This window comes from Bradyrhizobium frederickii (genome assembly GCF_004570865.1).
Taxonomy (GTDB): domain Bacteria; phylum Pseudomonadota; class Alphaproteobacteria; order Rhizobiales; family Xanthobacteraceae; genus Bradyrhizobium; species Bradyrhizobium frederickii.
Genome location: NZ_SPQS01000020.1, coordinates 57,672 through 113,106 on the forward strand (window position 1 = coordinate 57,672; position 55,435 = coordinate 113,106).

General features: G+C 64.6%; 60 protein-coding genes (2 of these 60 only partly in view). 22 read left to right on the plus strand and 38 right to left on the minus strand.

Annotated features, from left to right (window positions below; translation table 11 throughout):
- Together E4K64_RS29130 and E4K64_RS29135 are read left to right on the plus strand one after the other, a co-directional pair.
- Positions 1-667, plus strand: the 3' end of a protein-coding gene (locus E4K64_RS29130; protein ID WP_135166639.1) for a lytic murein transglycosylase. The gene continues 728 nt to the left of window position 1, outside the view; only the last 667 of its 1,395 coding nucleotides appear in the window; the start codon falls outside the window, past its left edge; the stop codon is at positions 665-667.
- Between the two features lie 170 nt (positions 668-837).
- Positions 838-2,544 (plus strand): SGNH/GDSL hydrolase family protein, encoded by a 1,707-nt coding sequence (locus E4K64_RS29135; protein WP_135166539.1) that lies wholly within the window; start codon positions 838-840, stop codon positions 2,542-2,544.
- A gap of 160 nt (positions 2,545-2,704) precedes the next feature.
- Here E4K64_RS29135 and E4K64_RS29140 read toward each other — a convergent pair whose 3' ends face one another.
- Both E4K64_RS29140 and E4K64_RS29145 read right to left on the minus strand, forming a co-directional pair.
- Complete coding sequence (locus tag E4K64_RS29140; RefSeq protein WP_135166541.1) at positions 2,705-3,073, minus strand: CsbD family protein; 369 nt, start codon at positions 3,071-3,073, stop codon at positions 2,705-2,707.
- Between the two features lie 83 nt (positions 3,074-3,156).
- Positions 3,157-3,894, minus strand: coding sequence for an SDR family NAD(P)-dependent oxidoreductase (locus E4K64_RS29145; protein WP_135166543.1), 738 nt, complete (start codon positions 3,892-3,894; stop codon positions 3,157-3,159).
- 98 nt (positions 3,895-3,992) lie between these two features.
- On the opposite strand from E4K64_RS29145, the gene E4K64_RS29150 reads away from it, so the two are divergent.
- Both E4K64_RS29150 and E4K64_RS29155 read left to right on the plus strand, forming a co-directional pair.
- Positions 3,993-4,772, plus strand: a complete 780-nt coding sequence (locus tag E4K64_RS29150; protein ID WP_135166544.1) for an SDR family NAD(P)-dependent oxidoreductase — start codon at positions 3,993-3,995, stop codon at positions 4,770-4,772.
- 98 nt (positions 4,773-4,870) lie between these two features.
- Positions 4,871-5,758: a TauD/TfdA dioxygenase family protein gene (locus tag E4K64_RS29155; RefSeq protein WP_135166545.1), complete on the plus strand. Its 888-nt coding sequence runs from the start codon at positions 4,871-4,873 to the stop codon at positions 5,756-5,758.
- Positions 5,759-5,923: 165 nt separating this feature from the next.
- On the opposite strand, the gene E4K64_RS29160 is transcribed toward E4K64_RS29155, so the two are convergent.
- The gene (locus E4K64_RS29160) at positions 5,924-6,568 is read right to left on the minus strand and encodes a YqgE/AlgH family protein (RefSeq protein ID WP_135166547.1); all 645 of its coding nucleotides are present in this window, start codon (positions 6,566-6,568) and stop codon (positions 5,924-5,926) included.
- Positions 6,569-6,710: 142 nt separating this feature from the next.
- Here E4K64_RS29160 and E4K64_RS29165 point away from each other — a divergent pair, with 142 nt between their 5' ends.
- The 3 genes from E4K64_RS29165 (at position 6,711) to E4K64_RS29175 (ending at position 10,213) form a co-directional block, all read left to right on the plus strand.
- The gene (locus E4K64_RS29165) at positions 6,711-7,550 is read left to right on the plus strand and encodes a protein-disulfide reductase DsbD domain-containing protein (RefSeq protein ID WP_135166549.1); all 840 of its coding nucleotides are present in this window, start codon (positions 6,711-6,713) and stop codon (positions 7,548-7,550) included.
- A 274-nt stretch (positions 7,551-7,824) separates the two neighbouring features.
- The gene (locus E4K64_RS29170; RefSeq protein ID WP_430642535.1) at positions 7,825-9,192 is read left to right on the plus strand and encodes a flippase; all 1,368 of its coding nucleotides are present in this window, start codon (positions 7,825-7,827) and stop codon (positions 9,190-9,192) included.
- A 196-nt stretch (positions 9,193-9,388) separates the two neighbouring features.
- Entirely contained in the window at positions 9,389-10,213 is an 825-nt protein-coding gene (locus E4K64_RS29175; protein WP_135166551.1) for a sulfite exporter TauE/SafE family protein, read from the plus strand.
- 130 nt (positions 10,214-10,343) lie between these two features.
- Here the strand turns inward: E4K64_RS29175 and E4K64_RS29180 are convergent, their stop codons facing one another.
- The 12 genes from E4K64_RS29180 to cysG all read right to left on the minus strand — a co-directional run bounded on the left by E4K64_RS29180 (position 10,344) and on the right by cysG (position 21,652).
- Positions 10,344-11,132: a 3-hydroxybutyrate dehydrogenase gene (locus E4K64_RS29180; RefSeq protein ID WP_135166553.1), complete on the minus strand. Its 789-nt coding sequence runs from the start codon at positions 11,130-11,132 to the stop codon at positions 10,344-10,346.
- Positions 11,125-12,309, minus strand: coding sequence for a DUF3734 domain-containing protein (locus tag E4K64_RS29185; RefSeq protein WP_135166554.1), 1,185 nt, complete (start codon positions 12,307-12,309; stop codon positions 11,125-11,127). The genes E4K64_RS29180 and E4K64_RS29185 overlap by 8 nt, the downstream gene beginning before the upstream one ends.
- Positions 12,310-12,386: 77 nt before the next feature.
- Positions 12,387-12,887 carry a CAP domain-containing protein gene (locus E4K64_RS29190; protein ID WP_135166556.1) on the minus strand — a complete coding sequence of 167 codons (501 nt, stop codon included), beginning with the start codon at positions 12,885-12,887 and terminating at the stop codon, positions 12,387-12,389.
- Positions 12,888-13,062: 175 nt separating this feature from the next.
- Complete coding sequence (locus tag E4K64_RS29195) at positions 13,063-14,097, minus strand: sulfate/molybdate ABC transporter ATP-binding protein (RefSeq protein WP_135166558.1); 1,035 nt, start codon at positions 14,095-14,097, stop codon at positions 13,063-13,065.
- Positions 14,087-15,010 (minus strand): sulfate ABC transporter permease subunit CysW, encoded by a 924-nt coding sequence (cysW, locus tag E4K64_RS29200; protein ID WP_135166559.1) that lies wholly within the window; start codon positions 15,008-15,010, stop codon positions 14,087-14,089. The genes E4K64_RS29195 and cysW overlap by 11 nt, the downstream gene beginning before the upstream one ends.
- Before the next feature lie 10 nt (positions 15,011-15,020).
- Positions 15,021-15,857, minus strand: a complete 837-nt coding sequence (gene cysT / locus E4K64_RS29205) for a sulfate ABC transporter permease subunit CysT (protein WP_167772321.1) — start codon at positions 15,855-15,857, stop codon at positions 15,021-15,023.
- Between the two features lie 37 nt (positions 15,858-15,894).
- Positions 15,895-16,896, minus strand: a complete 1,002-nt coding sequence (locus E4K64_RS29210; protein ID WP_167772322.1) for a sulfate ABC transporter substrate-binding protein — start codon at positions 16,894-16,896, stop codon at positions 15,895-15,897.
- Positions 16,897-17,016: 120 nt separating this feature from the next.
- On the minus strand, positions 17,017-17,748 hold the full coding sequence (locus E4K64_RS29215) for a phosphoadenylyl-sulfate reductase (protein WP_135166562.1): 732 nt from the start codon (positions 17,746-17,748) through the stop codon (positions 17,017-17,019).
- Positions 17,745-18,260, minus strand: coding sequence for a DUF934 domain-containing protein (locus E4K64_RS29220; protein ID WP_135166563.1), 516 nt, complete (start codon positions 18,258-18,260; stop codon positions 17,745-17,747). Before E4K64_RS29220 ends, E4K64_RS29215 begins: the two co-directional genes overlap by 4 nt.
- A complete protein-coding gene (locus E4K64_RS29225) occupies positions 18,247-19,902 on the minus strand; it encodes a nitrite/sulfite reductase (RefSeq protein ID WP_135166565.1) in 1,656 nt (551 codons plus the stop codon). Before E4K64_RS29225 ends, E4K64_RS29220 begins: the two co-directional genes overlap by 14 nt.
- Positions 19,903-19,913: 11 nt before the next feature.
- Complete coding sequence (locus E4K64_RS29230) at positions 19,914-20,231, minus strand: DUF2849 domain-containing protein (RefSeq protein WP_135166566.1); 318 nt, start codon at positions 20,229-20,231, stop codon at positions 19,914-19,916.
- Positions 20,228-21,652 (minus strand): siroheme synthase CysG, encoded by a 1,425-nt coding sequence (gene cysG, locus E4K64_RS29235; protein WP_135166567.1) that lies wholly within the window; start codon positions 21,650-21,652, stop codon positions 20,228-20,230. The genes E4K64_RS29230 and cysG overlap by 4 nt, the downstream gene beginning before the upstream one ends.
- A gap of 245 nt (positions 21,653-21,897) precedes the next feature.
- Here cysG and cysD point away from each other — a divergent pair, with 245 nt between their 5' ends.
- The 4 genes from cysD to E4K64_RS29255 all read left to right on the plus strand — a co-directional run bounded on the left by cysD (position 21,898) and on the right by E4K64_RS29255 (position 27,544).
- The gene (cysD, locus tag E4K64_RS29240) at positions 21,898-22,692 is read left to right on the plus strand and encodes a sulfate adenylyltransferase subunit CysD (protein ID WP_126259757.1); all 795 of its coding nucleotides are present in this window, start codon (positions 21,898-21,900) and stop codon (positions 22,690-22,692) included.
- 21 nt (positions 22,693-22,713) lie between these two features.
- Positions 22,714-24,630, plus strand: a complete 1,917-nt coding sequence (gene cysC, locus E4K64_RS29245) for an adenylyl-sulfate kinase (protein WP_135166569.1) — start codon at positions 22,714-22,716, stop codon at positions 24,628-24,630.
- Between the two features lie 403 nt (positions 24,631-25,033).
- On the plus strand, positions 25,034-27,199 hold the full coding sequence (locus E4K64_RS29250; protein WP_135166571.1) for a malate synthase G: 2,166 nt from the start codon (positions 25,034-25,036) through the stop codon (positions 27,197-27,199).
- A 144-nt stretch (positions 27,200-27,343) separates the two neighbouring features.
- On the plus strand, positions 27,344-27,544 hold the full coding sequence (locus E4K64_RS29255; RefSeq protein WP_164718867.1) for a CsbD family protein: 201 nt from the start codon (positions 27,344-27,346) through the stop codon (positions 27,542-27,544).
- Between the two features lie 167 nt (positions 27,545-27,711).
- On the opposite strand, the gene E4K64_RS29260 is transcribed toward E4K64_RS29255, so the two are convergent.
- The 3 genes from E4K64_RS29260 to E4K64_RS29270 form a co-directional block, all read right to left on the minus strand.
- Positions 27,712-27,867, minus strand: a complete 156-nt coding sequence (locus tag E4K64_RS29260) for a Thivi_2564 family membrane protein (protein ID WP_007599832.1) — start codon at positions 27,865-27,867, stop codon at positions 27,712-27,714.
- A gap of 204 nt (positions 27,868-28,071) precedes the next feature.
- A complete protein-coding gene (locus tag E4K64_RS29265) occupies positions 28,072-28,722 on the minus strand; it encodes a DUF2865 domain-containing protein (RefSeq protein WP_135166572.1) in 651 nt (216 codons plus the stop codon).
- A gap of 17 nt (positions 28,723-28,739) precedes the next feature.
- Positions 28,740-29,519: a L,D-transpeptidase gene (locus tag E4K64_RS29270; RefSeq protein WP_135166573.1), complete on the minus strand. Its 780-nt coding sequence runs from the start codon at positions 29,517-29,519 to the stop codon at positions 28,740-28,742.
- 208 nt (positions 29,520-29,727) lie between these two features.
- Between E4K64_RS29270 and E4K64_RS29275 the strand changes: the two genes are divergently transcribed.
- From E4K64_RS29275 to E4K64_RS29295, 5 genes are all read left to right on the plus strand, one after another.
- Positions 29,728-30,840 (plus strand): AI-2E family transporter, encoded by a 1,113-nt coding sequence (locus tag E4K64_RS29275; RefSeq protein WP_167772323.1) that lies wholly within the window; start codon positions 29,728-29,730, stop codon positions 30,838-30,840.
- A gap of 78 nt (positions 30,841-30,918) precedes the next feature.
- Positions 30,919-31,290 (plus strand): ElaB/YgaM/YqjD family protein, encoded by a 372-nt coding sequence (locus E4K64_RS29280; protein WP_135166575.1) that lies wholly within the window; start codon positions 30,919-30,921, stop codon positions 31,288-31,290.
- Between the two features lie 94 nt (positions 31,291-31,384).
- Complete coding sequence (locus E4K64_RS29285; protein ID WP_135166576.1) at positions 31,385-31,840, plus strand: hypothetical protein; 456 nt, start codon at positions 31,385-31,387, stop codon at positions 31,838-31,840.
- Between the two features lie 177 nt (positions 31,841-32,017).
- A complete protein-coding gene (locus E4K64_RS29290) occupies positions 32,018-33,160 on the plus strand; it encodes an OpgC domain-containing protein (RefSeq protein ID WP_135166577.1) in 1,143 nt (380 codons plus the stop codon).
- A gap of 80 nt (positions 33,161-33,240) precedes the next feature.
- The gene (locus E4K64_RS29295; protein WP_430642536.1) at positions 33,241-33,852 is read left to right on the plus strand and encodes a TetR/AcrR family transcriptional regulator; all 612 of its coding nucleotides are present in this window, start codon (positions 33,241-33,243) and stop codon (positions 33,850-33,852) included.
- Positions 33,853-33,949: 97 nt separating this feature from the next.
- On the opposite strand, the gene E4K64_RS29300 is transcribed toward E4K64_RS29295, so the two are convergent.
- The 16 genes from E4K64_RS29300 to urtA all read right to left on the minus strand — a co-directional run bounded on the left by E4K64_RS29300 (position 33,950) and on the right by urtA (position 48,521).
- Positions 33,950-35,611 carry a CHASE domain-containing protein gene (locus E4K64_RS29300; RefSeq protein ID WP_135166579.1) on the minus strand — a complete coding sequence of 554 codons (1,662 nt, stop codon included), beginning with the start codon at positions 35,609-35,611 and terminating at the stop codon, positions 33,950-33,952.
- Between the two features lie 295 nt (positions 35,612-35,906).
- The gene (gene ureG / locus E4K64_RS29305) at positions 35,907-36,530 is read right to left on the minus strand and encodes an urease accessory protein UreG (protein WP_126259745.1); all 624 of its coding nucleotides are present in this window, start codon (positions 36,528-36,530) and stop codon (positions 35,907-35,909) included.
- A 42-nt stretch (positions 36,531-36,572) separates the two neighbouring features.
- Entirely contained in the window at positions 36,573-37,301 is a 729-nt protein-coding gene (locus tag E4K64_RS29310) for an urease accessory protein UreF (RefSeq protein WP_126259811.1), read from the minus strand.
- Positions 37,282-37,923, minus strand: coding sequence for an urease accessory protein UreE (gene ureE, locus E4K64_RS29315; RefSeq protein WP_135166580.1), 642 nt, complete (start codon positions 37,921-37,923; stop codon positions 37,282-37,284). The genes E4K64_RS29310 and ureE overlap by 20 nt, the downstream gene beginning before the upstream one ends.
- An 11-nt stretch (positions 37,924-37,934) precedes the next feature.
- Positions 37,935-38,234 carry a putative quinol monooxygenase gene (locus E4K64_RS29320; protein ID WP_018318764.1) on the minus strand — a complete coding sequence of 100 codons (300 nt, stop codon included), beginning with the start codon at positions 38,232-38,234 and terminating at the stop codon, positions 37,935-37,937.
- A 126-nt stretch (positions 38,235-38,360) separates the two neighbouring features.
- Positions 38,361-40,076 (minus strand): urease subunit alpha, encoded by a 1,716-nt coding sequence (ureC, locus tag E4K64_RS29325; protein ID WP_135166582.1) that lies wholly within the window; start codon positions 40,074-40,076, stop codon positions 38,361-38,363.
- A gap of 34 nt (positions 40,077-40,110) precedes the next feature.
- Positions 40,111-40,650 carry an HD domain-containing protein gene (locus E4K64_RS29330; RefSeq protein ID WP_135166583.1) on the minus strand — a complete coding sequence of 180 codons (540 nt, stop codon included), beginning with the start codon at positions 40,648-40,650 and terminating at the stop codon, positions 40,111-40,113.
- A gap of 2 nt (positions 40,651-40,652) precedes the next feature.
- Positions 40,653-41,120: an endonuclease domain-containing protein gene (locus tag E4K64_RS29335; protein WP_235884809.1), complete on the minus strand. Its 468-nt coding sequence runs from the start codon at positions 41,118-41,120 to the stop codon at positions 40,653-40,655.
- 117 nt (positions 41,121-41,237) lie between these two features.
- Entirely contained in the window at positions 41,238-41,543 is a 306-nt protein-coding gene (locus tag E4K64_RS29340) for an urease subunit beta (protein ID WP_135166586.1), read from the minus strand.
- A gap of 130 nt (positions 41,544-41,673) precedes the next feature.
- On the minus strand, positions 41,674-41,976 hold the full coding sequence (locus E4K64_RS29345) for an urease subunit gamma (RefSeq protein ID WP_007605424.1): 303 nt from the start codon (positions 41,974-41,976) through the stop codon (positions 41,674-41,676).
- A gap of 37 nt (positions 41,977-42,013) precedes the next feature.
- A complete protein-coding gene (locus E4K64_RS29350; RefSeq protein WP_135166587.1) occupies positions 42,014-42,844 on the minus strand; it encodes an urease accessory protein UreD in 831 nt (276 codons plus the stop codon).
- A 31-nt stretch (positions 42,845-42,875) separates the two neighbouring features.
- Entirely contained in the window at positions 42,876-43,571 is a 696-nt protein-coding gene (gene urtE, locus E4K64_RS29355) for an urea ABC transporter ATP-binding subunit UrtE (RefSeq protein WP_135166589.1), read from the minus strand.
- Between the two features lie 3 nt (positions 43,572-43,574).
- Positions 43,575-44,336, minus strand: a complete 762-nt coding sequence (gene urtD, locus E4K64_RS29360) for an urea ABC transporter ATP-binding protein UrtD (RefSeq protein WP_135166590.1) — start codon at positions 44,334-44,336, stop codon at positions 43,575-43,577.
- Positions 44,337-44,340: 4 nt separating this feature from the next.
- On the minus strand, positions 44,341-45,510 hold the full coding sequence (gene urtC / locus E4K64_RS29365; protein ID WP_135166591.1) for an urea ABC transporter permease subunit UrtC: 1,170 nt from the start codon (positions 45,508-45,510) through the stop codon (positions 44,341-44,343).
- Positions 45,507-47,114 (minus strand): urea ABC transporter permease subunit UrtB, encoded by a 1,608-nt coding sequence (urtB, locus tag E4K64_RS29370; protein WP_135166592.1) that lies wholly within the window; start codon positions 47,112-47,114, stop codon positions 45,507-45,509. Before urtB ends, urtC begins: the two co-directional genes overlap by 4 nt.
- An 84-nt stretch (positions 47,115-47,198) precedes the next feature.
- The gene (gene urtA, locus E4K64_RS29375) at positions 47,199-48,521 is read right to left on the minus strand and encodes an urea ABC transporter substrate-binding protein (RefSeq protein WP_135166593.1); all 1,323 of its coding nucleotides are present in this window, start codon (positions 48,519-48,521) and stop codon (positions 47,199-47,201) included.
- Positions 48,522-49,001: 480 nt separating this feature from the next.
- Between urtA and E4K64_RS29380 the strand changes: the two genes are divergently transcribed.
- The 3 genes from E4K64_RS29380 to E4K64_RS29390 all read left to right on the plus strand — a co-directional run bounded on the left by E4K64_RS29380 (position 49,002) and on the right by E4K64_RS29390 (position 51,380).
- Positions 49,002-50,588: a DEAD/DEAH box helicase gene (locus E4K64_RS29380; RefSeq protein WP_135166594.1), complete on the plus strand. Its 1,587-nt coding sequence runs from the start codon at positions 49,002-49,004 to the stop codon at positions 50,586-50,588.
- 26 nt (positions 50,589-50,614) lie between these two features.
- Entirely contained in the window at positions 50,615-50,902 is a 288-nt protein-coding gene (gene infA / locus E4K64_RS29385; protein ID WP_024340539.1) for a translation initiation factor IF-1, read from the plus strand.
- Positions 50,903-51,167: 265 nt separating this feature from the next.
- A complete protein-coding gene (locus tag E4K64_RS29390) occupies positions 51,168-51,380 on the plus strand; it encodes a cold-shock protein (protein ID WP_028138527.1) in 213 nt (70 codons plus the stop codon).
- 91 nt (positions 51,381-51,471) lie between these two features.
- Here the strand turns inward: E4K64_RS29390 and E4K64_RS29395 are convergent, their stop codons facing one another.
- From E4K64_RS29395 to E4K64_RS29410, 4 genes are all read right to left on the minus strand, one after another.
- The gene (locus E4K64_RS29395; protein ID WP_135166595.1) at positions 51,472-52,086 is read right to left on the minus strand and encodes a TadE/TadG family type IV pilus assembly protein; all 615 of its coding nucleotides are present in this window, start codon (positions 52,084-52,086) and stop codon (positions 51,472-51,474) included.
- A 23-nt stretch (positions 52,087-52,109) separates the two neighbouring features.
- Positions 52,110-52,691, minus strand: coding sequence for a TadE/TadG family type IV pilus assembly protein (locus E4K64_RS29400; RefSeq protein ID WP_135166596.1), 582 nt, complete (start codon positions 52,689-52,691; stop codon positions 52,110-52,112).
- A 207-nt stretch (positions 52,692-52,898) separates the two neighbouring features.
- Positions 52,899-53,396, minus strand: a complete 498-nt coding sequence (locus E4K64_RS29405) for a pilus assembly protein N-terminal domain-containing protein (protein ID WP_135166598.1) — start codon at positions 53,394-53,396, stop codon at positions 52,899-52,901.
- A 156-nt stretch (positions 53,397-53,552) separates the two neighbouring features.
- Positions 53,553-54,380: a sterol desaturase family protein gene (locus tag E4K64_RS29410; protein ID WP_126259731.1), complete on the minus strand. Its 828-nt coding sequence runs from the start codon at positions 54,378-54,380 to the stop codon at positions 53,553-53,555.
- 266 nt (positions 54,381-54,646) lie between these two features.
- Here E4K64_RS29410 and E4K64_RS29415 point away from each other — a divergent pair, with 266 nt between their 5' ends.
- The 3 genes from E4K64_RS29415 to E4K64_RS29420 form a co-directional block, all read left to right on the plus strand.
- Positions 54,647-54,811, plus strand: coding sequence for a Flp family type IVb pilin (locus E4K64_RS29415; RefSeq protein ID WP_126259730.1), 165 nt, complete (start codon positions 54,647-54,649; stop codon positions 54,809-54,811).
- Positions 54,812-54,887: 76 nt separating this feature from the next.
- Entirely contained in the window at positions 54,888-55,028 is a 141-nt protein-coding gene (locus E4K64_RS40610; RefSeq protein WP_164718848.1) for a hypothetical protein, read from the plus strand.
- A gap of 124 nt (positions 55,029-55,152) precedes the next feature.
- Positions 55,153-55,435, plus strand: the 5' portion of a protein-coding gene (locus tag E4K64_RS29420) for an A24 family peptidase (RefSeq protein WP_135166600.1). The gene runs 242 nt beyond the window's last position; only the first 283 of its 525 coding nucleotides appear in the window; the start codon lies at positions 55,153-55,155; its stop codon lies beyond the right edge, outside the window.

Here is a 55,435-nt window from a genome sequence, read left to right on the forward strand (position 1 = left end):
CTGGGCCGGCGCCTTCGGTCCGACGCAGTTCATGCCGACCGCGTTCAAGCGCTTTGCCGTCGATGGCGACGGCGACGGACGGCGCGATGTCGTCGACAATCCCACCGATCTGATCGCCTCGACCGCCAACAATCTGAAGAAGGACGGCTGGCAGGCCGGCCAGACCTGGGGCTTCGAGGTCGTGGTGCCCCAAGGCTTCAACTACATGCTGGCCGACCGCGCCAAGGCGATGCCGATCGCGCAATGGGAGAAGCTCGGGCTGAAGCGGGCGACGGGCCAGCCGTTCCCGCATCCGGGCGAGAAGGCCTATCTGCTGGCGCCGGCGGGCGCGCAGGGGCCCGGCTTCCTGATGCTGCAGAACTATCGCGTCATCATGAAGTACAACCCGGCCGAGGCCTATGCGCTGGCGATCGGCCATTTCGCCGACCGCCTGCGCGGCGGGCAGCCCTTCGTGCAGCCCTGGCCGCGCCAGGAGCGCGAGCTGTCGCGCACCGAGCGGCTGGAGCTGCAGCAGCTGCTGGCCCAGCGTGGCTTCTACAAGGGCACTCCGGACGGCCAGTTCGGCGGCCAGACCAGGGAGGCGCTGCGCAACTTCCAGGCCTCGGTCGGCGTGCCCGCCGACGGATTTGCCTCCTCCGACGTGCTGGATCGGCTGCGCGGACGGTAAAATCGGCCCGAAAGTAACCCTGAACAGGGATTTCGCCCGCCGAGCTTGACGGAGACGGCTGTTCCCCGATGTATGGGGCAAGAATCTGCAACGGAATTTGCCCGTTTGGCGCCCGATTCCGTTACTATATTAAATCACTCCCGATCCCCGTTGCGCGTGCCCGAGATCGCATGTCGAAGAAGTCCCTGTTCAAGGCACTGACCGAGACCGGCCCGTTGATCGCGCTGGGGACGGCGCTTGCGATCCTGGTGTCGGTCGCGGGGCCTGCCTCGGCGCAGTTCTTCAACTTCCCCGGCTTCGGCGGCCCGCCGCAGCGCTCGGCGCCGCCACCACAACGGGGTGGAGGCGGCGGCTGGTTCGGCGGCGACTTCTTTACACCGTTCCAGCAGCAACAGCAGCAGGCGCCGCGGCAGGATTTTTCGCGCGCCCCGGCGCCGGCCAAGCGCGACACCATTCCCGAGAAGAACGTGCTGGTGCTCGGCGATGCCATGGCCGATTGGCTCGCTTACGGCCTGGAAGATGCCTATGCCGAGCAGCCCGACATGGGCGTGATCCGCAAGCACAAGACCGTTTCCGGACTGATCAAGTACCAGCCGAAGGGTGAGCCCTCGGACTGGGCGGCGGCGGCAAGGGGCATCCTCGAGACCGAAAAGCCCGATGTCATCGTCGTCATGCTCGGTCTCAACGACCGCGCCGCGATCCGCGAACCTGTGGCGGAGAAGGCTACCGATAAGGACAAGGATAAGGACAAGAAGAACGACAAGGGCGCGCGCGGCAAGCCGCCGGCAAAGCCCGGCGAGACCAAGCCCGGCAGCGACACGGCTGCCAAACCCGACGACAAGCCTGCCGATGCCGACCTGCCGCAGGACGACGCCGACAACGCCGACACGCCTGCGACCGCGCCGGAAAAGACGGCGCGCAATCCGAACGGCCTCTACGAATTCCGCGACGAGCGCTGGATCGAGCTCTACGGCAAGAAGATCGAGGAGCTCGCGGGCGTCCTCAAATCCAAGGGCGTGCCGGTGCTGTGGGTCGGCCTGCCGGCGGTTCGCGGACCCAAGGGCACCGCGGATACGCTGTTCCTGGACTCGCTCTATCGCGAGGGCGCGGCCAAGGCCGGCATCACCTATGTCGACGTCTGGGACGGTTTCGTCGACGAAGCCGGCCGCTTCCTGCAGAAGGGCCCGGACTTCGAAGGCCAGATCCGCCAGCTGCGCAGCTCTGACGGCGTCTATTTCACCAAGGCCGGCGCGCGCAAGCTCGCGCATTATGTCGAGCGCGAGATCACGCGCCTGTTGGCAGGACGCTCCGGCCCGATCGCGCTGCCGAGCGAGCCGGCGACCCCCGACACCAGCGCCGAGCCCGGCAAGCCCGCGCCGCGGCCGCTGGCCGGGCCGATCGTGCCGCTGGTCGCGGCCTCGATCTCGACCGATCAATTGCTGGGCGGCCCGGGCTCGCGTCCCGCTGCCGTCGATGCGCTGGCTGCCAGGACGATGGTGAAGGGCGAGCCGCTGGCGGCGCCGGCCGGCCGCGCCGACGATTATGCCTGGCCGCGACGCGAAGTCGGCCGCGAGCAGGCCAAGGGCGATACGCCGATGGCCGCGACGACGCCTGAGGGCAACGCCGCCAGTCCCAGCGCGCCGGGAGCCGCCGCCGCGATCGCGCCGCCGAAGCTGGCTCCGAAGAAGCCGCCGGTGCCATCGCAGCAGCCGGCACAGGCAACGCCCGCGTTCCGCGATTTCTTCGGCTTCGGCTCGCCGCAGCCAGCGCCGCCGCGTCAACTGGCGCCGGCGCCCGGGCCGCGCAATCCGAATCCCAATCCGGGGATCCCGCGTCCGCCGGGCAACGTCGGTCGCTCCGCCGAGATGTTCCGGTAATTACTGTCGTGTCCCGGACGCGGCGCAGCACCCCCTGGTGATGCGACGCAGAGCCGGGACCCAGCCCGGCGGCATTCACAAAGAATGGGCCCCGGCTCAGCAGCGCAACACTACGTGCTGCGCTGCGTCCGGGGCGCGGGGGCGTGTTTGTGCTCAGCCGTTAATAGCGCCAGCGCGGCGGCGGACGGCGGGCGGGGCGCGACATCAGCAGCGCGAGCGCAAAGCCGATGCCGCCGGCCACCATCAGGGCGCCGAGCGGATTGTCCTGCACCTTCTTCGACAGCGCCTGCGTGCCGTCGCGGAAGGTGTCGCCGCTGTTCTCATAGGCGTCCTTGGCGTAACTCGTCGCGGTGTCCGCGGCATCGCGCACGGCATCCTTGGCCTGGCCGTAGAGATTCTGCACGGTGCCCGCAGCCTCGCGCGCCTTGCCCGATGCCTGTGTCTTGGCATCGCCTGCCATGTCTCCGATCGCGCCTTCCGCGCGTCCGGCATATTCCTTGGCCGATCCAACAATCCGATCCGTGTCCATGATGCTCCTCCTCGGGGGTCAGCCCAAGTAACCGATCAGGAGCAGCGCAGTTCCAAGCGATGACGAAAGTGTTGCCCGGACGGCTATAAAATCAACCCGCCATCGACGACCAAAGTCTGGCCGATGATGTAGGACGACAATGGCGAGGCCAGGAACAGCGCCGCGCCGGCCATATCGGCCGGCGTGCCCAATCGCCGCAGCGGGATGCGCGCGAGCGCGCCTTCGAGCCGCTTGGGATTGTCGATCGTCACCTTCGTCATCTTGGTGTCGACGAGCCCGGGAGCGATGCCGTTGACGCGGATGCCGTCTTCGGCCCAGGCCTCGCCCAGCGTTCGCGTCAATCCGACCGCGCCGGTCTTCGACGCGTTATAGGCGGGATTGCCCATGGTGGAATGATAGGCCGCGGTCGATGACACCATGATCAGCGTGCCCTTGGCATCCCGCAACATGGAATGAAACCGCGTCGCACAGGCCATCAGGCTCATCAGATTGACTTCGACCACCTTGCGGAAGCCGCTCATCTCGAATTCGCCGCGGCGATAGAGCACCGCGCCTTGCGCCAGCACGAGCACGTCGAGCCGGTCGAAGGACGGCTTGAACGCCTCGATCGCACCGGGGTTGCTGACGTCGAGCTGCGCGTAGGAAAGACGCGTGAGATCGGAGCCTTCTTCGGCTGAATATTCCGTCGCACGAGCCCGCGTGCCGCACACCGCGACCTGCGCGCCCCGCGTGCGAAAAGCCTGCGCGATGCCGTTGCCGATCCCGCTCGAGCCGCCGACGACCAGCACCTGCTTGCCTGAGAAATCGAGTTCGTTCGCCATCGCGGCCTCCCTTTCGTCTTGCTTGTTTGACCTGTCTGCGGATCGATGCCAGCCTTGTCAATCATAACAAGAACAAGCAGCGTTCCGAGGAAACAAACATGTCCGGGTTCAAGGAGCTCAGCCGGTCCGTCAAGGGCCTGACCGTTCTCGTCACCGGCGCGGCCAGCGGCATGGGGCGCGCCACCGCGCACGTGTTCGCAAGCGAGGGCGCCAACGTCGCCGTCACCGATTACGACGCGCAGGGCGCGCAGGCGGTGGCCGAGGAGATCGCCGCGAGCGGTGGCGCAGGAAAAGCGTGGAAGCTCGACGTTGCCGACGGTGGCGAGATCAAGCGTGTGGTGAATGAGGTCGCGGCGCATTTCGGCGGGCTCGACATCATCGTCAACAACGCCGGCATCTCCGTGCGCGTTGCGATCGACGACGAGAGCTATGAGGACGCCTGGGCCAAGGGCATTGCCGTGATGCTGACGGCGCATCCGCGCATCATCCGCGCCGCGCTGCCGCATTTGCGCAAGTCGAGGTGCCCGCGCATCGTCAACATCGCCTCGACCGAGGCGCTCGGCGCCACCGCATTGCACAGCCCCTATTCGGCGGCGAAGGGCGGCGTCGCCAGCCTGACCCGCTCGCTCGCCGTGGAGCTCGGCCGCGAGGGCATCACCGTCAACTGCATCTGCCCGGGCCCGATCCGCACTGGGATTACCGACCGCATCTCGGAGGAGCACAAGACGATCTACGCCAGGCGCCGCACCGCACTCGGCCGTTACGGCGATCCCGAGGAGGTCGCGCATATGACCTTGAGCCTGTGCCTGCCGGCGGCGTCCTTCCTCACCGGCGCGGTGATCCCGGTCGACGGCGGGCTGATGGCACGGAACGCGTGAGAGGCATGCGCGCCGCGCGTTGACAAGTGCGAGCGCGGGAGTAGCTTTTTCGTCGACAGAGCGGGACCAACCGCTCGCGACACGCGGGAGAGAACGTCATGACGATCGCCATCCGGCAGCTTCAGAAGCATTTTGTCGGCGAGGTGTCCGGCCTCGATCTGCGCAAGCCGCTCACACCGGATGAGGCGCGCGACGTCGAGGCCGCCATGGACAAATACGCGGTGCTGGTGTTCCACGACCAGGACATCACCGACGAGCAGCAGATGGCCTTCGCCCTGAACTTCGGTCAGCGCGAGGACGCCCGCGGCGGCAACATCACCAAGGCCGATGAATACCGCCTCACCTCGGGCCTGAACGACGTGTCCAACCTCGGCAAGGACGGCAAGCCGCTCGCCCGGGACAGCCGCGCCAATCTGTTCAATCTCGGCAACTGCCTGTGGCACTCCGACAGCTCGTTCCGCCCGATCCCGGCAAAGTTTTCGCTGCTGTCGGCGCGCGTGGTGAACCCGAAGGGCGGCAACACCGAGTTCGCCGACATGCGCGCCGCCTATGACGCGCTCGACGACGAGACCAAGGCGGAGATCGAGGACCTCGTCTGCGAGCATTCGCTGATGTATTCGCGGGGATCGCTCGGCTTCACCGAATACACCGACGAGGAGAAGGAGATGTTCAAGCCGGTGCTGCAGCGGCTGGTGCGGACCCATCCCGTGCATCGGCGCAAGTCGCTGTATCTGTCCTCGCACGCCGGCAAGATCGTCGGCATGAGCGTGCCTGAAGGCCGCTTGCTGCTGCGCGATCTCAACGAGCACGCGACGCAAGCAGAATTCGTCTACGTCCACAAATGGAAGTTGCACGACCTCGTGATGTGGGACAACCGCCAGACCATGCATCGGGTCCGCCGCTACGACCAGTCGCAGCCCCGCGACATGCGCCGTGCGACGGTGGCGGGGACGGAGCCGACGGTGCAGCAGCAGGCGGCGGAGTAATGTACTCCGCAACCGGTGTCATCGCCCGCGAAGGCGGGCGATCCAGTATTCCAGAGGCCTGCGTTGGAGGAATCGTTCTCACCACATCCGCTACGGCGTACTGGGTCGCCCGGTCAAGCCGGGCGACGACAGCGGTAAGTGGAGCGCATACAGCCGAGCCTGATGCTACGCGTGTCCCGCTTCGTTCGAGAGCATGCCGGGATCGATGCCGATCTTCTGCAAAGCGCGGTTGTATTTGTCGTCGACGTCGTCGCCGAAGATCAAATCCGCATCCGCGTCGCAATGCAGCCAGCCGTTGCTCTGGATCTCGGTCTCGAGCTGGCCCGGCGCCCAGCCGGCATAGCCGAGCGCGAGAATGGCATGCTTGGGGCCGGAGCCGCTGGCGATGGCGCGCAGGATGTCGACGGTCGCCGTGAGGCAGACCCCGTCGTCGATCCGCAGCGTCGCGTTCTCGATGTAGAAGTCGCTGGAATGCAGCACGAAGCCGCGGCCGGTATCGACCGGGCCGCCACGCAGCACCTTCATGCTTTCGGCATTCTCCGGCAGCTTGATGTGCTCGCCCTTCTTGATGATGCCGAGCTGCTGCAAAAGCTCGGGGAAGTCGATGCTGCCGGCCGGGTGGTTCACGATGATGCCCATCGCCCCCTCCGCCGAATGGGCGCAGAGATAGATCACCGAGCGCTCGAAACGGGAATCGCCCATCACGGGCATCGCGATCAGCAGCCGGCCGTCGAGATAACCGGCCGAATTGGGAAGCGCCGGGCCCGCGCTGCGGGTGCTTTCGCCCGTTCTCTTTCCTGTGGGAGCCATCGGTGAAGCACTCCGGTTTCAATTCCTATCCTGATGTCGGCCCGGGCCGCTGTCAAATCAAGGCTTGCAGAGGCGCGATCCAGATGCATCCATCACAAGCAATTCAATGGTTTGCCCCGGGGCGACCCTGTAAAGACGTGCCATGCTCACAAGAGTTCCCCTGCGTGCGGCGATTGGCGTCGTGACAACCCTGCTTGCGTCGTCGCTGGCCATCGCAGCACGCGCCGATGACGCTTCGCCGTGGCAGCGCGACGGACATTCCGCGGTGCGGCTGTTGGCGGGATCGCGCAGCGGCGCCGTCCTGCTCGGCGGTATCGCCTTCCAGCTCCAGCATGGGTGGAAGACCTACTGGCGTACCCCCGGCGATTCCGGCGTGCCGCCGCGGTTCGACTTCTCGAAATCGGACAATGTCGAGGCGGTGACAGTGATGTGGCCGGCACCGCTGAAATTCGACGACGGCGCCGGCGGCCATTCGATCGGCTATCACGATCAGATCGTGCTGCCCTTGCGCATCGTCGCCAAGGCGGCGGACAAGCCCGTGACCTTGCGTGCCGAGATCAATTACGCGGTGTGCGAGAAGCTCTGCATTCCGGTCGAGGCCAAGGCCGAGCTCGGCTTCAACAGCGTCGCCTCGACCGAGGATGCCAATTTGCGTGCCGCGCTCGACACTGTGCCCAAGCCCGCCAATATCGGTGATCCCAATCCGCTCACCATCCGCGACGTCAAGCGCGACGGGCCCAAGAACGTGGTCGTCGACGTGGTCACGCCTGACAGCCGCAACGTCAATCTGTTCGTGGAAGGCCCGACACCCGATTGGGCGCTGCCGATTCCGGCCCCGGTGCAGCACAGCCCGCCCGGGGTGATGCGGTTTTCCTTCGAGCTCGACGGCCTGCCGCCGGGCGCCAAGCCGGAGGGTGCGGCGCTGAAATTCACGCTGGTCGGGCCGGAGAAATCGTACGAGTTCAATACGAACTTGGAGTGAGTTGCGCTGCCGACGCTCCACATTCAGCTGTCGTCCCGGACAAGCGAAGCGCAGATCCGGGATCCGTAGCCCCAGGGAGTGGTTGGGCGAGGACTCGTGGTTGCCAGCGCGTCGAAACTTCTCCCTGGGATTATGGATCCCGGATCTGCGCACGCTTGAGGCGCGCTTGTCCAGGATGACACCGAGGATGGAACGCCACCCAACCCAATCTTAACGAATGGTTGCTAATCCCTCACCTGCCACAGCATGCCGGGCGACCTGAGGGATCTTCGAATTGGCCGTGATGGATGCAGAACCCGCAACGACCGGACCGGCCGGGCTGATCGCGCGACTGCGGGCCAAGCTGACGGGCGGGCCCAGCGAGGCCTCGCTGACGCGGCGGCTCGCCGGCACCATCTTCGTCATCCGCGTCATCAGCGCCGGGCTCGCTTATGTCTCGCAGGTGCTGCTGGCGCGCTGGATGGGCACATCCGATTACGGCGTCTATGTCTATGTCTGGACCTGGGTGCTGCTGCTCGGCAGCATGATGGATTTCGGCATCTCGGCCTCGGCACAGAAGATCATTCCGGAATATCGCGCCAGCGGTGAGCAGGCGCTGCTCCGCGGCTTTCTCTCCGGCAGTCGCTGGCTGACTTTTGCCGTGTCGACGCTGGTGTCGCTCGGCCTCGCCGGCATCGTCAGGCTGCTGTCGCCCTGGATCGAGCCGGCGGAGGAGCTGCCGCTCTATATCGGCTGCATGACGCTCCCCGCCTTCGTGGTCGCCAACACCCAGGACGGCATCGCGCGCTCGCATGACTGGATGCAGCTCGGCCTGATGCCGCAATTCATCATCCGCCAGGCGCTGATCATCGGCTTCACGGGCGCGGCCTTCCTGCTCGGCTACCATCTCGGCGCCGTCGCCGCGATGGCCGCAAGCGCAGGGGCGGTGTGGATCGCGATGACCGGACAGATGGTGGTGCTGAACCGCAAGCTCGCCGATCACATCGAGCCCGGTCCCAGCGCTTACGACATCCGCGGCTGGCTCGCCGTCTCGTTGCCGATCCTCCTGGTCGAGAGCTTCTATTTGCTGCTGTCCTATACCGACGTGCTGGTGCTGCAGCAGTTCCGTCCCTCCGACGAGGTCGGCGTCTACTTTGCGGTGGTGAAGACGCTGGCGCTGGTCTCGTTCATCCACTACGCGATGTCGGCGACGACGGCGCATCGCTTCGCCGAATACAACGCAAGCGGCGACAAGGCGCGGCTGTCGGCCTATGTGGCGCATGCGATCAACTGGACGTTCTGGCCGTCGCTGGCGGCGACCATCGTGCTGCTCGCGCTCGGCAAGCCGCTGCTCTGGTTGTTCGGGCCGCAATTCGTGGTCGGCTACGACATCATGTTCGTCGCCGCGATCGGGCTCGTGGTGCGCGCCGCGATCGGGCCGGTCGAGCGGCTGCTCAACATGCTCGGTCAGCAGAAGATCTGCGCTCTCGCTTACGCGCTGGCCTTCGTGATGAACGTCGTGCTCTGCATCGCGCTGGTACCGCGCTATGGCGGCCACGGCGCCGCCGCCGCGACCTCGATCTCCCTCACCTTCGAGACGGTGCTGTTGTTCTGGATCGTACGGCAACGCCTTGGCCTGCACGTGCTGGCGTTCGGCAAATAGGCGCTGCGCGCCTCGATGCTCAGTGCTTTCGGGGGAACGGCACTGTCAGCGCACGCGCGGGAACGAGGCAAAACGCCTCCGCTTCTTCAACCTGACGCAAAATTCTTCTTATTCTGCCCAGACGGTTGCGCGTTGGGGAAACTTTATTCTACGTCGTATTGCCTAGCCGACGAGATCAACCTAAGATTCCCCTGACATGTTCGATCCACTCTACGTCGCCTCTGGATTCGGCGTCGGCCTGCTTGTCGGGATGACCGGCGTCGGCGGCGGCTCGTTGATGACGCCGCTCTTGATCCTGCTGTTCGGTGTTCATCCCGCCACGGCGGTCGGAACCGACCTGCTCTATGCCGCCGCGACCAAGACCGGCGGCAGCGTGGTGCATGGCTGGTCGCGCAGCGTGCATTGGCCGGCGGTGCTGCGGCTCGCCTGCGGCAGCATTCCAGCGAGCGCGCTCACGCTGCTCGTGCTGTGGAAGCTCGACCTCAAAAGCGATTCCGAGCGCAGCCTCGTCAATCTGGTGCTGTGCTTCGCGCTGGTGCTGACCGCGACCTCGCTGATCTTCCGCAAGTCGATCATGGAGCGCTATCGCAGCCGGCTAGAGGGCGTCGACGATCGCACCACCGCGATTGCGACCGTCGTGACCGGCATCGTCCTCGGCGTGCTGGTTTCGATCTCGTCAGTCGGCGCGGGTGCGGTCGGCGTCACCGTGCTGCTGCTGCTTTATCCGCGCCTGCCGATGGTGACCATCGTCGGCTCCGATATCGCCCATGCGGTGCCGCTGACGCTGGTCGCCGGCATGGGGCACTGGGCGCTCGGCGACGTGGATTGGGCCTTGATGGGCGTGCTGCTGGTGGGCTCGCTGCCCGGCATCATCGTCGGCAGCTACAGTGCAACGCGCGTGCCCGAGACCGTGTTGCGGCTGACGCTTGCCTGCGTGCTGTTCGTCGTCGCCGGCAAGATCATGTTTGCGGAGCTGCACCTGTCCTCGGCGTTCGTGACGGCGTTGGCGTGGACGCATTAGGCCCGGCCGAACGACGGAATCGTAGGGTGGGCAAAGCGATAGCGTGCCCACCACCTGTCTCAATCACAGAAGATGGTGGGCACGGCGCTGACGCGCCTTTGCCCACCCTACGGCTCCGCGTTGCGGATGCTTACGCCGCCGTCCAGCCGCCGTCGATCGAGAGATTGGTGCCGGTGATCTGGGCGGCATCGTCGCTGCACAGGAACAGCGCGAGCGCGGCGACCTGCTCGGACGTGACGAACTCCTTGGTCGGCTGCGCGTCGAGCAGCACGTCGTTGATGACCTGCTCGCGCGTCAAATTGCGCGCCTTCATTGTGTCGGGGATCTGCTTCTCGACCAGCGGCGTCCAGACGTAGCCGGGGCTGATGCAGTTGCAGGTGATCTTGTGGGTCGCAACCTCCAGCGCCACGGTCTTGGTGAGACCGGCGATGCCGTGCTTGGCCGAGACGTAGGCCGACTTGAAGGGCGAAGCCACCAGCGAATGCGCGGACGCCGTGTTGATGATGCGGCCCCAGCCCTTCTTCTTCATGCCGGGGACGGCGGCACGGATGGCATGGAAGGCCGAGGATAGGTTGATCGCGATGATCTGGTCCCACTTCTCGATCGGAAACTCCTCGATCGGCGAGACGAACTGAATGCCGGCATTGTTGACCAGAATGTCGACCGAGCCGAAGGTTGTCTCGCCGAGCGCGATCATGCCGGCGATCTCGGCGGGCTTGGTCATGTCGGCCGGCGAGTAGATCGCCTTGACCTTGAACTCCTGCTCGATCTTGGCGCGCTCTTTCTCGATGTCTTCCGGCGTGCCGAAGCCGTTGATGACGACATTGGCGCCGGCGGCGGCGAAGGCGCGCGCATAAGCGAGCCCGATGCCGCTGGTGGACCCGGTCACGACGGCGTTCTTGCCTGACAGACTACCCATTTGATTCGCTCCTTTTTGCCGGGGGCGCGGAGACGTCCCCCGTGAGATCGTAGGTCACCATGGTCTCGTCGGACTGCGGCCGCTCGAGCCAGTCCCTGTGGCGCATCGACAGATGCACGTCGCGAACGCCGGCTTCCCAATGCTCGACCATGGCGACATGCGAGAAGTCGTAATCCTTTGACGAGGATTCGTAGTTCTTGCTGCGGTAGATCAGATGCACCACGGTGACGGTGCTTTCGCGCGACACTTTCGCCAGGAATTCGGCGGAAGGATCGTTCTTCAGATAGTCCGGCAATTTGCCGATCAGGTCGCGCACGGCCTTGCGGGCGTTGTGCAGCTGCTTGTTCTTGTCGGTGTTCATCCGCGTACGGCTGGAATAGCGGATGTCCTTCTCGCGCTCGGCGGCCTCCAGCAGCGAGGTCGGCAGATCGCCGCGCGCGGAAAACAAGTCGACCTGGAAGATCAGCATGTCGCGCTCGACCTCGGCGTCGAGCACGTAGTCGAGCGGGGTGTTGGAAGCGATGCCGCCGTCCCAATAATGCTCGCCGTCGATGATCACGGAGGGAAAGCCGGGCGGCAGCGCGCCGGAGGCCATGATGTGCTCCGGGCCGATTCTCTTGCCGAGCTTCTTCAACTCGTAATTGTCGAAATATTTGAAGTTGCCGGAGGTGACGCCGACCGCGCCGACCGACAGACGGGTCTTCAGGTCGTTGATGCGGTCGAAATCGACAAGACGCTCCAGCGTCTTCTTCAGCGGCGATGTGTCGTAATAGCTCTCGGCTTCGGGATGCCCCGGCGGCCACAGCGGCGCCGGCGGGACGCGCGGGACGAAGAAGCCGGGCACGCCGAAGGTGGCGATCAGCGCGGCACTGGTCGAGTTGAACAGCTCGCGGCTGTGGTCGCTCTTGCCGATCGGCTTCCACGGCACCGGCGCGGAAACCATCTCCCAGAATTCCTTGAGCCGCTTGACGCGGGTCTGCCCCTCGTTGCCGGCGATGATGGCGGCGTTGATGGCGCCGATCGAGATGCCGGCGACCCATTCCGGCTCGAAGCCGGAGCCGCACAGCGCCTGATAGGCACCGGCCTGGTAGGAGCCGAGCGCGCCGCCGCCCTGCAGAACCAGGACACGTTGCGCATTCGCGGGGATGCAGGTGGATTCCGGGCTACGATCTGTCATGGGGGAACAATAGCAATGGCGCGCCACCGTGGCGACACTCCACGACGGCGTCAATGCATGCCGGGATCAAGTCTGGCTTATCGCTCCGTCGAGGCCAGGATCATGGTCCAGAACACCTTGTACTTGGTGCCGGGAGCATAGCTCGCCGCGATGCCCAATTTTGTGACACCGCTCTTGAGCATGTTGGCGCGGTGCGGAGGCGAGTCGCGCCAGCCGGAAAAGGCTTCCGCCAGCGTGTGATAGCCGGCCGAGACGTTCTCGACGGCCGCGGTCGCGGGATAGCCGCCGGCGGCGAGGCGCTTGGCCAAGGGCGCGCGGACGTCATGGTCCATCTTGTTGGCGGCGGCCATGGCCTGGGATTGGGATTCCGCAAGCCGCATCAGATCGGGGTCGACCACGACCGTGCCGAGCATGTTGTTCTGGCGGTATTGCGAGATCATGATCGCGGCCGCCTGCGCATCGAGCTTGGAGCCCGGGACCGCCATGTCGGCATACATCGACGGCTGCTGGACCGGTGCCTCGTTGCCGGCACAGCCGGCGAGCAGCAAAGTGATAAGAATTGCGGCCGCAGCGCGCATGGAGTGCCCCCGAATGAGGGGCCGTTGTTGCATATCAACAATGGCTGAAAGGTGAATTTTGAGGAAAATTTGAGCCGCCGTTCCGGGGCAGGTACGCAGCACGACCCCGGAATCTCGCGCGACAAGCTCGGGATTCCGGGTCCGATACTCCGCATCGCCCCGGAATGAGGCGGCTTCAGCCCGCAAATATCCGGTAACGGCGTGGCTCGAGGCCGATCGTATCGCCGGCGCGCAGTTCCTTGTCGCGGGGGGCGTCGATCTCGATGGTCTTGCCGCCTGACAATGCGACCTCGGCCCTCTGCACGGGGCCGAAATTGCGGACATGCTGCACGGCGCCCTCGAAGGCGCCGCTGCCGGGCGGGCCGACCAGCATGTCATGTCGCCGCACGAACAGTCTTGACGCGCCAGGCGCGAGCCCGTCCGCCGCAAGGGCGAGCGGCCGATCGCCGAGCCTGACGATGCCACCCTCGACCTGAACCGGGAGTTCGATGGATTCGCCGATGAAACCGTGAACGAAGGCGCTTGCCGGGCTTTCATAGACGTCGTCGGGCGAGCCGATCTGCTCGATCCTGCCCTTGTCCATCACAACGACGCGGTTGGCGACTTCCAGCGCCTCCTCCTGGTCGTGGGTGACGAAGATCGAGGTGACGTGGATCTCGTGGTGCAGCGAGCGCAGCCACCTGCGCAGCTCCTTGCGCACCTTGGCATCGAGCGCGCCGAACGGCTCGTCGAGCAGCAGGATCCGCGGCTCGATCGCGAGCGCGCGGGCGAGCGCGATGCGCTGGCGCTGGCCGCCGGAGAGCTGGCTCGGATAGCGGCCGGAAAGCCAGTCGAGCTGCACGAGATCCAGCAGCTCCTTGACGCGCGCGCGAATGGTCGCTTCGTCCTTACGGATTGCGCGCGGCTGCACGCGCAGGCCGAAGGCGACGTTCTCGAACACCGTCATGTGGCGGAACAGCGCGTAATGCTGGAACACGAAGCCGACATGCCGCTCGCGCGCGCCCTGCGCCAACGCATCCTCGCCGTTGAACAAGAGCTCGCCCGAGTCCGGCCAGTCGAGCCCGGCGATGATCCGCAGCAGCGTGGTCTTGCCGGATCCGGATGGGCCGAGCAGCGCCAGCAGCTCGCCGTCATTGACTTTGAGGTCGACGCCGTCGAGGGCCTTGAAGCTGCCAAACGTCTTGACGAGATTCCTGACTTCAATGGTCACTTGGGTCTTGTCCTTCGTGCAGATGGCGTTCGAGAACGGTCTTCGCGATCAGCGTGATCAGCGCCAGCATCGCGAGCAGCGAGGCAATCGCGAAGGCGGCGACGAACTGGTATTCGTTGTAGAGGATCTCGACCAACAGCGGCATCGTGTTGGTCTCGCCGCGGATATGGCCGGAGACGACCGAGACCGCGCCGAACTCGCCCATCGCGCGCGCGTTGCAGAGCAGGACGCCGTAGAGCACGCCCCATTTGATGTTGGGCAGCGTGACGCGGAAGAAGGTCTGCAGGCCCGAGGCGCCGAGCGAGATCGCGGCCTCCTCCTCCTGCGTGCCCTGCTCCTGCATCAGGGGGATCAGCGCGCGCGCCACGAACGGGAAGGTCACGAAGGTGGTGGCGAGCGCGATGCCGGGCACCGCGAACAGGATCTGGATGTCGTGATCCCTCAGCCAGCTGCCGAAATAGCCCTGCGCGCCGAACAGCAGCACGAAGACGAGGCCGGAGATCACCGGGCTCACCGAGAACGGCAGGTCGATCAGCGTGATCAGGAAGATCTTGCCGGGGAAATCGAACTTTGCAATCGCCCAGGCCGCGACGAGACCGAAGACGAGGTTGAGGCCGACCGAGATCGCCGCGACGATCAACGTCAGCTTGATGGCGGCCAGCGCTTCCGGCTCGGCGAGTGCGGCGAAATAGGCGAGAATCCCCTTGGAGAAGGCCTGCGCGAACACGACCACCAGCGGCAGCACGACGAAGATTGAAAGAAAGATCATCGCCAGCGCGATGATGATGATGCGCACCGGTCGCGGTTCGGTGCGCAGGTTGTCCCGCGCGGCTTCCGCATGCGCCCGTGCCTTTGCCCGGGCCTCGGCGTCGGGGGCCGCGAGCGAAACGGAATCTGCCATCTGCATCGTCATGAGTCCGTCCTCAACGCGCCGGCATCCGGCTCTGCGCCCAGCGCTGGAGCCGGTTGACTGTCAAGATGACGACAAAGGACACCACGAGCATGACCACCGCGATGGCGGTCGCGTCGGCATAGCGGTACTCGGAGAGCCGGATCACGATCAAGAGCGGCGCGATCTCGGACACGTTGGGCAGATTGCCGGCGATGAAGATCACCGAGCCGTATTCGCCGACGGCGCGGGCGAAGGCGAGCGCAAGCCCGGTGAGCAGAGCCGGCGCAAGCGAGGGCAGGATCACGCGGATGATGGTCTGCCAGCGGTTGGCCCCCAGGCTGCCCGCGGCTTCCTCGATCTCGGGATCGAGATCCTGCAGCACCGGCTGCACCGTGCGCACCACGAATGGAATACCGATGAAGATCATGGCGACGAAGATGCCGACCGGCGTGAACGCCACCTTGATGCCGAGCGCCGCGAGCGGCGCTCCCAGCCAGCCCTTCTCGGCGAACAGCGCTGTCAGCGCGACGCCCGCGACCGCGGTCGGCAGCGCGAAGGGCACGTCGACGATGGCGTCGAACAGCCGGCGGCCGGGAAAGCGGTAGCGCACCAGCGCCCAGACGATGATGCTGCCCATGACGAGATTGACGCAGGCCGCCGCGAAGGCGAGGCCGAAGGAGACGCGCAGGGCATTCAGGGTGCGGCGGCTGGAGAGGATATTCCAGAACTGCTCGGGACTGAGCTCGAGCGACTTCAGGAACAGCCCGGCGAGCGGAATGAGGATAATGACGGACAGCCAGGACAGCGTCAGTCCCATCGTGAGACCGAAGCCCGGCAATGTCCGGCGTCGTGCTGCGATTGCGCTCACCAGGCCCCCTGCTAAAGCGTCTTAAGACAGCGTCCGATCAGTTCTTGTAGATCTGGTCAAAGATGCCGCCGTCGGCGAAATGTTCCTTCTGCGCCTTGGTCCAACCACTAAAAACGTCGTCGATCGTAAATAGTTCGACCTTGGCGAAAGCGTTTTCGTATTTTTTGGCGATCTCGGCATCGCGTGGACGGTAGAAGTTGCGCGCCGCGATCTCCTGCCCCTCCTTGGTGTACCAGTACTGGAGATAGGCGTCGGCGGCGTTGCGGGTGCCTTTTTTGTCGGCAACCTTGTCGACGATGGCGACCGGCGGCTCGGCCAGGATCGACTGCGGGGGCGCCACGATCTCGAACTTGTTCGCGCCGAACTCCTTCAGCGCGAGGAACGCCTCGTTCTCCCAGGCGAGCAGCACGTCGCCGACGCCGCGCTCGACGAAGGTCACGGTGGCGCCGCGCGCGCCGGTATCGAGCACCGGCACCTGCTGGTAGAGCTTTCCGATGAAATCCTTGGCCTTGTCGGCCGAGCCGTATTTCTTCTGCGCAAAACCCCAGGCCGCGAGATAATTCCAGCGCGCACCGCCCGATGTCTTCGGGTTCGGCGTGATCACGGCGACGCCCGGCTTGACCAGATCGTCCCAGTCCTTGACGGCCTTGGGATTGCCCTTGCGCACCAGGAACACGATGGTCGAGGTATACGGTGATGAATTCTGCGGCAGCCGCTTCTGCCAGTCGGCCGCGGTAAGGCCTTTGGCCGCGATCGCATCAATGTCGTAGGCGAGTGCGAGCGTCACCACGTCGGCCTGCAAGCCGTCGATCACGGCGCGGGCCTGCGAGCCGCTGCCGCCATGCGACTGCTTGATCTCGACGCTCTTGCCGGTCTCCTTCTGATAGGCATTCGCAAATGCCTTGTTGAACTCGGCATAGAGCTCGCGCGTCGGATCGTACGACACGTTCAACAGGTTGATGTCAGCGGCGAGAGCCGAGCTTGCCAAGAAACCGGTCAAGACGAGGCCTGCAGCGAGCGGAACGATACGGCGCATCATGTCCATCTCCATTCACTTCACTGACGTCGGTGTCGGCGAAGGCAGGCGAAACTCGCGGCGAAACGCGCTTAAGTCAACGAAACCGGATTTTCTTGTTCGCAGCGTGGCGACGTGGCTGTGCTACGAAGTCTTCATCGTGTGGATGCCGCATTCTGTCTTGGCTCGGCCGCGCCAGCGACCGGCGCGTTCATCCTCGTCTTCGGCCGTTCTGCTCGTGCAAGGCATACACCCAACCGACCGGAAACCGGAGGCGACCAGGGGATGACGCGGCAATTTGGCGCGGACGAAAATCGCCTCGAGTTCCTCGCGCGAGACGTTGGCGAACGGATTGAACTTCAACCGCACACCATCGTCCTCGACGACCGGAATGTCGGTGCGCGCATTGCCCTGGAAGCGTTTGCGGCCGTTGAGCCAGGCATCAAAGGGCTTCAGCGCACGCGCCAGCGGCTCGACCTTGCGGATGCGGCAGCAGGCGTCCGGATCGGAGAACCAGAGGTCGCGGTCGGGATCCTCGCGCGACAGGCTCTCCGCGGCCGGCTTGATCGAGCGGACATCCTTCAGACCCAGCGTCGCGATCAGCGTGTCGCGATAGGCCAGCGTCTCCTCGAACAGCCAGCCGGTGTCGAGGAAGATCACGGGGATCGCCGGGTCGACATCCGCCATGACCTTCAGCAGCGTCGCCGATTCCGTGCCGAAGGACGACACCAGCGCCAGCTTCTCGCGCCCGACCGTCTTCAGCGCCGCAGCGACGATCTCCGCGGGCGAGGCATCGCGCAGGGCACGATCGAGCTCCTCCGCGGAAGGCCGCGCAGAAACGGAGGCCCGAGCGAGCTGGGACGCAACGACGTTCACGTGCCGACCCCCTCGGAGTGACGCAGCTGCATGCGGCGGTGCAGCGCGGTGATACGGCCATCGCCGGTCGGCTGGTAGAACACCGAATAGCGCTTGGCGGTCTGCATGAAGGCTTCCGCGTCGGCCTGCTTCTTGACCTCGAAGGCATCGAAGCCGGCGCGCAGCATGAACACGAACTGGTCGCGCAGCACCTGGCCGGTGGCACGCAGTTCGCCGCGGTAGTCGTAGCGCTCGCGCAGCAGGCGCGCCTGGCTGTAGGCGCGTCCGTCCCGGAAGGTCGGGAACACCAGCGCGACGGCGGCAATCTTGCCGAGATAGGGCACGAGCTCGCTGATGTCGCGGTTGTTGGGCCAGATCACGCCGACCTTGCCCGAACGATTGAGCAGGCTGTCGGCCTCGCCCAGGAAGCGCTCGGCCGGCACCAGGATGTCGCCGCCCTCGGGCAGCGGCGTGTCGACGGCGAGCTTGACGAAGCTGTCGGCCGTGATCTTTCCGCCTTTAACGAGTGGCATAGACGCGCTCCTTGAAGGGTTCGACGCCGAGGCGCTTCACGGTGTCCATGAACAGCTCTTCGGGCCGCTCGCGCAGCGCCAGATAGGCTTCCACGATGTCCTCGACGACGTCGGCGACCTCATCGAACTTGACGCCCGGCCCGATCAAAGTGCCGAGCGCGGCGTTCTCGTCGGCACGGCCGCCGATGGTGATCTGGTAGACTTCCTCGCCGTTCTTCTCGACGCCGAGAATGCCGATATGGCCGACATGGTGATGGCCGCAGGCATTGATGCAGCCGGAGATGTTGATGTGGAGCCGGCCGATCAGATTGGCGAGCTCGTGATTGGCGAAGCGCCGGGTCAATTCCTGCGCGATCGGGATCGAGCGCGCATTCGCCAGCGAGCAATAATCGAGCCCGGGGCAGGCGATGATGTCGGTGATCAGGTTGACGTTGGGCGTTGCGAGCCCGAGCTTGTCGAGCGCCTTCCACAGCGCCGGCAGGTCGCGCTTGGCGACATGCGGCAGCGCCAGGTTCTGCTCATGGCCGACGCGGATCTCGCCGAAGGAATATTTGTCGGCGAGATCGGCCAGCGCGTCCATCTGCTCGGCGGTGGCATCGCCCGGAGGCCCACCGGTTGGCTTCAGCGAGATCGTGACGATGGAATAGCCCTGCACCTTGTGCGGCGCCACCGAGTTCTTGCGCCACGCCTCGAAATCAGGATCGGCCGCGGCCTGGCGCAGCTCGTCCGGCATGTGCGGCAGCTTCTCGTACGCCGGATAGGTGAAGCGGGAGCGGATGTCCTCGATCACCTCGTCGTCGATCTGGAGCGAGGAATTGCGGATGTGCTGCCACTCGTCCTCGACCTCGCGCGAGAACTTCTCGATGCCGAGCTCGTGCACCAGGATCTTGATGCGCGCCTTGTAGATGTTGTCGCGGCGGCCGTACTGATTGTAGACGCGCAGGATGGCCTCGATGTAGCTGAGGATGTCGCGGCCGTGCACGAAGTGCTTGATGGTCTTGGCGATGAACGGCGTGCGGCCGAGACCGCCGCCGACCAGCACCTCGAAGCCGGTCTCGCCCTTCTCGTTCTTGATCAGGCGCAGTCCGATGTCGTGGATCTTGATCGCGGCGCGGTCGTGGTCCGAGGCGGTGATCGCGATCTTGAACTTGCGCGGCAGGAACGAGAATTCCGGATGCAGCGTGGTGTGCTGGCGGATCAATTCCGACCAGATGCGGGGATCCTCGATCTCGCTGGGCGCGACGCCGGCCCATTGGTCGGAGGTGACGTTGCGCATGTTGTTGCCGGAGGTCTGCATCGCATGGATGCCGACCTTGGCGAGATCTTCCAGCGCGTCCGGCAATTCGGCGAGCTTGATCCAGTTGAACTGGATGTTCTGCCGCGTCGTGAAATGGCCATAGCCGCGGTCGTATTTCCGCGCGACATGCGCCAGCGCCCGCAGCTGGTTGGTCGCCAGCGTGCCGTAGGGGATCGCGACGCGGAACATGTAGGCGTGCAGTTGCAGATAGACGCCGTTCTGAAGCCGCAGGATCTTGAACTCGTCCTCGGTGAGCTCGCCGGAGAGGCGCCGCTTCACCTGGTCGCGGAACTCCGAGACGCGCTCGTTGACGAGCGTGCGGTCGATTTCGTCGTAAGCATACATAAGAAGATGCCTTAAGCCTGGGCCGACTGTCCGATGGTCACACCGGTGCGGCGAATCTGTTCGCGCAGATTGCCGGGTTCGATCTTGCCGTCCGCGCCGACCTGCACCGGGGCGATATAGGGGCCGATCGCGCCGACGTCATCGGCGACGGACTCCGCAAGCAACGCCTTGGCCTCGTCGGAGTTGCGCACGATCGCGGCTTCCGAGAGGTCCGCGGACCAGCTCTTGGCGGCGGTGCGGTAGACCACGATGCCGTCCCAGGTGCGGTTGGCGGTCACGATCGAGGGGCCGGCGATCTTGATCTTCTTCTGTTCGAGTGGGGAGGTCATTCGGCTGCATCCAATAGGTCAGAGATGATTTGGTTGGGTGTCTGGCGGCGAAGCGAACCGGCATGCCGGACCACCTCGCCGATGATGAGAATGGCAGGACCGCCATTGGCCCGCCGTGCGAGCTCGGGAAGTTCGCGAAGCGTGCCGATCGCGCCTTGCGCATCGGGGCGCGTGACGCGGGCGAACACACCGACCGGCGTCTCCGGCGAACGGCCCGCACCGAGCAGGCCCGCGCGCACGGCGGGTGCCGCGGACGCGCCCATGTAGACGACGACGGTCATCCTGGTGTCGGTCAGCGTCGACCAGTCCACGGCTTCCGCGTCGCGCGCCTTGTGCGCGGTGAGGAAGGTGATGCGGGTCGCCTCGTGGCGGTAGGTGAGCGGCACCTCGAAATCGGCGGCGCCGCCGAGGCCTGCGGTGATGCCGGGAACGATCGAATAGGGAACACCTGCAGCGCGCAGCGCTTCGATCTCTTCGCCGCCGCGCCCGAACACGAAGGGATCGCCGCCCTTCAGCCGCACCACCCGCTGGCCGGCTTGCGCGGCCTCGATCATGCGCTGGTTGATGGCATCCTGGCCGATGCCGGGCTTGCCGACGCGGCGGCCAACGGCAACGCGCGTGGTGTCGCGGCGGATGCGGTCGAGAATTTCGGCCGAGACCAGCTCGTCATGGAAGACGATGTCGGCGTCCTGCAACGCGCGCAGCGCCTTGATGGTGAGAAGATCGGGATCGCCGGGACCGGCGCCAACCAGCGCCACCGAGCCTTGCGGCTTGTCCGCGCGGGCGAATTCGGAGGGATCGGAAATGGCATTGAGGGCGGCGTCAGCTTCGATCTTGCGGCCGGTGAGCACGGCGGCACCGATCGGACCGTCGATCACCCGCTCCCAGAAGCGGCGACGCAGTGGAAACTCGGCGATACGTTCGTTGATGGATTTGCGGAAGCTGCCGATGAACTCGGCGAGTTCGCCGATGCGCGCCGGAAGCAGCGCCTCGATCTTCTCGCGCACGCGCCGCGCCACCACCGGCGAGGTGCCGCCGGTGCCGACCGCGACCACGACATCACCGCGATCGACGATCGCCGGAAAGATGAAGCTCGAATGTTCGAGATCGTCCATGACGTTGACAGGCAGGCCGAGCGTCTTGGCGCGAACCGACATCGCCACGCCGACATCGCCGGCGCCCGCGCAGACGACGGCGATGACACCCGAGAGATCGGCGGTGAGCGGATCGCCCGTCAGGATTTCGATACGCGCCGCATCTTCCGCGCCGAGGCCGAGGTCCTGATTGCCGTCGATCGCGTGCACGCGGATGCGCGCGCCGGCGGCGGTGAGCACGCGCAGCTTGGCGCGCAAAAGCTCGCCCGCGCCGATGAGAACCACCGGACCGGCCTTGAGATCGAGGAATACCGGCAAGAACCGCATACGATACCCGCTTCCCCCACATCCGGGGTTGACTGGAATTATTTTCTATATATGTGTCGTTTCGAGCGCGCAAAGAGAAAATTTTTTCTTCTCTTCTGCATCGCAACTATAGAATTTTCGCCTCCAAACGCAAAGTGGCAGAGATGCATCTTCTCAAGGACGATTCCGCTTCTGTCGGAATGAGCAGCAAAGCCCCCCTCGCACGCGCGGGCTCGCAAAAATTTTCTGCCGATGTTGCGCCGAGCATGGACCATCTCGACCAGCTCGAGGCGCAGAGCATCTACATCTTCCGCGAGGCCTTCGCCCGGCTGAAGAAGATCGCGCTGCTGTGGTCGCTCGGCAAGGACTCCAACGTCATGATCTGGTTGGCGCGGAAGGCGTTCTTCGGCAAGATGCCGTTCCCGGCCCTTCATGTCGACACCGGCAAGAAGTTTCCGGAGATGTACCGCTTCCGCGATCATTACGGCAAAGAGTGGGATCTCGATCTGCGCGTCGAGCCCTGCCCGCCCATCGATGCCGTCGATCCGACATTGCCGCCGGCCGCCCGCTCCGCCGCGCGCAAGACCGAAGGCCTCAAGATGGCGCTCGCCAAGTATGGCTTCGACGGCCTAATCGCCGGCATCCGCCGCGACGAGGAAGCGACCCGCGCCAAGGAGCGCGTGTTCTCGCCGCGCGGCCTCGAAGGCAATTGGGACGTGCGCGACCAGCCGCCGGAGTTCTGGGATCATTTCAACGCCTCGCCGCCGCAAGGCGCGCATTTGCGCATCCATCCGATCCTGCATTGGACCGAGGCCGATATCTGGGCCTACACCAAGCGTGAGAACATCCCGATCATCCCGCTCTATCTGTCGAAAGACGGCAAGCGCTACCGCTCGCTGGGCGATCAGGACATCACCAACCCCGTGAACTCGACCGCGTCGACCATCGACGAGATCCTGATCGAGCTCGAGCAGACCAAGGTCCCGGAGCGCTCGGGGCGCGCGCTCGACCACGAGACCGAGGATGCCTTCGAGCGCCTTCGTGTCGCCGGCTATCTCTGACCTCAAGGACGCATCGCGGTCATGAACATGCTCGTCACTCCCGCTTCGCCTGCGACCCCGAACGGCACCACCCGTCCGCAAGTGCGCATCGTCATCGTCGGCCATGTCGACCACGGCAAGTCGACGCTGGTCGGCCGCCTCTTGCACGAGACCGGCAGCCTGCCCGACGGCAAGCTGGACATGCTGAAAGCCGTCAGCGCGCGGCGCGGCATGCCGTTCGAATGGTCGTTCCTGCTCGATGCGCTGCAGACGGAGCGCGACCAGGGCATCACCATCGACACCACGCAGATTCGCTTCCGCACCAATTCGCGCGACATCGTGCTGATCGACGCGCCCGGCCACGCCGAATTCCTGCGCAACATGATCACCGGCGCCTCGCAGGCCGACGGCGCGGTGCTGATCATCGACGCGCTGGAAGGCGTACGCGACCAGACGCGACGGCACGGTTATCTGCTGCATCTGCTCGGCGTGAAGCAGGTCGCGATCGTCGTCAACAAGATGGACCGCGTCGACTTTTCCGCCGATCGCTTCAAGGAGATCAGCGACGAGATTTCCGCGCATCTGAGCGGCCTCGGCGTGACGCCCACCGCGGTGATTCCGATTTCCGCCCGCGACGGCGACGGCGTCGCTGAGCGGACCGACCGGATCGGCTGGTACAAGGGCCCGACCGTGGTCGAGGCGCTTGACAGGCTCGAGCCGGCGCGGGCGCTGGAAGCGCTGGCGCTGCGCCTGCCGGTGCAGGCGATCTACAAGTTCGACGACCGCCGCATCGTGGCGGGCCGCATCGAGTCCGGCAGCCTCAAGGCCGGCGACGAGATCGTGATCATGCCGGCCGGCAAGATCGCCAAGATCAGGACGGTCGAGAGCTGGCCGGTGACGCCGGTCACCGGCCGGCAAGGCGCCGGCCGTTCGGTCGGCATCACGCTCGACCGCGAATTGTTCATCGAGCGCGGCGACATCGTCGCGCATGCCGGCAGCGCCCCGCGCGAGACGCGGCGGCTGCGCGCGCGCATCTTCTGGCTGCACGACAAGCCGCTCGCCAAGGGCGACCAGCTGCTGGTTCGCTGCGGGCCGAAGGAAAGCCGCGCCACCGTGGTGGCGATCGAGAAGGCGGTCGATCCGGGCGAGCTGTCGAGCACCGAGAACAAGGCGATCGGTCGCAACCATGTCGGCGAGATCGATATTTCTCTTTCGAATCCGATTGCCACCGATCCCTACACCGAGAACCCGCGCACCGGCCGGCTCGTGATCGAGATCTCCGGCCGCATCGCCGGCGGCGGCCTGGTGCTGTCGGTCGACGCCGGACAGCGCGCCGTGCCCGTCGACATCGTGCCGGTGGAATCGGCCCTGCGTCCCGACGAACGCTCCGCGCGCTATCAGCACAATGGTGCCGTGGTCTGGCTCACCGGCCTGCCCGCTTCCGGCAAGTCGACACTCGCCAAGGCACTGGAGCGGCGGCTGTTCAGCAATGGCGGCTCGCCGATCCTGCTCGACGGCGACACGCTGCGCGCCGGCCTCAACAGCGATCTCGGCTTCTCTGCCGCGGACCGCAGCGAGAACATCCGCCGCCTCGCGGAAGTCGCGACGCATCTGGCGCGTAACGGCCACATCGCCATCGTCGCCGCGGTCTCGCCGGCCCGCGAGGACCGCGCGACCGCGCGCCGCATCGCCGACACCGTCTTCCGCGAGATCCACGTCGCAACGCCTGCCGAAGTGTGCGAGGAGCGCGATCCCAAGGGCCATTACAAGAAGGCGCGCGCCGGCGCGCTGGTCTCGTTCACCGGCATCGGCAACGATTACGAGGTGCCGCAAGCGGCCGAGCTGGTGATCGACACCTCGAAGCGGACGGTTGCGGAAGCAGCGGATGAGATCGAGCAGATGCTGAAAAGGACAGGCGTGCTGTTCGACGAGGCCGTAGACCTCGCCGCGAATATTTGAAGCCTACGCTGTTTGTTGGCGCGCTCACTGTCACCACGCCGACAGTGCGTTCCCTCCTTGTGGGGAGGGTTAGAGAGAGGGGTTCACACGGGGACTCTCCATCAGCGTGAGCCGATTTCCTCGTCAATTCCGACGCACCTTTTGCTTGGCTACCCCTCTCCCCCGCCCTCCCCCGCAAGGGGGGAGGGAGCGCAGTTGTGCGCGCGGCGCCAAGCTGGCTCAATCAGTGTAGAACCAGCAACTCGCTGACCTCGTCTTGACATTTTGACAAGCTCCTGGGGGTCTTCTCACCGCCCCGGTTTTGGGGCTAATAGGACCCCGAAAGCCGCCCCTGGTGGGCGCATTTTGCTGCTGTCGGGTCAAAAGCAGCCAAAAACAGCCATTTCCAACAAGAAAGCCCATCATGAAACGCGTCGACGCCCACGGATTGAAGATCGCCCCTGTTCTGTTTGATTTCATCGCGAAGGAAGCGGCCCCGAAAACGGGGATCGCACCGGATGCGTTCTGGGCCGGACTTGCCGCCATCGTCAGGGATCTGGGGCCGAAGAACCGTGCGCTGCTCGCGGTCCGCGACACGCTGCAGGCCAAGATCGACGACTGGCACCGCGCCAACAAGGGCAAGGCTTTCGACCCCAACGCCTACACCGCCTTCCTGAAGGAGATCGGCTATCTCGTCCCGGAGCCGGCGACCCAGACGGTCGAGACCGCCAATGTCGACGAGGAGATCGGCAAGATCTGCGGTCCGCAGCTTGTCGTCCCCCTCACCAATGCGCGCTACGCGCTGAACGCGGCGAACGCGCGCTGGGGCTCGCTCTATGACGCGTTCTACGGCACCGACGCGATTCCGCACGACGCTGCCGAGAGCGGCAAGGGCTACAACAAGGCGCGCGGCGACAAGGTGATCGCCAAGGCCAAGGCGTTCCTCGACGCCGCCGTGCCGCTCGCGACCGGCAGCCACACCGACGTCACCGCCTACAGCGTCGTCGCGGGCCAGCTTGCGGTGAAGCTGAAGAGCGGCAATGCCACCGCGCTGAAGAACGCGGCACAGTTCGCCGGCTTCCAGGGCGATGCGGCTTCCCCGAGCGCGGTGCTGCTCGTCAACAACGGCCTGCATGTCGAGGTCAAGATCGACCGCAGCAGCGCGATCGGCAAGGACGATCCGGCCGGCGTCGCCGACATGATCATGGAGGCCGCGGTCTCCACCATCCTCGACATGGAGGACTCAGTTGCCGCTGTCGATGCCGAGGACAAGGTGCTGGTCTATCGCAATACGCTGGGCCTGATGAACGGCACGCTGTCGGCCGACTTCGAGAAGGGCGGCAAGACGCTGACGCGCTCGCTCAACGCCGACCGCCTGTACAAGACGCCCGACGGCAAGGGTGAGCTCAAGCTGCACGGCCGCAGCCTGCTGTTGATGCGCAATTGCGGTCACCACATGTTCACCGACGCGGTGCTGGACGAGAACGGCGAGGAGATTCCGGAAGGCCTGCTCGATGCCGCCGTCTCCGGCCTGCTCGCCATCCACGACCTCAAGGGCAATTCCAAGGTCAAGAACAGCCGCACCGGCTCGGCCTATATCGTCAAGCCGAAGATGCACGGCCCGGACGAGGTGTCGCTGACCTGCGAGATCTTCGACCGCGTCGAGAAGATGCTGGGCCTCCCCGAGAACACGCTCAAGGTCGGCATCATGGACGAGGAGCGGCGCACCACCGTCAACCTCAAGGCCTGCATCCAGAGCGCCTCCAAGCGCATCATGTTCATCAACACCGGCTTCCTCGACCGGACCGGCGACGAGATCCACACCTCGATGGAAGCGGGCCCGATGATCCGCAAGAACGAGATGAAGGCGCAGGCCTGGATCAAGGCCTATGAGGACTGGAACGTCGACATGGGCCTGACCTGTGGCCTGCCCGGCCACGCCCAGATCGGCAAGGGCATGTGGGCCGCGCCCGACAAGATGGCGGACATGCTGGCGCAGAAGCTTGGCCATCCGCAGGCCGGCGCCACCACCGCCTGGGTACCCTCGCCGACCGCTGCGACGCTGCACGCGCTGCACTACCACCAGGTCAACGTGACCGCGCGGCAGGAGGAACTCACCAAGGGCGGGCCGCGCGCAAAGCTCTCGGACATCCTCACCATTCCGGTGTCGAAGTCGAACTGGGCACCCGACGACGTCAAGCAGGAGATCGACAACAACTGCCAGGGCATTCTCGGTTATGTCGTGCGCTGGATCGATCAAGGCGTCGGCTGCTCCAAGGTCCCCGACATCCACGATGTCGGGCTGATGGAGGACCGCGCCACCTTGCGCATCTCCAGCCAGCATCTCGCCAACTGGCTGCACCAGGGCGTGATCACCGAGGCGCAGGTGATGGAATCGCTGAAGCGCATGGCAGTCGTCGTCGACAAGCAGAACGCCGGCGATCCGATCTACAGGCCGATGGCGCCCGCCTTCGACGGCGTCGCCTTCAAAGCCGCATGCGACCTGATCTTCAAGGGGCGCGAGCAGCCGAACGGCTACACCGAATACATCCTCACCGCGCGCCGCCGCGAGGCCAAGGCTCTTGGATAAAAAGCTCGGCTGAGCGAAGTCACAGAAGCGTCAAAAGCCCCGGCCTCGCCGGGGCTTTTTTGTCGGGCGAAACGTCGCGGCGGGCCGCGGAACAGGCCGCGCGGCGCTCGCGTTGTCAGGCCATCAACCCCACGGGAGATGGTCATGGACTGGAATCGGATCGAAGGAAACTGGAAGCAGTTCAAGGGCTCGGCCAAGGAGAAATGGGGCAAGCTCACTGACGATGATCTCAGCTTGATCGAGGGCCGCCGCGAGCAGCTCGAGGGCCGGCTCCAGGAACGCTACGGCAAGGCCAAGGACCAGGTTCGGCAGGACGTCGACGACTGGCTCAAATCGCTGCACTGAAGCGGACGCAAACGAAGCCCCGGCTCACGCCGGGGCTTCTTGTTGCACGCATACCCCGTACCGTCGCTAAAGCATGATCCGGAAAAGTGCGCAGCGGTTTTCCGAAAAGATCATGCTTAAACAACAACCTAAAGCGCGATGACGATTCATCCTAATCGCATCGCGCTTTAGAACACCGCGAGATATTTCAACAAGGACACGATCCCGATGATGATGACGACCACGCGCGCGATCTGCTTGGCGCGACCATCCATCGGCAGCATGTTGATGAGATAAAGGACGAGAATGACGACGAGAAAAGTGACGAGCACGCCCACCAGCATCGCGAGACCCCCTTCAGGCAAATTGCGACCAGTATCCTAACGCCTGTCGCCTGCGCTGGTTCCATCGCTGCAACCCATTGTAATTTCTAGAAAAATATGCACCTCTCCGATTAGCTTCGGCCCCGATCCACCAGATCATCGGCAAGGTCAACGAAATCGCCGCCGTCAGGAACGGCGCCAGGCTTCGGCGCGCCACGGTCCCGCCTACTCCTTCGCCACAACCGGCACCTGGCGGAATCTGGCGCGCACCGAGTCCGGCAGCGGCGAGAAGTTCATCGCGACGCCGCGGCGGTCGTTGGCGTTGCGGCTGGCGACCACGAGACCATCGGCGCCGGCGACGATGTCGCCCTTGCGCAGCGTCGGATCGTCCTCGACCTTGACCTGCGCCAGCCCGACAGAATCCTTGCCGTTGCAGGTGCAGCCGGAGACGATCTCGTTGCGATAGCGGTACGCATTGGGCAATTCGGAATAGGATTTTCCCTTGTCGGTGGTGGCGTCGTCGATGTTGCTGCCATAGACCAGCGAGGTCTCTGACGCCGGACAGAAGCTCTTGCAGGATTGCGCCTTGCTCTCGGCATCATTGCCTTGCGCCGGGAAGTAGCGACCATCGCAACCGCGCACGCAATAGGCTGTGCCGCCACCATAGAAGGCGCGCTGGCGCGGTGCGTCGTAGCGTGGCATGTCGTCGTTCGGGAACGGCATCCGGATCTCGGGCGGCGGCCGCATCCGGAAGCCGCCGAACAGGGCCGAGAAGAAATCCTCCGCTTGCGCCGACGGTGTCTGAGCCACGCCGGCGGCAGCAATCACCAGGATTGCCAGACCGGCAGCCAGCTTGCCGTTCATACCTCTGCTCATGTCACCTCGCTCAAGCCCTAGTTCACCGCCGAGGACGCCGAGATATTCAGCGCGTGCCTGCCCGAAGGCAGCGTCGTCACGGCCGGACGCTTGCGCACGGTGTCGCCGCCCCGGGCCATCAGCGGCGCATTCTTCGGCAGCACCACGACCCTGGCGCCGACATTGACGCGGCCGAACAGGTCGATGACGTCCTCGTTGGTCATGCGGATGCAGCCGGAGGAGACGAACTTGCCGATCGTGGAGGGATCGTTGGTGCCGTGGATGCGGTATTGGCTGGAGCCGAGATACATCGCACGTGCCCCGAGCGGGTTGCCGGGGCCGCCGGCGACGAAGCGCGGCAGATAGGGCTGACGCGCGATCATCTCGGCCGGCGGATGCCAGTCCGGCCACTCCGCCTTGCGGCTGACGCTCTGCACACCGGACCAGGTAAAGCCTTCGCGGCCGACGCCGACGCCATAGCGAATGGCGCGGCCGTTGCCGAGCACGTAGTAGAGATAGGTATTATTGGTGTCGATCACGATGGTGCCGGCCGGCTCGCTGCGGTCGAAGCCGACGATCTGCTTGCGCAGGCGATCGGGGAGCTGGGCATCTTCGTCGTCGGCCGCCTGCGGCGCCCCGTTGACGTAACCCTGCGAGTAGCCTTGATCCTGCGGGTACGATTGCAGCTGCATCGGGCTATAACCGAACGTCTGTGCGCTCGCGCCGCCGAACGGCACTCCGAGCAGAACGGTTGCGATGGCGAATGCGGTGACGACGCGCGGCGAAGAGCTGCGACGGACTGCAGAGAACTTTGTCATGTGCTGCCCCGTGGGATGTGTGCACCAGGGTGATGCGCCTTCCCATGAACTCCGCGGGGGCGGCCCAAGTTCCAGCGCGGCGCGCGGCATCCTTGTCACAGTCAAGAGAGCACCGCTTCACGAAGCCGCGATGGAACCGGCGTACGGCTCGCGCATTATCCGTCACCAATGGGCGCGCGGTGCGAGGCTTCCGTGCGGGAGAGAGATTGTGCGCGTCCTTCCGAGTGAAAGTTTGATTCCCGGCAACAGCGCAGGCGACCCGCTTCCCGACAGCCGTGTCGAGCTGCCGCCGGTGATCCGGCGCACCGAGTTCGTCGCCTTTGCGCTCGCAGGTCTGTTGCTGATTGCCGTCGTCACCGTGCTCTACGTCGGAAGGGCGTTCTTCCTGCCTGTGGTGATGGCGTTCGTCACCGGCACCATGCTGTCGCCCGCGGCGGGCTTCCTGGAGCGGTACAAGGTCCCGCGCGCGGTCGGTGCCGTTCTGATCGTGGTCGTCGGGACCGCAGTGGTCGCCTTCGTCGTGGCGCTGATCGCCTCGCCGGTATTCGAGTGGAGCACGCGCCTGCCGGAGCTCGGCGCGCGATTAAAGGACAAATTGCACGTGTTCGACCGGCCGCTTTCGCTGTGGCGAGAGACGCAAGCCATGCTCGGCGGCTCCGAAGGGTTGCCGAGCTTCCATATGCCGAAGGTCGAGTGGGTGCAGCCGACGCTGGAATTCCTGTCACCGACCTTCACCGAATTCCTGCTGTTCTTCGTCACCCTGATCCTGTTCATCGCCAGCTGGCGCGACTTGCGGCGCGCCATGATCATGAACTTCGGCGATCGTGACGCGCGGCTTCGCACGCTCCGGATTCTCAACGAGATCGAGGAGCATCTCGGCAATTATCTCCTGACCGTGACCCTCATCAACGTCGGCGTCGGCGTCGCCACCGGTCTCATCTGCGCGCTCACCGGCATGCCCAATCCCGCCGGGCTCGGCGCGCTCGCAGCAACGCTCAACTTCATCCCGATCATCGGGCCGGTCGCGATGTTCGTGGTGCTGGTCCTGGTCGGGTTGGTTGCCTTCCCGACCATCGGCGGCGGCCTGATGGCGGCACTGGCCTTCGGCGGGCTTACCTTTCTGGAAGGGCACTTCATCACCCCGACCATCATCGGCAGGCGGCTCGCGCTGAATGCACTTGCAGTCCTGCTCGCGCTGGCATTCTGGACCTGGATGTGGGGCCCGATGGGCGCGTTCCTGTCGTCGCCGCTCCTGATCGTCGCGCTGATCCTCAAGGAGCACCTGTTGCCGGCGGATTCGCCGCAGCTGCCGCAGGACTGACCGGTTTCCGCGAACGGAACTTCCCCGGTGACGAAACGTTTTCCGGCTATCGCAGCCGTCAACAGTTCGGAGCTCCCGATGTCCACGACCAGTGCCGAAGCCGGGATGAAAGACTGGACCGACAAAGCCACCAGAGAACGCCTCGAAAAGGATGTAGCAGCCGTGAAAAGCGATATCGCCGCCCTTACCGACCAGATCACCGACGCGCTCAACACCTTTGCCAATTCCACCAGCAAGCAGGCCCGCCGCGGCTACCGCCAGGCGCGCGAGAATGTCGACACCGCGATGGACGACATGTCGGAGCGCGGCAGTGCAATGATGGACGCGGCCCAGGAGGCCTATGGATCGATCGAGGAGACGCTCGAAGACGCGATCACGCAGCGGCCGCTCGTGACCGTCGGACTTGCGCTCGGGATCGGCTTCCTGATCGGCGCCGCCTGGCGCCGGTAGAATGCGCGAGGGGGCTTTGGAACGGCGGCGCGACCGCGCCGCCGATGCCGGCTTGTGGACGGATAGGCTTGTGGGGATTTGAGGAGCAAGGGCCATGTTTCAGCGCATCATCGACGGGATCAGCGCATCCACGGGCACGACTGTGCGGCTGACCTCCCTGGCCGCAGGCGCGGCGTTCGCGCTGTTCATCACCACGTGCTTCCTGTGCGCGGCGGCATTCATCTCCGTGCTCAATACATATGGTCCGGTGCAAGCCTGCCTCGCGGGTGCCGGCGTTTTCTTCCTCCTGACCCTGGCCGCGGCAGTGAGCTACTGGGCCTACAAGCGCGAGCTGCGCAAGCAAGCCCAGATCGCGGCCGAGCGCGCCGCGAAGTCGGCGGCCTCGAGCATGCTCGCGGACCCCATGCTGCTCGCCACCGGGCTCCAGATCGTTCGCGCCATCGGCGTCAAGCGGCTGTTGCCGATCCTGGCGATCGGCGGTGTCGCCCTCGGCATCCTCGCGAGCCGCGCCGGCATGCCCGACGAAGTATCGGCCGAACCGGCCGAGTAAGCACGGGATTACGTCAAGAATATTTCGTCGCAAGACGCGCGCGGGCCCGCGGCGGTATTTATTTGCCCGATTTTGCATGATTTTGAGCGCCCGACCATCACTCACGCAAACGCTACTCGGATGGGCAGCCGGTTGCCGCTAAAAGCGTCAACCTGATTCTCAAAGCTAATTTACTCAATGAAACCGTCCGTCCAGGCAAACCTTGCCGCATTCCGTCATGACGCCAGGCTGTATTTGACGCTCGGCATCGCCAACTGGTCGATCTTCGTCGACCACATCCCGAACAACATCGTCAACCTGCTGACGCTGCGCAACTTCGGCTTCAGCGGCGCCGCCGACCTGTTCGTATTCGTGGTCGGTTATGGCGTCGCGGTCATCCACGGCCGAATGGCGCTGGAGCGCGGCTATCTCGTCGCCGCAACGCGCATCTTCCATCGCGTCTGGCGGCTCTATGCCGCCTATGTCGTGCTGTTCGTGATTTACATCGATACCATCGCCTACGTCGCCTCGCAGTCGATGGCGCCGGAAATCATCCACGAATACAACATCTCGGGGATCCTCGATCACCCGCTGCGCATCCTGGTCCGCGGCCTCGTGCTCCTGGAGGAGCCGCTTAACCTCGACCTCCTGCAATTGATGATCCCGCTGATGGCCTTCTTTCCCTTCGCCCTGTGGGGCCTGTTGCGGCGGCCGAACGTGACGCTGGCGGCATCGGTCGCGCTGTATCTTGCCGCGCGCTGGTTCGACTGGAATTTTCGGGTCTATCCGGATCAGGAATGGACCTTCAATCCGCTCTGCTGGCAGATGCTGATGGTGCTCGGAGGCTGGTTCGCCGTGACAGGCGCATCGGGGCGCGCGCTACGCGACATGCCGTGGCTACGGATACTCGCCGGGACCTATCTGGTATTCGCGATGGCCGTCACCTTGCTGCGCCATTCGCCGCAATTGTCCCATTACCTGCCGGACCTTCTCCTCGACAGCATCGCACCGACCGACAAGGAAAACCTCGCGCCCTATCGCGTGGTTCACTTCCTCGCACTCGCCTTCCTCGCGACTCATCTCGTTCCGGCCGATCACCCCGGCCTGAGTTTGAAGCCGCTCCAGGCGGTCATCAGATGCGGCGAGGAATGGCTTGCCGTGTTCTGCGTTGGAGTGTTCCTGTCCTTTGCCGGACATCTCATCCTGATCACCAGCGCCAATCTGGTCGCGATGCAGATCGTGGTGAGCCTCGCCGGATTCGCCGCGATGACCGCGGTGGCCTATTATGTCGCCTGGTCGAAGTGGCAGGATCTGCCCAAGGCCTTGCGGCAGCAGGCCTAGCGCGACGCGATTTTCCTAGGCCGGCCGCCGCGGCTGCGCTATCCCGAAGCTGGAGCGGGTGCGCGAGGAGACCGGGCGTGGTGACGGTGAATGGCGGGGGTGACGGGGCCGACAGCGCCCCCCGGCGCGGCCGACCGCGATCGATCGAGACCAGCAACGCCATTCTCGAAAGCGCCTATGCGCTGATGGCGTCCACCGGCCTTGCGGCCACCACCATCGACGCCGTCGCCCGCCACTCCGGCGTCTCCAAGATGACGATCTACAAATGGTGGCCGTCGCGCGAGGCGCTCTTGATCGACGCCTTTCTTCGACATGCCGCGCAGATGCTGCCGCTGCCCCCGGCGAGCTCCGGCAGCCCGGCGGCGCGCGCGCGCCGTCATGCCGTGGCCTATGCCGAGGCGCTCCAGGGCGAGTTCGGCAAGGTGCAACTCGCCGTCATCTCCGAATGCATTTCCAAGACCGGCTCCGCCGAACTGTTCTACGCCCGCTATCTGCAATTCCGTCGCGACGCGCTGGTGGAGATGATCGCGGCGGGCCAGAACGACGGCAGCATCCTGGCCGAAGGCCCGGCCGAGGATCTCTACGATGCGATCTACGGCAGCCTGTTCTACCGCTACGTCTTCGGCATCGCGCCGATCACGCCTGGCTACGCGCGCAATCTGGTCGATCTGATCTTGCGGCCGAAAGATTAAAGCGCGATGCGACTAGGATGAATCGTCATCGCGCTTTAGGTTGTTGTTTAAGCATGATCTTTTCGGAAAACCGCTGCGCACTTTTCCGGATCATGCTTTAGCCGCGGGCAGGCCGCACCGGAGCCGAGATCTTGTCCGTGCGATCGCGTTCGGACATGTCGACCACCGTCTCCATCGGCGCGGTCAGCTCATAGACGTAGGAGACGTCGGTGAAATAGCGCTTGGCGGTGCCGCCGAGCGCCTCAGGGGCGACACGGTCGAGCAGGATCAGGCCGAAATCGGAATCGGGGCGGCGAGTCGCCTCGCTGGTGTTGAACTCCTCCCAGCGAAAATTGAAGATCTCCTCGCTCCCCTCGCCCGTCACCGTCCAGTTCGCAGTGATGTGCGGATGCTTTCCGACCAGCGACAGGCCTTCGTCGGAATGCGAGGCGAGCTCGAAGAACAGCAGCGACAGGCTCTGCGCCGCGCGCGCGCTGACCGCGATATCGGGACCGGTGACGGCGATGCGGTCGGCATGCGGGATGGCACGCGCCTCGAACAGGCCCTTCAGCTTCACGCCCTGCCACTGGCTCTCGCTGAGCAGCGAGACCACGTTGGACATGGCGTGGATGCGCCCGATCAGGAGCTCGCGGGCGACGTCGATGTCCGCGCCATGGCGCAAGGTGCGCGTCACGATCGACTGGATCACGGCCAGGATATTCTTGACCCGGTGGTTGAGCTCGTCGATCACCGCGGTCAGCCGGCGCTCGAAGCCGATTCTGACCTGGATTTCCCGACTGAGCCGCAGATTGTTGTAGGCAACATAGCCGAACAGACCGCACACCATCGCAGTGATCGCAAAGCCGATGGCCGCCACGATGATCGCGGTCTGCTCGGCACGGCGCACCGAGTTGGTCTTGGCGTAATAGCCGAGCTGCCAATCGCGGCCTCCGAAGCTCACCGTGCGCATCGCCGACGGCGCCGGTCCGTCCGCCGCCGCACTGCGCGTCGAGACCACGCCTTGGTCGTTGGCGATCAGCTCGCCGCCTTCCTTGCGCGGATCCCTGAGCGCGACCGAGAACAACGACATGTCGTCATTGGTCAGCATCAGCGAGGCCAGCTCGTAGGAGAACGTGATGAAACCGGCCGGCTCGGTCGCCCCTTCGGGAATGACGGGCGCAGCCACGATGACGCCGACGGGCCCGTTCCCGTGCAGCAGCGGAAGCGGGTCCGAAGCCACCGACTTTTTCTCGGTCCGGGCGCGTGTCAGCATGGCGCTGAGAACCGGGTCCTGGTCGTAACTGCGGCCCGGCAGAGCCTTGGTCTCGTCACTGCGCGGCTCGAGATCCAGCAGCACGTCGATCGGCGCGGTGATCTCGGCCGGATTGATCGGCTTGTCGTCATAGCTGCGGATTTTCGGATTCGGGAAGCCGGCGCCCTCAATGGCCTCCTGCGCCGCGGTCAGCTCGTCCGGCTTCAGCCGGGCGATCCAGCCGGCCACCACGAAATCCGTCTTGAAGGCGTAGATGGCCGAGCGCAGCGGCTCCAACATGTTCGGCTTGATCACGGACGGCCTGCGGAACAGGCCCGAGGCGACGCGCGCGAGCAGTTCGCGCTCGGTGAGCCGGTCCTGGACCAGGCTGGCATGAACGTCGATCGCGCGCGCGAGCGCGATCCGGTCCAGCGCCAGTTCCTGGTCGTGGACGCGATAGGCTGCAAGCCCGGAGAGCAGGGCTCCAAGCAGTGCGATGAAACCGATGATGAAACCCAGCCGGACCACGCGACTACTCAGGCCAAAGCGGGAGGTCGGCAACGAACAGGGAGCATATGAACGCCGCTCGAACGGCCATGTGCCGAAACAGGGTGGACCCCAGTGGCAGAGATAATGAAGGAGGAGACATCGGTACGCAACGTAGGTCGCCTGACAAGCTTAATCGGCCCGGCCGATGGTCCGGCCAGGATGGATTGCCCGGGGCGCCGGAGGTAACCAATCGCCGTGTCCGAAATTTGTTCCGTAGTTGCGGCTCGACCCCAAGGTTAACGGCGAAAAACGCGTGCGCCAAGTGGTCGCGCCGTCAGCCAGCCCGGTTCAAGCCGCCCTTGGCTTCAATGAAGTCGACGATGCGCTCGAGCCCCTGGCTCTTCTTCAGGTTGGTCATGACGAAAGGACGCTCGCCGCGCATGCGCCTGGCGTCCGTGTCCATCTTCTCCAGGGAGGCGCCGACATGGGGGGCGAGGTCGATCTTGTTGATGACCAGAAGATCGGACCGGGTGATGCCGGGGCCGCCCTTGGAGGGGATCTTGTCCCCGGCGGCGACGTCGATCACATAAATGGTGAGGTCGGCCAGCTCCGGGGAAAAAGTGGCAGCGAGATTGTCGCCGCCGGACTCGATCAGCACGAGATCGAGCCCGGGAAATTTGGCGCGCATGTCCGCGACAGCAGCCAGATTCATCGAGGCATCTTCGCGAATCGCGGTGTGCGGACAGCCGCCGGTCTCGACACCGGCGATGCGGTCCGGCGTCAGCGAGCCCGAACGCACCAGGAATTCCGCATCCCATTTGGTGTAGATGTCGTTGGTGATCGCGGCGATGTCATAGCGCTCGCGCATGGCCTTGCAGAGCAGGTCCATCAGCTGGGTCTTGCCCGATCCGACCGGACCGCCGACGCCGACACGCAAGGGGCCGTGAGATTTCGACATGCAACTCGCTCTCTCTCGATGGGGGTTAAAGACGCCGCGCTCTCACGACCGGAACAGCCGCGTATATTGTGTCTCGTGGCGCAGGCTGGCGAGATCGGCGCGGAAGGTCGCGCTGCCAAGATCGTCCAATGTCGCGTTCAGCGCGCGATCGGCAGTCGCGGTCACGGCGGCTTCCAGCCTCACCAGCACGCGCTGGCTGTCGGTCTGGCCGAGCGGAATGAGCCGGCTGGCCGCAGAAATCCAGTTCGAGACCAGCGCATGCAGGAACGCGTGCAGCGTCGGCGCCAGCGGAACGCCGTGCTGAGCTGCGACGACGCCGACGGCGACAGGATAGACCATCGGCGTGCGGCATGCTGCAACCATGGCATCCAGCCCGTCGGCATTCCACGCGGCACGGGTGATGTCGATGAAGGCACGGCCTTGCGAGCTCGTCTCCAGCTGCCGCTCACGCGAGGGCACGAAGGCCGCGGCAAGCTCGGCGATATCGTTCAAAACGGCCTGGTCGCCCGCCTCCGCCGCGCGATAGGCGTGGACCAGAAACGTCGCGTCGCAAAAGCCGGAACCGTCACCGAGCATCGCGTCGAGCCAGTCGGCCAGCGTTGCAATATCGACGATATCGCCCGCCTCCACCGCCCATTCGATGCCGCTGGAATAGGAAAAGCCGCCGACCGGGAATGCCGGCGACAGCCAGGTCATCAGCCGATACAGCGCCGCCGCCTCGCCCTCGTCGAGGCCACCGGCGCTGATCGGCTCATTTGTGGTCATGAGCATGCTTGTGGCCATGATGATGATCGGGGTGGTCGCAATGCTCGTCATGGTGATGATCGTGACCGTGGTCATGTGCGGCATGACCATGATGGTCGTGGTGATCATGGCCGTGGTGATCATGGTGATCGTGGCCATGATCATGACGGTGCCCGTGATCGTGATGCGCGTGGTCGTCGTGTCCATGCGCATGACCGGCATCTGCATAGGCGCCGCCTTCGGGATCGAACGGGGCTTCGATCTCGATCACGCGCGCGCCGAGGCCCTTCACCATGGCCTCGATGACGTGATCGCGGCGAATGCGCAAGGCTTTCGCCATGATCTGCGTCGGCAGATGGCGATTGCCGAGATGCCAGCCGACCCGAATGAGGTGATGCGGATCGCGGCCGCGGATTTCCAGCAGCGGCTCGGGCGCCGCGACCACTTCGACCAACCGGCCGTCATCGAGCACCAGCGCGTCGCCGCCGCGCAGCGCCGTGGCGTGCTCGAGGTCGAGCAGGAATTCGAGCCCCCGCGTGCCCGTCATCGCCATGCGGCGGCGGTGCCGATCGTCGAAATCGAGCACGACCGTGTCCGCCGGCGCTTCCGTGAAGCGGTGCTGCCCCTTTACCTGCGTCGCCCGGATCATGCTCTACCTCGTTACCGTGTCTCGACCTTCTCGGGCGTGATCACCTCGATCTTCGGCGGCGCCGTGAAGCACTTCACCGCGACGCGGCCGAACGTCTTCATATGCTCCATGCCACGATGCGGCACCAGCGCCTCGGCGTTCTCCCACTGCTCGACGAACACCATCTTGGCAGGATCGGTGACGCTCTCGTGCAGATCGTAGGCGATATTGCCGGGCTCCTTCCGCGTCTCCTTGATGCAGGCGGTGGCGGCTGCAATGAATTCGGCGCGCGTTTCGGGCTTGATGGTCAAGGTGGCAACGACGTAGATCACGAGGAATCCTCCCGGCTTTTCTTCTAGGGTTCAATACCGGGCGGACATTAGACCAGGCGGGATCGAACGCAAAACGGCAAAAGCCGTCCCCGGACGTCCGCCGGGGACATGCGTTGAGGCGCTATTTCAGTACATGAAATAACGCTGTGCCATGGGCAGCACCTCGGCGGGTGCACAGGTGAGCAGCTCGCCGTCGGCACGCACCTCGTAGGTCTCCGGATCGACCTCGATGTCGGGCGTGGCGTCGTTGTGGATCATGCTCTTTTTCGAGATCTTGCCGCGGGTGTTCTGGACTGGATAGAGCTTCTTTTCGATGCCGAGCCTTCGCGCCAGACCACCGGTGATCGCGGCTTTGGAGGTGAACACCACGGAGGACGCCGTGCGCGCCTTGCCGAAGGCGCCGAACATCGGCTGGTAGTGCACCGGCTGCGGCGTCGGGATCGATGCGTTGGGATCGCCCATGGGAGCCGCGACGATCGTGCCGCCCTTGACGATGCAGTCCGGCTTGACGCCGAAGAAGGCCGGCGACCACAGCACGAGGTCGGCCAGCTTGCCCTTCTCCACCGAGCCGATCAGCTTCGACACGCCGTGGGCGATGGCGGGATTGATCGTGTACTTGGCGATGTAGCGCTTGACGCGGAAATTGTCGTTGTCCTTGCCCTTGTCCTGCGGCAGGGAGCCACGCTGCTTCTTCATCTTGTCGGCGGTCTGCCAGGTCCGGATGATGACCTCGCCGAGACGGCCCATCGCCTGCGAGTCCGAGGACATCATCGAGAGCGCGCCGAGATCGTGCAGGATGTCCTCCGCGGCGATGGTTTCCTTGCGGATGCGGCTTTCGGCAAATGCCAGGTCTTCGGCGATCGAGGGATCGAGATGGTGGCACACCATCAGCATGTCGAGATGCTCATCGATGGTGTTGCGGGTGAAGGGGCGCGTCGGGTTGGTCGAGGACGGCAGCACGTTCTTCAGGCCGGCGACCTTGATGATATCGGGGGCATGACCGCCGCCGGCGCCTTCGGTGTGGAAGGCATGGATGGTGCGGCCCTTGAACGCCTTGATGGTGTCCTCGACGAAGCCGGACTCGTTCAGCGTGTCGGTGTGGATCATCACCTGGATGTCGTGAGCGTCGGCGACCGACAGGCAATTGTCGATCGCAGCCGGCGTCGTGCCCCAGTCCTCGTGCAGCTTCAGCGCGCATGCGCCGGCCTTGATCATCTCGACCAGCGCTGCGGGCCGCGAGGCGTTACCCTTGCCGGAAATGCCGAGATTGACCGGGAAGGCGTCGAACGACTGGATCATCCGCGCGATGTGCCAGGGCCCCGGCGTGCAGGTGGTGGCGAAGGTGCCGTGCGAGGGACCGGTGCCGCCGCCCAGCATCGAGGTGACGCCCGACATCAGCGCGTGCTCGATCTGCTGCGGGCAAATGAAATGGATGTGGCTGTCGAAGCCGCCGGCCGTGAGGATCTTGCCTTCACCCGCGATCACGTCGGTCCCGGGACCAATGATGATGGTGACGCCCGGCTGAATGTCGGGATTGCCGGCCTTGCCGATGCCTGCGATCATGCCGTCCTTGATCGCGACATCGGCCTTCACGATGCCCCAATGGTCGACGATCAGCGCATTGGTGATGACGGTATCGGCCGCACCCTGCTTGTTGGTCACCTGCGACTGGCCCATGCCGTCGCGGATCACCTTGCCGCCGCCGAATTTCACCTCCTCGCCATACGTGGTGAAATCCTTCTCGACCTCGATGATGAGGTCGGTGTCGGCCAGCCGCACCCTGTCGCCGGTGGTCGGGCCGAACATGTCGGCATAGACGGAACGCTTTATTTTGACGGACATCACGAGCCCCGCTTGCGTTGGAATGTCTGGTGGGTCATAGCAGCGCCCTCGCTGCCTTCACGGCATCATCGAATCTTTCGTCGAGCCACGCATTGCCGCCGCGGCAACCCGCCACGACCTGCGTGGCCCACCCGACGTAGTCGGCGAGATCGTCGCGCTCCTCGGCACTCGGATCGGTTTGAATCCGCGCCCCGGTATTGCTGATCTTGTCGGCGATCTTGATCAGCTTTGCGCCGGGAGATTTGTGCGGAGCGTCTTCAATCTGCTTCCGCCGCCGCTCGGCCTTCGGCAGGCTCATGTCGTCGGTGCATTCGACGACGAGGGAAGCCACTCGCTCCGAGAATATCTGCGCAAGCTCCTTGCACGTGGTGTCGGTGTCTTCGATTGTATCGTGCAGCCACCCGGCTGCGACCAATTCGGCATCGGCGCCATCAGTCGCGGTCGCAAGCAGATTCGCGACCTCGGCGAGGTGATTGATGTAAGGTTCGTTCCCGCGCCCTTTCCGCGCCATGCCGTTGTGCCGGCGCGCGGCGAGGTCAGCAGCTTCGGAGATGAGGCGGATGGGGGACAGCATGATCATGCCTCCTCGACACCGGGAGACGCGCCACTTTTGTCGTCAGTCAGGGACGCATCGCTGGACGGGTTCCCTTCCCCCTTGCGGGGGAGGGTTAGGGAGAGGGGTGCCGCTTGCTCCGCTGCTTCGAGGATGGAAAGAACAACGCCCTCCAGGTTCTTCATCACGTCGTCATTGGTGAAGCGAAGCACCCGATAGCCGCGGGATCCGAACCACGCGTCGCGCCGTTCGTCATGCTGGATACGTTCTTCGAAGTCGTGGCTTTCACCATCGAGTTCAACGATGAGCTTGCAGGAATGCGCGACGAAATCGGCGATGTAATTGCCCATGGGAGTCTGGCGACGAAAGGCCGAGCCCGCGAGTCGATCCGCCTTGAGGTAGCGCAACAGCAACGTCTCGGCGCGAGTCATCTCGCGCCTCAGTCGTTTGGCGCGGGTTCTTTGGAACTGAGGGACCTCGTCGTGTGGCATACCCCTCTCCCCAACCCTCCCCCGCAAGGGGGGAGGGAGCCTGACCGGCGTGCTCACCTCACTGTCGATCACTGCACTCGCCTCAACCGTGCCGCGCCGCGCTCGTTCCTCGGGATGTCACAGCTTCCCCATGACGTCGCCGCGGAAACCGTAGATCGTCTTCTTGCCGGCCAAGGCCACGAGTTGCACGTCGCGGGTCTGGCCGGGCTCGAAGCGGACGGCGGTGCCGGCGGCAATGTCGAGGCGCATGCCGCGGGCCTTCTTGCGGTCGAATTTCAGCGCCGGGTTGGTCTCGAAGAAATGGTAGTGCGAGCCGACCTGGATCGGACGGTCGCCGGTATTGGCCACCGTCAGCGTGAATGTCTTGCGGCCGGCATTGAGCTCGATCTCGCCGTCCTGGATGAAGAGTTCGCCGGGAATCATGTGCTACCTCGTCTTGCTCCGCTGCGTCATGGCCGGGCTCGTCCCGGCCATCCACGTGGGGCCGCTTGGTTGAAAGTCGTGGATGCCCGGGACAAGCCCGGGCATGACGATGCTGATACAGTTTCGCGCTTCAACGGATCGGCTCGTGCACGGTGACGAGCTTGGTGCCGTCAGGAAACGTCGCCTCGACCTGGATGTCGTGAATCATCTCGGGGATTCCCGGCATCACCTGGTCGCGGGTCAAAACCTGCGCGCCGGATTGCATCAGCTCGGCCACGGTGCGGCCGTCGCGCGCGCCCTCGAGGATGAAATCGGAGATGATGGCGATCGCCTCGGGATGGTTGAGCTTGACGCCGCGATCCAGCCTGCGGCGCGCCACGATGGCCGCCATCGAGATCAGAAGCTTGTCCTTTTCGCGGGGAGACAGGTTCATGCAGAATCTCTTCCGTTCAATTCGTCAATTCGGCCAGTCAATTCAGCCAGAGCCGCGGCAGGGCCGCGCCGGTGCGCGCCAGCACGGCCATCATGTCGGCGCGCAAACGCGCCGCATCTTGGGCACAGAACCGCGCCATTGCAACGCCATTCCAGGCCGAGATTCCGACCTCGCCGGCGAAAGATTCCGACGCTTCGCGAATGCGCTCGACCAAGGCCTCGTCGCCGGGCACGATCAGGGCCGTACCGATCGCGGCGCCGCCTTTGGCAATGGCCGATCGCGCGAGCTTTGCGCCGATGTCGCCGTCGAGCCGAACCGTCTCGGCGAACACCAGCCGGCCGCCACGCCTCAGCCGCCAGCGGTCGACGAACTCGCCCTGCTCCATCCGCTCGCCCATGGCGGTGCGGCCGAACACGACGATCTCGCAGAGCAGGAGCGAGGCGGTCTCGTCGAGCGCGATGTCGAAACGGCGCTGCACCCGGGCCCGGTCGAACAGGATGGTTTCCTGCGGCAGCCAGGACAAATGCGCCTCCGCACCGACCTGCAAAGCGATGTTGAGCTGCGCCGCCGGGCCCGGTGCGCGATAGACCTTTTCGGCGGCCGCGGTGGTCAAGGTCAGGCGCGAGCCCTCGCCCGCCGTGACGTCGATATCGAAACTGTCGCCGCCGGCAACGCCGCCGGCCGTGTTGACGAACACGCCGGACAGGCCCTGATCTTCCGGCGAGGGAAAGCGGACACGGAGCGAGCCGGATTCATGCAAGGCGCCGCGCCGCGTCGCGCCCTCACGGGCGTGTACCTCGAAGCGCACGGCACCGCGGGCGCGGTTGGCCTCGAACACAGAAGATGTCGCCAAAGCGTCGCTGCGCATCCGTCTCCCCAGCCGGTCGCGGCAGGTTGGTCTACAGCGCCATCTGGCGGCTGATCTCGCTCGCGTCGAGGTTGGCGCGGTCGCAGGTGAATTTCACCGCGCCGCGATCCATCACCGCGAAACTGTCGCCGAGTTCGCAGGCAAAGTCGAGATATTGTTCGACGAGCACGATGGCGATGTTGCCGAGGTTGCGCAGGTAAGAGATGGCGCGGCCGATATCCTTGATGATCGAGGGCTGGATGCCCTCGGTCGGCTCGTCGAGCAGCAGCAGTTTTGGCCGCATCACCAGCGCACGGCCGATCGCGAGCTGCTGCTGCTGGCCGCCGGAGAGATCGCCGCCGCGCCGGCCCAGCATCGATTGCAGCACCGGGAACAGCGAGAACACGTCGTCCGGAATGTGCTTGTCCTCGCGCTTGAGCGGGCCGAAGCCGGTCTTGAGGTTTTCCTCGACCGTCAGCAGCGGAAAGATCTCGCGGCCCTGCGGCACGAAACCGATGCCCTTGCGGGCGCGCTCATAGGGTTTCAGACCCGTGATGTCGCTGCCGTCAAACACGATCGCACCCGAGGAGATCGGATATTGCCCGACCATGGCGCGCAGCAGCGAGGTCTTGCCGACGCCGTTGCGCCCGAGCACGCAGGTCACCTTGCCCGGCTCGGCCGAGATGGAGACGCCGCGCAGCGCCTGCGCGGCGCCGTAGAACAGGTTGATGTCCTTGACCTCAAGCATCGCTCAGCGTCCCAGATAGACTTCGATGACCCGCTCGTTGGACGAAACCTGGTCGATGGTTCCCTCCGCCAGCACGGTGCCTTCATGCAGGCAGGTGACCTTGACGCCGAGCTCGCGCACGAACGTCATGTCGTGCTCGACGACCATCACGGTATGGGTCTTGTTGATCTCTTTCAGCAGCTCGGCGGTCAGATGCGTCTCGACGTCGGTCATCCCCGCGACGGGCTCGTCGACGAGAAGCAGCTTCGGATCCTGCGCCAGCAGCATGCCGATCTCCAGCCATTGCTTCTGGCCGTGGCTGAGGCTGCCGGCAAGGCGGTTGCGGGCGTCGGTGAGGCGGATCGTCTCCAGAACCTTGTCGATGCGCTCGGACTCGGCTTTGCTGCCGCGCCAGAACAGCGTGCCCTTGACGCTGTGGTCGACGTTGAGCGCCAGCAGGAGGTTGTCCTGCACGGTCTGGCTCTCGAACACGGTCGGTTTCTGGAATTTACGGCCGATGCCGAGCTCGGCGATGCGGGTCTCGTCGAGCCGCGTCAAATCGGTGACGCCGTCGAACAGCACGGTGCCCTCGTCCGGCTTGGTCTTGCCGGTGATGATGTCCATCATCGTGGTCTTGCCGGCGCCGTTCGGGCCGATGATGGCGCGCATCTCGCCGGGCTCGAGCGTCAGCGACAGATTGTTGATGGCGTGGAAGCCGTCGAACGAGACGTGCACGCCGTCGAGATAGAGCATCGCGGACGTTGCGCGGTTGTCCATGACGTTCATCGCGCTACTCCGCCATCTTGGGTTCGGTGACGCCGTCCTCGGCCGCAGCACTTGCCATGGTCGCGGCGTTGCGCTTTTCCTTCGACTGGGCCCACCAGGCGTTGAAGGTGCCGACAATGCCCTTCGGCAGCAGCAGCGTCACCAGGATGAACAACGCACCCAGCATGAACAGCCAGTACGGCGCCAGCACCCCCGAGGTGAAGAACGTCTTGGCATAGTTGACGACGACGGCGCCGAGCGCAGCGCCGACCAGCGTGCCGCGGCCGCCGACCGCGACCCAGATCACCGCCTCGATCGAATTGCCCGGCGCGAACTCGGACGGATTGATGATGCCGACCTGCGGCACGTAGAGCGCGCCGGCGACGCCGGCCATGCAGGCCGACACCGTGAACACGAACAGCTTGTAGGATTCGACCCGGTAGCCGAGGAAGCGCGTGCGCGATTCCGCATCGCGCACCGCGATCAGCACCTTGCCGAGCTTCGACGAGACGATGGCGCGGCAGATCAGGAAGCCGGCGATCAGCGCCAGGCAGCTCAAGGCAAACAAGGCAGCGCGCGTCCCTTCGGCCTGCACGTTGAAGCCGAGGATGTCCTTGAAATCGGTCAGGCCGTTATTGCCGCCGAAGCCGAAATCGTTGCGGAAGAAGGCGAGCAGCAGCGCATAGGTCATCGCCTGCGTGATGATCGACAGGTACACGCCGGTGACGCGGGAGCGGAAGGCGAGCCAGCCGAAGCAGAAGGCGAGCAGCCCCGGCACGACCAGCACCATCAGCGCCGCGAACCAGAACATGTCGAAGCCGTACCAGTACCAGGGCAGCTTCGAATAGTTCAGGAACACCATGAAATCGGGCAGGATCGGATTGCCGTAGACGCCGCGGGTGCCGATCTGCCGCATCAGGTACATGCCCATCGCATAGCCGCCGAGCGCGAAGAACGCGCCGTGGCCGAGCGAGAGAATGCCGCAATAGCCCCAGATCAGATCGATCGCGAGCGCCAGGATGGCGTAGCAGACATATTTTCCCCAGAGCGCGACGAGATAGGTCGGCACCTGCAGGAACGAGCCCGCGGGCAGCAGCAGATTGGAGAGCGGGATGAGGATGCCGCAGGCCGCGACGACGGCAAGGAAGATCGTCGCGCCGCGGTCGAGCGATCGCGTCAGCATGTGAGGGGTCATGCTTCCACCGCACGGCCCTTGAGCGCGAACAAGCCGCGCGGGCGCTTTTGAATGAACAGGATGATCAGAACCAGGATGGCGATCTTGCCGAGCACGGCGCCGGCGACCGGCTCCAGGAACTTGTTGGCGATGCCGAGCGTGAAGGCGCCGACCAGCGTGCCCCAGAGATTGCCGACCCCGCCGAACACCACGACCATGAAGCTGTCGATGATGTAGCTCTGGCCGAGGTTGGGGCTGACATTGTCGATCTGCGACAGCGCCACCCCGGCGATACCGGCAATGCCCGAACCGAGACCGAAAGTCAGCGCGTCGACGCGCGAGGTGGCGATGCCCATCGAGGCCGCCATGCGGCGGTTCTGCGTCACCGCGCGCATCTCGAGGCCCAGCGCGGTGTAACGCAGCATCGCGAGCAGGATCGCGAACACGGCAAGCGTGAAGAGCAGGATCCAGAGCCGGTTATAGGTGATGGTGATCTGGCCGAGCTCGAACGCCCCGCTCATCCAGGAGGGATTGCCAACCTCGCGGTTGGTCGGGCCGAACATGGTGCGCACCGCCTGCTGCAGCACCAGCGAGAGGCCCCAGGTCGCAAGCAGCGTCTCCAGCGGACGGCCGTAGAGGAAGCGGATGATGCTGCGCTCGATCAGGACGCCGATCGCGCCGGCGACGAGGAAGGCGAGCGGCACGGCGATCAGCAGCGAATAGTCGAACAGGCCGGGATAGCGGGTGCGGATCACCTCCTGCACCACGAAAGTGGTGTAGGCCCCGAGCATCACCATCTCGCCATGCGCCATGTTGATCACGCCCATCACGCCGAACGTGATGGCGAGTCCGATCGCGGCGAGCAGCAACACCGAGCCGAGCGAGAGGCCGTACCAGGCGTTTTGCACCATGGACCAGACCGCGAGCGAATTCTGGATCGAGCCGATCGCGCCCGCGGCGGCCTTGGTCACCGAGGCCGGCTGGTCGCCCATGCCGGTGAGCAGCGCCAGCGCTTCCTGGTCGCCGCGTGCCTTGAGCGTGGCCACGGCCTCGAGCTTCTCGACCTCGGTCGCATCGGACTTGAACAGCAGGATGGCCGCGCGAGCCTCGCCGAGGGCCGTCTTGACGGCTCTGTTGCTTTCCTTGGCGAGCGCGGCATCGACCGCATCGAGCGCCGTCTCCTCATGCGACTTGAAGACCGATTGCGCGGCCTGCAGGCGCGTTCCGACATCCGGCGACTGCAGCGTCAGGCCGCCGAGCGCGGCATCGACGCTGCGGCGCAGACGGTTGTTGAGGCGCACCGCGCTCGCACTATCGGGAACGCTGGCCACCGCCTCGCCGGTCGCGGCGTCGATCGACTTGCCGTCGGTGCCGGTGACGTAAACCTTCTTGCTGTCCGGATCGGCCATCAACCGGCCGTCCTGGAGCGCGCTGATGATGGGAAAGGCCAGCTTGTTGCCGCTGCTCGCGACTGCGCCGATCGCCTCTTCGGTGTCGGAGAAATCGTCATTGGCGAATTTGGCGACTCCGTCCTCGAACGGACCGGCGAAGGCCGGCAGCGCAAACGCGATCAGTAACAATGAGAGCGCAAGCGAGCAGAGGCGCGCGGACAAATAGGCTGGCACTGTGAATGACCCCGGCAGAAATGGGTGGAGAAGGCGGCGGGATCGCCGCCTTCTCCGCTCGTGCAATGCAGTGTCAGATCCGGATCAGGAGCCGGAACCGAGGCACTTGTTGGTCTTGGTGTTGAAGTTGCCGCACTTCTTGCCGACCCAGTCGCCGATCAGGTCCTTGGAGCCGTCGAGCTCCTTCGACCAGGCATCGCCCGCGACGAGGCTCGGCGTCTTCCAGACCACGTCGAACTGGCCGTTACCCTTGATCTCGCCGATGAACACCGGCTTGGTGATATGGTGGTTCGGGAGCATCTTGGAGGTGCCGCCGGTCAGGTTCTTGGCTTCGATGCCTGGGAGAGCGTCGATCACCTTGTCGGGATCGGTCGACTTCGCCTTCTCGACCGCCTTGACCCACATGTCGAAGCCGATCACGTGCGCTTCCATCGGATCGTTGGTCACGCGCTTCGGATTCTTGGTGTAGGCCTGCCACGCCTTGATGAACTTCTCGTTCTCCGGCGACTTGATCGACTGGAAGTAATTCCAGGCGGCGAGATGACCGACCAGCGGCTTGGTGTCGATGCCGGCGAGCTCTTCCTCACCGACCGAGAACGCCACCACCGGAATGTCCTTGGCCTTGATGCCCTGGTTGCCGAGCTCCTTGTAGAAGGGAACGTTGGCGTCGCCGTTGATGGTCGAGACCACCGCGGTCTTCTTGCCGGCCGAGCCGAACTTCTTGATGTCGGCCACGATCGTCTGCCAGTCGGAGTGACCGAACGGCGTATAGTTGATCATGATGTCTTCCTGGGCGACACCCTTCGACTTCAGATAGGCTTCCAGGATCTTGTTGGTGGTGCGCGGATAGACGTAGTCGGTGCCCGCGAGCACCCAGCGCTTCACCTTCTCCTCCTTCATGAGGTAGTCGACGGCGGGAATCGCCTGCTGGTTCGGCGCGGCCCCCGTGTAGAACACGTTACGCTCGCTCTCCTCACCCTCGTATTGCACGGGGTAGAACAGGATGCTGTTGAGCTCCTTGAACACCGGAAGCACCGACTTGCGCGACACCGAGGTCCAGCAGCCGAACACGACCGAGACCTTGTCCTTGGTGATCAGCTCGCGCGCCTTCTCGGCGAACAGCGGCCAGTTCGACGCGGGGTCGACGACGACGGCTTCGAGCTTCTTGCCGAGAACGCCGCCCTTCTTGTTCTGCTCGTCGATCAGGAAGAGGATGGTGTCCTTCAGCGTGGTTTCGCTGATGGCCATGGTGCCGGACAGAGAGTGCAGCACGCCGACCTTGATGGTGTCGTCCGCGGCCTTCGCGCCAGTCAATGAAGCCAGACCGAGCACCAGTCCGGCGGTCGCGGCGAGCACGCCGCGGCGGCTAAATGACGCCGCTATATCGTGAGTTGATTTGCTAAGCATGAGTGTCTCATCTCCCTGACGCAGACGTGAAAAACGCTGCGAAACGGCCCCACGGCCGCCTGCGATTAACGGATTCGCAAGAACCATGCCATGGGCTGAACACCAATCAACTTATTGATTTTCCTAAAATAATTGTCTGAAAACCAAGTCTCGCAACGAAGCAACCGCTCAAATCTTGAGCAATTCAAATGTATGCCAAAGCGGCAGGCTGATTATTTTATGAGCAAAATGCCAGCTCTGGCTAAATTTCCGGCACAACTATTTCTGCACTGCAATCGCCATTTCGCGCGAGCCTGCCTTGAAAGCGCCCCTTCGATGTTCCATATGAGCGGCCGAGACCTCTTTCGAATCAAGAGGTCGTTGCGAGCCGCGTGTTCTTAAGCCCCTCCGGGCCTCTGGCTTGCCCCATATCTCCCAAGCCATCCGACACCCTAAACACGCAGGTGTCTTCTCGACACCCTTTTGCGCGCGCCGCGCCGAATGCGCCGGGCGCCCGCTTTTGACATGGAAAGAACCCATCTTTTGACTTCGTTTCAGGATTTCGGCCTCGCCGAACCGATCGCGCGTGCTCTCGCCGAAGAGAACTACGTCACTCCCACCCCCATCCAGGCCCAGACCATCCCGATCGCGCTGACCGGGCGCGACGTCGTCGGCATCGCCCAGACCGGCACCGGCAAGACCGCGTCGTTCGCGCTGCCGATCCTGCACCGCCTGCTCGAGCATCGCATCAAGCCGCAGCCCAAGACCTGCCGGGTGTTGGTGCTGTCGCCCACCCGCGAGCTGTCCGGCCAGATCCTCGACAGCTTCAACGCCTATGGCCGCCACCTGCGCCTGGCCTCGACGCTGGCCATCGGCGGCGTGCCGATGGGCCGCCAGGTCCGCGCCCTGATGCAAGGCGTCGATGTGCTGGTCGCCACCCCCGGCCGCCTGCTCGACCTCGTGCAGAGCAACGGATTGAAGCTCTCGAGCGTCGAGTTCCTCGTGCTCGACGAGGCCGACCGCATGCTCGACATGGGCTTCATCAACGATATCCGCAAAATCGTCGCCAAGCTGCCGATCAAGCGGCAGACGCTGTTCTTCTCGGCCACCATGCCGAAGGACATCGCCGAGCTCGCCGACGCCATGCTGCGTGACCCCGCCCGCGTCGCGGTAACCCCGGTGTCCTCGACCGCCGAGCGGATTAACCAGCGCATCGTCCAGGTCGACTTCTCCGCCAAGCCGGCCTTCCTGACCAAGCTTCTGAAAGATGAGCCGGTCAACCGCGCACTGGTCTTCACCCGCACCAAGCACGGCGCCGACAAGGTGGTGAAGTCGCTCGAGAAGGCCGGCATCCCTGCCAGCGCCATTCACGGCAACAAGTCGCAGAACCATCGCGAGCGCACGCTGGCCCAGTTCCGCTCGGGCGAGATCCGCACCCTGGTCGCCACCGACATCGCCGCCCGCGGCATCGACGTCGACGGCATCAGCCACGTCATCAATTTCGACCTGCCCAACGTGCCGGAGACCTACGTCCACCGCATCGGCCGCACCGCGCGCGCCGGCGCCGAGGGCACCGCGATCTCGCTGGTGGCTGGCGGCGAGGAGCTCAGCTATCTCCGCGACATCGAGCGGCTGATCCGCGTGGCGCTGCCGCGCGAAGACCATCGCACCGATGCGGGCCGCCGCGACGCCGGTCCTCCCCCGGCACAGCAACGGCAGGGCCGACCGGGTGGCCGTCCGGGCCAGCGTCCGCAGGGCGCCCGGCACGGCGACGGACGGCGTGGCGACGAACGGCACGCTGACGGGCGTCATCACAGCGCCGGCAGGCCCGGCGACGGACGGCCCGGCGAAGGACGTCATAGCGAGGGCAGACCTGTTGATGGCAGGCCGGGAGAAGGCCACAAGGCCTCCAAGGGGTCTCGCCGCCGACGTGGTCTCGGTGGTAAGATGAACTCCTCACCAGCCGATCGGTCGGAACAGCGTCCCGCGCATAGCGCCGGCAAGCCTGATGGAATACAAGGCGTTGCCTTTCTGCGTCGCGAGAGTCGCCCGAACGGCCGACCGAACCGCAATCCTCATTCGAACTAACAGTCTACGACTGGAGACACCCACACATGGCTAAGGAAGAGCTGATCCAGTTCGAAGGACTGGTCACCGAAATCCTCCCCGACGCCCGCTACCGCGTGCAGCTCGATGCCGGACACGAGATCGTCGCCTATACCGCCGGCAAGATGAAGAAGAACCGCATCAAGACTCTGGCGGGCGACCGCGTGACGGTCGAGATGTCGCCCTATGACCTCGAGAAGGGCCGGCTGATTTTCCGCCACAAGGACGAGCGTCCCAGCACGGCCGGTGGACCTCCCCGTCCCGGACAGCGCGGCGGCCAGTTCCGCCGTCGCTAGTCGACGCCGGCGCGCGAGCGCGGCAGTAATTCCGACCTTTCTGTTGGTCCGCCGTGAACATCACGGCGGATCAAAAATCGTGCGCGACTGGATTGTTTTGACGCTGGAATTCCGATAAAATGAATTTATCGATTTTCGGCCGGACGACATTAGCATCCACCGGTACAGCCGGTTCAGACACGCTGACGACCCTTCCAAAAATTCGATCTAACTGGCCTGCGCGAGCAGGCTCTCACATTGTGTTATCTGAGAAGGGACTACCCCCGTGAGCATGGGAACCGTGAAGTGGTTTAACGCGACCAAAGGCTTCGGCTTCATTCAGCCGGACGACGGCGGCCAGGACGTGTTCGTCCACATCAGCGCTGTGGAACGTGCGGGCCTCGGCACGCTGCGTGAAGGTCAGAAGATCTCCTACGAGATCGTGGCCGACCGTCGTTCCGGCAAGTCGGCAGCAGACAACCTCCGCGCCGCAGGCTGAACCCGCCGGGCTTCGCCCGATCGGCTCGCAAGAAGCAAGAAGGCCGTGCTCTACGCACGGCCTTTTCATTTGCAGGCCCTGCTCGGGGACATCAGCACGACGACGGCACGTTGTTGTATAGAACGCAAGTCGCCTGGCGCGGCCGCGTGTAGGACAGATCTCTCAGCGGTATGCTCGACTTCAACACGTAGCCCACCGACGGTGTGTATGTGTAGCTCGCCTCGCTGAGGATGAGGTAGGTCGACGGAATCAGCAGCGTCGACGGAATCTCGTTGGTCACCTTGTCGCCAGCCTTCCGGCCCGAGGTCGCCAGCGTCGCTTGCGTCGCGCCGCTCGCGATGGTTCCGGCCTTGCTCCACTGGACCGTGGCAATGCTGTTCGCATCGATATAGATCTGGGAAATCGAGCCTTTCACGAGAGTAGCGTCGTAAGGCATGACGATCGAGATGCTCGCCGTGAACGTGTTCTGCATGTCGGCATCGGCAAGCGTCGTCGACTGCGACGTCAGATCGGACAGCGTCCGTGCAATCAACGTGACTTTGCGATCGATCGCCACCGCCGACGAGAATTCGACGGTCCCGAAGAACATCACCAGCATCAGCGGGACGATGACCGCGAATTCGGTCGCCGCGAGCGCGCGCGTGTCGGCGACGAAGTCACGCGCCGAGCAGCGGGCATTGTTGAAGAAGTTCGCCATCGCCTGCATTGGTCCGCCCAGATCCATCCGCCTCAGAAGGGTTCGTTCTTGAAGGCTGCGGTCGCCACCAGCAGCCGCTTATTGCTGCAGCCGATGTTGTAGCCGAGGCCGGTGACGAAGAGCGGCCATTGATAGAACAGCCGCACCACGACGACCTGGCTGGAGCTGCCGGGATTGTATTGCACACCGGCCGGATTGAAGGTGCAGGAATCGCCGTAATTGGTGAGGCTCAGCGCCGTGAAGGAGCTGGTGCTGACTACGTCGACGTAAAGCTTGCTGCAATCGAACAGCGCCGGGATCTGGCTGCAGACATAGGCCTTGAACGTGGTCTGATCGCACGCCGTGACCGCGTTGGGCACCGTTTGACAGGCCGCCACCGAGCCGCCCTGCGCTTGCGCCTGACCGGTCAGAATCGCACGCGCCGAATTCTGGGTGATGGTCTCGAGCACTTGCCCTGCGAAGAACACCAAGGCGGTCTCGATGATGGCGAACAGCAGCCCGAAGAAGATCGGAGCGACCAGCGCGAACTCGACCGCCGCGGAGCCGCGGCGGCTGCCACGAAACCGGCATAGCGCCTTCCGGAGCGTGAATCTCGTAGGCGGAAGCGATGGCATCGCGTCAAATTCCCCGGCAGCGGCGATCATCTGCTTCGTTCAATAGCTAAAACTGATTGTTTAAGTGTTGCAGGTGATTCACGCTGCGCGAACCGCTCGGTTAGGGATGCGTTAACCCGCACGGCGGCGGCGGCCAAGGACGGCGCGCGCGGAGGCACGTCGCCTGGCAGGCGATCCACTCCGGCGCGAAGCCGCCAATCGATCCGGCTAGTTGGACTTGGTGGCCGCGCCGGCGTTGCCGCTAGCACTGCTGCTCAGCGAGCCGGCCTGGCTCATGGTGTTGTTGAAGTAGGTGTCGCTGTCGCCGAGCGTCACCCGACGCTGGCAAATCGGCATGCAGCTGTAGGACTCGCGCTCGATCCCGCGATAGACGGTGACGAGCCGGTCGCTCGGGCCTTCGACCTGGATCTGGCGGTCGACCAGAATCTCGCCGTTCCGGTCGAGCGCAATGAAATTGGTGGCACCGTAGCCCTTGCCGGTCACGACGATCATGCCGCCGGGCTGGAGCGTGACGTCGGCGATCAGGGGATTGCCGACCACGATGGTCGCCACCTTGCCGGGCAGCCGCACCAGCTTGGCCTGGTCGACGTTGACGGCGATGGTGTCGGCGGTCGGTTCGGCGAGGCCGGCAGCCGGCGATGCCAGCAGTGCGGCAGCAACCAGAACACAGACCCGCGCATGACGGCGCAGCAATTCCTTACGCATACTCATACTCCCGGGACGTCACAAACCGGCAGAAGCGAACAGATAACAGCGGAGCCGGTGCCCGACCCGGCTAACCTGCCCTTAATTTGTGAACGTTCCGCAAACTCGGCGACGATTGTTTGAACGTCCTGGATGTTTAGGGCCGATGGTCCCGTCCTAGCGGCGGAACGGATAGGCCAATTGGCCCCCGATCTCCTTCGGTATGGCCGCTTCGTCCTTGCCGTAATCCTGCGGCAGCCGCCCCTCCGGCATGCGGAAAGTGCCGAACAGCACGTCCCAGACCGGGAACGTCCCGGCGAAGTTGGTGTTGCCGCCCTCTTCGAGCGAAGTGTGGTGCCAGCGGTGGAACACCGGCGTTGCCAGCAGATATTTGAACGGTCCGAAGGTCCAGTTCAGATTGGCGTGCACGAACGCCGAATGGAAGGTGGTGAACGGACCGACCCAGAGCATGATGTTCGGGGAAATGCCGGCCATCAGCAACACGACGTCGACGCTGATCGTCCCGAGCAAGAGATTGATGGGATGGAAGCGGGCCGCCGAAATCCATCCGATTTCCTCGGAGGAATGATGGATGGCGTGGTACTTCCAGAAGCCGCCGTCATGGAAGGTCCGGTGGATCCAATACAGCATGAAGTCGGACAGCACCAGGAACAGAAGGGCCTGCACCCACAGAGGCAGCTGCGCCAGCGGCCCATGGCCGTTGTCATAGAAGGCGATGAGCTCGTCGGCGTCGTGGATGTTGAAGACGGCGGCGGCGCCGACGATCAGAAGTCCGATCCGCATGGTGCGGGCGAACACCGGAACGAAGATCCAATAGCAGATGTCGGTGATGATCTCCCGCTTGCGCCACCACGGGGCGCCGGGGTTGCAGGCCCAGAAATGCTCGAGCACGGTGAAGACCGCCGCGAGCACGAAGGTGATGGGGAGCAACTTCGCGATGGTCTCGCCGAGCATCAGGGCGACTTGCATGGGCAGGCTCGACATCATCGCCTCTCTCCGCGAATTCCGGTCCTCTCTTACGCCTACTCCGTGAAATTTAAGGGAGGGTGAAGCGGGCCGCCGCGCCGGCGATGTATCTGGAACTGAAATTGAAGCCGCGGCTTTAAGGCGAAATTCACTCTGGACGAAAGCATCGCGCCGGACGCGGGTTTACGCGATCGGATTAACTCTACCGAAAGAGCTCGGCTCTCATGGTCATCGGGTCAACGACAGCGCCGAACGAGGCGATCCCACCCGAATGGAGTTTGTTCATGAAGAACTTGATTGCGCGTTTCGCGAAGGACGAATCCGGCGCGACCGCCATCGAATACGGTCTGATCGCCGCCGGCATCGCGCTGGCCATCATCACCGTCGTCAACAGCCTCGGCAGCACGCTGAACACCAAGTTCACCTCGATCAGCACCGGGCTGAAGTAAGCAACAGACCAACGACGGCAAAAGCCCCGGATCTCCGGGGCCTTTGTTTTTCTGAAGACGGCGAGTTCCAGTGGCGTTGCGTGAGTACAGAACCGGTGCCGCGGTCGCGGCGAACGAGGCAGCTGCGGCGCAGGCCGGCTCGCCGGTCTTTTGGGTCTGCCTTGCGCTGCTGCTTGCGACGGTCGCACTCGCCGCGCGCATTGCCAGCCTCTGGTAAAGCACGCGCTCCTCAGCTTCGGCCTTGCGTGACCCTCGCGGCCGTTGTCGGTTTGTTTAGCACTGCCGGCTAGAATTCGGCGACGCCAGCTTCCGCGGCAAATCCAGGCCTCAAGACGCACGCCATGATCCTCGACCTTGCGCGCCTTATGCTCTTCCCTGCCCTGATGGCGTTCGCCGCCGCGAGCGATCTGTTCACGATGACGATCTCGAATCGCGTGTCGCTGGCGCTGGTCGCAGGCTTCTTCGCGCTCGCCCTCGCCGGTGGCATGGCACCTTACGAGATGCTGAGCCATGTCGGCGCCGGCGCGCTTCTGCTCGTCGTGGCCTTCACCTGCTTTGCGATGGGCTGGGTCGGCGGCGGCGATGCCAAGGTCGCGGCCTCCGTCGCGCTCTGGTTCGGGTTCG

Coding starts and splice junctions, on each gene's coding strand:
- E4K64_RS29220 (WP_135166563.1), bottom strand. CDS start 18,260: ATGCCACTCGTTAAAGGCGGAAAGATCACGGCCGACAGCTTCGTCAAG.
- E4K64_RS29380 (WP_135166594.1), top strand. CDS start 49,002: ATGCGCCGGGCGCCCGCTTTTGACATGGAAAGAACCCATCTTTTGACT.
- E4K64_RS29190 (WP_135166556.1), bottom strand. CDS start 12,887: ATGCGCGCTGCGGCCGCAATTCTTATCACTTTGCTGCTCGCCGGCTGT.
- E4K64_RS29135 (WP_135166539.1), top strand. CDS start 838: ATGTCGAAGAAGTCCCTGTTCAAGGCACTGACCGAGACCGGCCCGTTG.
- cysD (WP_126259757.1), top strand. CDS start 21,898: ATGGACCATCTCGACCAGCTCGAGGCGCAGAGCATCTACATCTTCCGC.
- infA (WP_024340539.1), top strand. CDS start 50,615: ATGGCTAAGGAAGAGCTGATCCAGTTCGAAGGACTGGTCACCGAAATC.
- ureC (WP_135166582.1), bottom strand. CDS start 40,076: ATGTCCGTCAAAATAAAGCGTTCCGTCTATGCCGACATGTTCGGCCCG.
- E4K64_RS29410 (WP_126259731.1), bottom strand. CDS start 54,380: ATGTCGAGCCTGCCCATGCAAGTCGCCCTGATGCTCGGCGAGACCATC.
- E4K64_RS29340 (WP_135166586.1), bottom strand. CDS start 41,543: ATGATTCCCGGCGAACTCTTCATCCAGGACGGCGAGATCGAGCTCAAT.
- E4K64_RS29395 (WP_135166595.1), bottom strand. CDS start 52,086: ATGCAGGCGATGGCGAACTTCTTCAACAATGCCCGCTGCTCGGCGCGT.
- E4K64_RS29250 (WP_135166571.1), top strand. CDS start 25,034: ATGAAACGCGTCGACGCCCACGGATTGAAGATCGCCCCTGTTCTGTTT.
- E4K64_RS29270 (WP_135166573.1), bottom strand. CDS start 29,519: ATGACAAAGTTCTCTGCAGTCCGTCGCAGCTCTTCGCCGCGCGTCGTC.
- E4K64_RS29330 (WP_135166583.1), bottom strand. CDS start 40,650: ATGCTGTCCCCCATCCGCCTCATCTCCGAAGCTGCTGACCTCGCCGCG.
- E4K64_RS29140 (WP_135166541.1), bottom strand. CDS start 3,073: ATGGACACGGATCGGATTGTTGGATCGGCCAAGGAATATGCCGGACGC.
- E4K64_RS29165 (WP_135166549.1), top strand. CDS start 6,711: ATGCTCACAAGAGTTCCCCTGCGTGCGGCGATTGGCGTCGTGACAACC.
- E4K64_RS29280 (WP_135166575.1), top strand. CDS start 30,919: ATGTCCACGACCAGTGCCGAAGCCGGGATGAAAGACTGGACCGACAAA.
- E4K64_RS29265 (WP_135166572.1), bottom strand. CDS start 28,722: ATGAGCAGAGGTATGAACGGCAAGCTGGCTGCCGGTCTGGCAATCCTG.
- E4K64_RS29210 (WP_167772322.1), bottom strand. CDS start 16,896: ATGATGCGCCGTATCGTTCCGCTCGCTGCAGGCCTCGTCTTGACCGGT.
- ureG (WP_126259745.1), bottom strand. CDS start 36,530: ATGTCGAAATCTCACGGCCCCTTGCGTGTCGGCGTCGGCGGTCCGGTC.
- urtE (WP_135166589.1), bottom strand. CDS start 43,571: ATGCTTGAGGTCAAGGACATCAACCTGTTCTACGGCGCCGCGCAGGCG.
- E4K64_RS29345 (WP_007605424.1), bottom strand. CDS start 41,976: ATGAACCTGTCTCCCCGCGAAAAGGACAAGCTTCTGATCTCGATGGCG.
- E4K64_RS29150 (WP_135166544.1), top strand. CDS start 3,993: ATGTCCGGGTTCAAGGAGCTCAGCCGGTCCGTCAAGGGCCTGACCGTT.
- cysC (WP_135166569.1), top strand. CDS start 22,714: ATGAACATGCTCGTCACTCCCGCTTCGCCTGCGACCCCGAACGGCACC.
- E4K64_RS29145 (WP_135166543.1), bottom strand. CDS start 3,894: ATGGCGAACGAACTCGATTTCTCAGGCAAGCAGGTGCTGGTCGTCGGC.
- ureE (WP_135166580.1), bottom strand. CDS start 37,923: ATGATCCGGGCGACGCAGGTAAAGGGGCAGCACCGCTTCACGGAAGCG.
- E4K64_RS29255 (WP_164718867.1), top strand. CDS start 27,344: ATGGACTGGAATCGGATCGAAGGAAACTGGAAGCAGTTCAAGGGCTCG.
- E4K64_RS29405 (WP_135166598.1), bottom strand. CDS start 53,396: ATGCGTAAGGAATTGCTGCGCCGTCATGCGCGGGTCTGTGTTCTGGTT.
- cysG (WP_135166567.1), bottom strand. CDS start 21,652: ATGCGGTTCTTGCCGGTATTCCTCGATCTCAAGGCCGGTCCGGTGGTT.
- cysW (WP_135166559.1), bottom strand. CDS start 15,010: ATGACGATGCAGATGGCAGATTCCGTTTCGCTCGCGGCCCCCGACGCC.
- E4K64_RS29310 (WP_126259811.1), bottom strand. CDS start 37,301: ATGCTCATGACCACAAATGAGCCGATCAGCGCCGGTGGCCTCGACGAG.
- urtC (WP_135166591.1), bottom strand. CDS start 45,510: ATGACCCCTCACATGCTGACGCGATCGCTCGACCGCGGCGCGACGATC.
- E4K64_RS29400 (WP_135166596.1), bottom strand. CDS start 52,691: ATGCCATCGCTTCCGCCTACGAGATTCACGCTCCGGAAGGCGCTATGC.
- E4K64_RS29350 (WP_135166587.1), bottom strand. CDS start 42,844: ATGCGCAGCGACGCTTTGGCGACATCTTCTGTGTTCGAGGCCAACCGC.
- E4K64_RS29185 (WP_135166554.1), bottom strand. CDS start 12,309: ATGACAGATCGTAGCCCGGAATCCACCTGCATCCCCGCGAATGCGCAA.
- E4K64_RS29290 (WP_135166577.1), top strand. CDS start 32,018: ATGAAACCGTCCGTCCAGGCAAACCTTGCCGCATTCCGTCATGACGCC.
- E4K64_RS29415 (WP_126259730.1), top strand. CDS start 54,647: ATGAAGAACTTGATTGCGCGTTTCGCGAAGGACGAATCCGGCGCGACC.
- E4K64_RS29225 (WP_135166565.1), bottom strand. CDS start 19,902: ATGTATGCTTACGACGAAATCGACCGCACGCTCGTCAACGAGCGCGTC.
- E4K64_RS29155 (WP_135166545.1), top strand. CDS start 4,871: ATGACGATCGCCATCCGGCAGCTTCAGAAGCATTTTGTCGGCGAGGTG.
- E4K64_RS29335 (WP_235884809.1), bottom strand. CDS start 41,120: ATGCCACACGACGAGGTCCCTCAGTTCCAAAGAACCCGCGCCAAACGA.
- E4K64_RS29285 (WP_135166576.1), top strand. CDS start 31,385: ATGTTTCAGCGCATCATCGACGGGATCAGCGCATCCACGGGCACGACT.
- E4K64_RS29260 (WP_007599832.1), bottom strand. CDS start 27,867: ATGCTGGTGGGCGTGCTCGTCACTTTTCTCGTCGTCATTCTCGTCCTT.
- E4K64_RS29175 (WP_135166551.1), top strand. CDS start 9,389: ATGTTCGATCCACTCTACGTCGCCTCTGGATTCGGCGTCGGCCTGCTT.
- E4K64_RS29180 (WP_135166553.1), bottom strand. CDS start 11,132: ATGGGTAGTCTGTCAGGCAAGAACGCCGTCGTGACCGGGTCCACCAGC.
- urtD (WP_135166590.1), bottom strand. CDS start 44,336: ATGAACGTCATGGACAACCGCGCAACGTCCGCGATGCTCTATCTCGAC.
- E4K64_RS29160 (WP_135166547.1), bottom strand. CDS start 6,568: ATGGCTCCCACAGGAAAGAGAACGGGCGAAAGCACCCGCAGCGCGGGC.
- E4K64_RS29230 (WP_135166566.1), bottom strand. CDS start 20,231: ATGACCTCCCCACTCGAACAGAAGAAGATCAAGATCGCCGGCCCCTCG.
- urtA (WP_135166593.1), bottom strand. CDS start 48,521: ATGCTTAGCAAATCAACTCACGATATAGCGGCGTCATTTAGCCGCCGC.